Raw genomic sequence first — 56946 nt, forward strand, 5'->3', positions numbered from 1 at the left:
AACGAGGCGATTATGTTTTGGCCGGAAAAAAAATCGCGAGATCCGGTTCTACCGGTTATTCGTTCGGCCCGCATTTGCATTTCGAAGTCATCAAAAACGGACAGCCGGTCAATCCTTCCAAATATTTAAAGGGACTTACATTTCGGAGGGGCGGACCTACACACTGAGTTAAAGTAGAAATTGATTTCAATCTTGGAACGATCGCAGAATATCTTCTAAAATGAAAACCGTATCCGTATCTCTTACGCTCTTGCTCTTCGCATTCTATTGCAAAACATCCTCCATCGAAGAACTTCTCGATCAGAGATTGATCAAAACCTACGATCAAACCGAAACACTCAATTTATACTACGCGACGATCAGAGCCCAAAACCCAAACGCGGAAAACGGATGTAACGATTCCTATTTTTTAACGACAGCCGGTCGAGAACTGAAAACCGGATATTGTATCGTAAACGTTCCCGCAAATCGCGAGGTGGGGGCGCTTCCGTCGGGGCTGGGAAGCCGGGAAAATTTCTTTCAGTTTTTAGGACACAAACCTTTTGAAACCCGCGAGAACATGATCGAAGATCTCAAAAAGGATCCGTTCGACGAAGTACTCGTGTTCGTACACGGATTCAACGTAAAATTCGAAGAAGCGATTCTGAGAGCGGGTCAAATCCGGTACGACCTCAAATTTCCGGGCAAAGTGGTGGTTTTTACTTGGCCCGCGGGAAGCGAGGCCGGACTGATCGATCGGATATTACTCAGGGGAACGTATGAAAAAAATCTTTCCTCGGCCAGATCATCCCGAAAAGAATTTAAGAATTTTCTAATGTTTTTGCAAAATGCCGGAAAAAAGGTCCATCTGATCGTTCATTCGATGGGACATCAGGTGGCCGTACGCGCGTTAGACGAAATTGGAAAAGAAACGGACAAACCCTTGATTAGTGAGTTGATTCTCACCGCTCCGGACTTTGATTCCGGCGAATTCAGACTTTTCTCGGATTCTCTTTCCAAGGTCGCCAAAAGAACGACCCTCTATTGTTCTCCCGGAGACAGCGCTCTCCAGGCTTCCTCGTCCGTAAACCAAGGAGAACGACTCGGGACCTGTACTCGGATTCCGGGTTTCGACGTGATCAACGTGAACCCGGTCGATTCTTCCCTGATTTCCTTGGGACACGGATATTATTCTTCCAGACCTCTTTTAACGGATATCTATCAAATCCTCCTCGGGGTTAAAGCGGAAAAAAGACTTTTTATCCGGAAATCTTTCGGAAGCGAAAATTATGTTCTGAGAAATTAAAAGGGGTGATACGTTGAGTTACTCCGAAAATCTATATTCAACTTCCCTTAACTATCCGAAAATATTCATACGTATACTCCTTGATGTATAAAATCTTCCGCCGCGAAAAGAATGATAAAAATAAAATAAATTCTTAGAAATCCGGATTGGATTCTCCTCTAAAAAGTGTCTAATTTAAGAGTTATAACAAGATTTAAAAGTTTCCGCCGATTTTTTGTATTTCATTCAAAACTTGGAAACAATTCGGAAGGGCCGATGAAATCTCCGAAAAGATCGAACATAATATTGCCGTGACTTTTTATACATTTTGACAAATATCTTGTTGAATTCGAAGTTATTTTTAGTAACTAATGGATATGCTTCATAAACCTAAAATATTGGTGGTCGAGGATGAGATCATTGTCGCCGTCAATCTAGGCCAAAAGCTGAAAAAATTAGGTTATGAACTCGTAGGAATCACATCCTCCGGAGAAGAGGCGATCCAAAAAGCGGAAGAGAATCATCCCGACCTCGTCCTCATGGACATAAACATAGAAGGGAATCTGGATGGAATCGAAACCGCCGAAGTCCTTCGAAACCGTTTTCACACGCCGGTGATTTATCTCACGGCCTACGCGGATGAAAGTACTTTAGACAGAGCTAAAAAAACCGAGCCCCTCGGATATATCGTAAAACCGTTCGAGTCGGATCAACTCCGCTCTTCGATCGAAGTAGCTCTTTATAAAAACGAAATCGAACAAAGATCCAAACAAACGGAAGAAAAATTGAAAGGCGCCTTGGATCAACTCGGCGCGGGAATTGTAACCACGGATGAAAACGGGCTTCTACTTTTTATGAACTCGGCTGCTGAAAAACTAATCGGTTGCAAGTATGAGGATCAGATGGGAAAACCGATTCGGGAAATTCTATTTTTCAAACACGGAGCCGGGGATGAGGTCGGAAACATAGTCGAAGAAGTCCTCAAATCCGGAGTTCCCAAGGAAAATGGAAATTTACTCTTAGTTTCGAAAAACGGAAGCGGTCAAGAAATTCAACTCCAGAGTTCTCCGATTTTAGGAGCGGACGAAAAGCTGACCGGGACTTTCAATATTCTCAGAACCAAAGAACAACATTCTTCCGCGGCTGAAAAAGATACCTACCTCAAAGAAATTCATCATAAAATCAAAAACAATCTCACGATCATTTCCTCCATCTTCAGTCTTAGATCCGGTCAATCCAATGGAGAATCGAACGACCTCCTTCGGGAAAGCCAGAATCGTCTGCGCGCGGTCGCGCTCCTTCACGAAATTCTTTATGAAAGCAAGGATCTTTCCTCGATCAGCTTTGAACTCTATGTGAAAAAACTTACGGATGCCCTTTTCCAAATTTATCAAGTGGATCGGGAAAAGATTCGGTTGGAGTTGAATATCCAAGAGGCGAAAGTGAAAGCCGAAATCGGAATGAATCTGGCTCTGATCATCAACGAACTCATTACGAATTCTTTAAAACACGGGTTGGCCGATTCGGAATCCGGTTTGATTCGAGTTCATTTTACGAGAGAAAACGATATGCTAACCCTTGAGGTTTCGGATAGCGGAAGGGGGCTTCCCGAAGAATCGATTCGAAAGAGGAATCCCAGCTCCCTCGGTCTATCCCTCGTGGAATCTCTTGCCAGACAAATCGGTGGGAAAGTCCATTTACTCAATCAAGAAGGCGCCTGCGTTCAACTGCGTTTTCCGGTTTCCTCTCTCTAGGAACTCCTAGATTCCTGCGAATCGATTTTGCAAATCTTTACTTTTTAAAGTGGAGCTGGCGTGGAACTATCCACTCATTCCAGTCACTTGAAACGTGGGAACTCCCGCGTTTTTTCCCACTCAATCACAAACCCTTTCCCTTTCAAAACCCGAATTCCTGAACAACGATCTCCTAAAAACGGGAAAAAAGGAGTTCTATTGCGAACTTTTCTCAATTTGGTTTGTGCAAAACCAAAGATGTGATTCCAACTTCCCAGTGCATTCGGTATTTTTCCGGAAAAGTGTGGGAACTCCCTCGTTTTCCCGGTACTACAGAGGAATCCACCTCCCCTAAAAGCCTCTTCCATTCTTCCTTTGTATGCTGATGGCGAATTTTTTCCCAACTGATGATCATGACAAACTCCCCATAAAGATTATGAGAATCATTCTCATAATTAAAAACTTGTCTACCATTCCTTTGGATCAGGAATGACTTGTAAGAATTTTTTTCCTTCCCAGACTGACCGGGATGAAATCCCATTTTGAATTTTTTGAAATCGTCGCAAGACCCGAAGACAAAACCGCCATTTTGTATCTCAACCGACCTGAAAAAAGAAACGCAATGAACTGGCCTTTCTGGAGAGATCTCCCGGATGCAATCGAGGAAATCAATTCGAACCCGGAAATTCACGCATTTGTGATCGCTGCGAGAGGAAAATCCTTTTCCACGGGTCTGGATCTGGATTCTTTTATCCAACAATTCGGAACTTTGATCCAGGCTCCGTTAGGCGGCGACCGGAGAAAATTCTTCGATCTCATTTTGAAAATGCAAAAGGGAATCAACGCCGTATATAATTCTTCAAAACCTTCCATCGCCGCGGTTCAAAAACATTGTATCGGCGGCGGTTTGGATCTGATCTCGGCTTGCGACATCCGTTACGCTACGGTGGACGCATCGATTTCTCTCCGAGAAGCGAAGGTGGCGATCGTCGCCGACATGGGTTCCATCAACAGACTTCCTTCCATCATCGGACAAGGTCATACGAGAGAATTGGCTTTAACGGGAAAAGATATCGACGGAATCGAAGCCGAAAGAATCGGACTCGTAACAAAAGTGTTTCAGACCGAAGAAGAGATGATGAACACCGCGATCGCAACCGCAAAAGAAATCGCCGAAAATCCCAAGATCGTCGTGTCGGGCGTAAAAGATGTGATGAGATACTGCGAAGGCAAACCGTTGGAAGCAGGTCTGAATTACGTTGCTCTTTGGAATTCGAGTTTTCTCGATTCCTCGGATTTTAGAGGAGCGATCCAATCTTTTCGGGAACGCAAACGCCCCGTCTACAATCAAAACTGATCCGGCATTACGCGTAAAGGTCCAGGATTTTTCTTTGTCCTTCTTCCTTTAAATTCCGGACGCCCGCTTCCACGGCGAGGTTCAACATTTTTCGATTCAGATCGTTTTGCGCCTGAAAGATTTCTTTAGGTAGATTGGCTACCCTTTCCAAAAGTAAACTCTGGTTCGTATTTCCGTTGATATTCATAAATTCCCTCATCCGAGAATTTTGGGTTTTTCTTTCTTTTTCTCCCGATTCTATTCTCGGATGATAAATAGAAAACTTGATTATTTTTTGAAAATTTTTATCCTGTCTAAACCGTGAATTTCCCCGCACTGATCAGATCGGCGATTCAGAGGGAGAATCAAAGAGAATTCACCAAAGCTTTTAATCTCTACAAAGAAGCCCTCTCGTTTACCGGTAATCCTAAAACGATTCTTAAAATACTGAACCGCCAAGCCTGGTGTCAGTATCATATTGGAAACACTCGGGAAACCCTAAATCTTTTTCAAGAAATCATCACCAAGTACCCGAACGAACCTGAAAGTTATCTCTATTACTCCAACTATCTCATCAAGATCAGCAATTTCAAACAGGCTAAAAAATTTCTCACGAAGGGAATCGATCTCTATCCGGATCAATTGGAACTTTATCTCACTTTGGCCTCTCTTCTGAAAGATACGGATCGTTCCAACGAGGCGATCGCCGTTTTAAAACAGGCTTTGGCACAGGAAAAACTTTCGAGAGGTAGAGGAATTCTCCGCAAGGACATATGGGCGGAACTAGGACATCTTTATTATCAAAGAGGAAGTTACAACTCCGCATTGGTTTCCCTAAAAACGTCGATGCGTATGGACAGCGACGAGAATTTTCTGCACTACGATATGATCGCTCAGTGTTACCTGAAGGTTACCGATCATAAAAACGCGCTTAAGTTCATCGATTTATACATCCGATATTTCGGAGAATCCGATTCGGACATTCTCATCATCAAAGCGAGAGCGCACGCTCAACTCGGAGAAAGTCATCTGGCCTGCGCCTCCTTATTACAGGCGTATTCCATGGAAAACGGCCTTAAACTGAACGCGGAAGACATGATCGACTTCGCTCCCCTTCTCCAAACCGGCTTCTTTGATACATTAGAAAACGTTGAAATAGAAGAACCCTGATTTTCCCTTAAGGAACACGGAATTCGCGTTAAGAAACGTTATCCGAAATTGATAGACGTCAAGAGTCTATGTCTCCGATTAAATTACTTAAGCGCCATCGTGGATTGAATTTCAATGGATAGTTTTTTCAGAAAGTACTGTTACCTTTTTAAACTATGTAATAGTATAAACTCCGATATAAAGAATGGAGATAGTGTATGGGAACCCCGAAAAAAACAAAGGCGACACTTCTTGTAAGTAGTTGTTTCCTACCATTTTTTCTTTTAAATTGTATACCCGGTAAACGATCGTCGTACAATGATTTACTGACGTTACTGCTCCTAATTTCAAATGCCATACATATCGATTCCGCAAATCCCGATTCTACGAATGGGGCTTCTGCAAACGCAGATTCTAAAAATGTCGGTCCTACAATTATCGATTCTACAAACGTCGGTTCTACAAATCCTGATTCTGCAAACGCAGGCCCTGCGATTATCGATTCCACAAACGCAGATTCTAAAAATGTCGGTCCTGCAATTATCGATTCCACAAACGCAGATTCTAAAAATGTCGGTCCTGCAAATATCGATTCTACAAACATCGGTTCTGCAAATATCACTCCTGCAAGTGCAACAACTTCCGTAAATGTCGGTCCTGCAAATGTAGAAATTAAAATTCTAAGTCACAACGTCTTCCTGCTACCGAAAGGACTTCCGGGTTGGGGGGATTGGGCGCAAAACGAAAGAGCGGAGCAAATCGCAAGTTCGGATCATATAAAGAACCAAGACTTAATCGTGTTTGAAGAGGTTTTTGATACGAACGCCGGAAAAATTCTCTTGGACAAAATTCGTTCCCTGTATCCGTACCAAACCGACGTAATCGGAAGGACCCGAAGCGATTGGGACGCGACCCTCGGCGACTATAGATCCCTTTCGCTCATAAACGGAGGAGTTGCCATCGTTAGCAAATGGCCCATCGAAGAAAAAATACAATACATCTTCCAAGATCCCGGATGTGGCGCGGATTATTTTTCCAATAAAGGATTCGTTTATGTGAAAATCGACAAAAACGGAAACAAAATCCATCTTATAGGGACACACGTCCAAGCGGAGGACTCGGAATGTTCCGATTCTGGCGTATCCGTAAGAGCGAATCAATTCGACGAGATTAGGAATTTTATCGATTCAAAAAAAATCCCGAACGACGAAATCGTCCTGATCGCCGGAGATTTGAACGCGATCAAAGGTAGCATAGAATATTATAATATGCTTATTAGATTGAACGCAAACGAACCTACATACGCGGGAATTCCGTTTACGTGGGACACAGAAACGAACGAAATCGCCGCTTTTTATTTCGAGAAAGAAAAGCCCGTATATTTGGATTATATACTCGTCTCAAAATCGCATTTTCAACCCCCGGTTTGGCAAAATTTAGCGTACGATCCGATCTCGGCAAAAACCTGGACCGTAGCCGGATATACAAGCGACGAATTTTCCGATCACTATCCCGTTTACGGTTTTATCTATGCGGACTCTTCCACTCCGAAAAAATCCGGGCATAAAAGAAAATACGATCGAGTTTCCTTCGTATCCGCGGCCACCGGAAAAAAAATTCAAGCCGATTCTAAAAAACCGAACGCATGGTTAAAAGCGGATGCGGACGAGGACACGAATCTGACAAAATTCAATTTAGCGCAGAAAGACGATCCCGATTCAAATCCGTCCTGCATGAAAAGCGGACTCGTCCGAATCGAACCTTCTCATTCCTTAAATTACTTTTGGAATTGGTGGATCGGGGGCGGAGGCGGTAACTACGCCTACTACCCCAAGTTCAAGGACGGATCGAATCGGATCGAAATTATAAACCTGGACGAAAGATGTTTACGGAATGGGAACAGAATCGCATTCAAAGATTATGATACGTTTTCGGGACAATATCGTTACCTCGGCGTTTGGGAAAACGGAAACTGGAACGGATATCTTTATCTTTGGAAGAAATCGGTCGGTTTAAATGAAATCTTTTATCTTCAATTGGATTCGACTCCTGAAAGAGATTGGAGTGCGGATTTAATTTATCGTTGAATTTTTGAGCGACGTGTTTTGAGCGTATGCGACTATCGTTTTGCCTCTTAAAAGGCCCAATACGTCTTCAGAGAACGGTCCCAAAATCGATCTTGCCACTTGGATCACTCTACAAATTTTTAATCCTTGTCAAAAAACGATTTCAAAGAAAGTAAAGTGGTAAAACCCCATGCGCCTAAAAACGCGTAGAACTTCCAACTGAAAACATAATCGTCTTCTTTAAGAAAACTCACAAAAAAGGATTCTGGAAAAAAAATTCCCGCGAGCGCCCCCAAACCCAAAAGGAACTGCCCGCTCAAAAGAAGCGAACCCAGCCAATGAGAACGCCAGAAAGATCCGAAAAAGAAAACTCCCGCCGAAAGAAAAATAAAATAGAAGTTAGACGAAACCCGAAGACCTTCGGTCTCTTCTCCGCCTAAATGGATCGTGTATTCGATCCAAGTGGAAAGACTGAATAAAAGCTGGAAAGTAACGGAGATAAAAAGGATTTTTTCGGAAACCGATTTTTCCTTCCAGAACTCCGTAAACCTACCCGTAAAAGAAAGATAAAACGTAAGCCATTCTTTCAGAACGAGAGGAATCGAACGAAAACTCCATTGAACGTCTCTCCAAAGATTACGGAGCATCTGCAACCTGAAAAGTGACTTCCACTTCCACGGGCGCTCCCAAAGGAAGAGAAGGAGTACCTACGGCAAAGCGCGCATGACGTCCCTCGTCTCCGAACACGGAAAGAAAAAAGTTACTTCCGTGATTGGCGACCAAATGATGTTCCGTAAAGTTCGGACCACAGGCTACAAAAACTCCGATCTTAACGATCTTCAAGATTTTGTCCGGACCTCCACAAACTGCGGAAGCCGCCGCGATCGCATTCAAACTCGCTTGGATCGTGGCTTCCTTAACGTCGTCTACGGAAAGGCCCTCGCCCAATTTGCCGACGAGCATCAATTGACCGTCTTTGAGCGGGAGTTGTCCGGAAGTGAAAACGAGATTTCCGGATCGGTTTGCGGGAATGTAAGCCGCGATCGCTGCCGGTGCGGGAGGAAGTTTGTAACCTAGGGATTCGATTTTACTTTGGACGCTCATGTATTTTCTTAAGAAGAATGAAAGATCCTTCCAAAAAGATAGCCTTCCTCGATTTTTCAAGCAGTTTCGAAAAAAGGAATTTTCTTTCTTTTCCCCTCCGGTTTCTCTAGATCCATAGAATGTATCCGAAACTCGAACTCATTCCTCATCCGCAATATCCCGAACAGTATCGGATCTGTAAAAGAACCGGGGTTTGTTTTTACAAACCGGCCAAAACTCGAGAATACAAGGATTCTTATTTCTTAGAAGAATATAAAAATCAGTACCAAAAGACCTACTACGAGGACGAAACTTCTCTTCGCGCTCTGGCAAAAAAAAGACTCGGGATTTTAGGTAAACTTCACGCTCTCCCCAACTCGTCGCTTTTTGAACTGGGTTCGGCGGCCGGGTTCTTTTTGGACGAGGCCCGTAAAATCGGGTATCAAACGACCGGTTTGGAGATTTCTCCCGCAGAGGTGGAGTTTTCCAGAAAAACTTTGGGGCTCGACGTCCACTGTGATTCTTTTTTAGAGGAGAATGTTCTAAAGGATCGTTCCTTCGATGTGGTCGCGGCTTTTTTCGTGATCGAACATTTTCCCGACGCGGACTTCGTATTTGAAAAGTTAACCGATCTTGTCAAACCCGGAGGATTTCTATTCCTAGGTTTGCCTTCACTTTACGGCCCGACGTTTCAAACCGATCCGAGAGAATGGTTTCTTACACATCCGTCGGATCATTTTTGGGATTACAGCCCGGGCTCCCTGAAAAAAATGTTGAAAGGATACGGTTTTACGACTGTGTATAAGAAACCGATGTCCTACCACCCGTCCCGAGATCGGGGTTGGAGAGGAAAAATCCTGAGTCACCGCCTTTTTGCACGTCTCTCAGACCTCACCTGTTACGGTGATACATTCCACTTAATCGCACAGAAGCGGCACACATGAAATTCGAAGAACTTTCCATCCATCCAAAATTACTTTCCGCCATTCAAGAAATCGGTTATACCGAACTCACTCCCATTCAAGAGAAATCGATTCCGCACGGATTGGAAGGCAAGGATATCACCGGACTCGCACAAACAGGTACGGGAAAAACGGTCGCATTTTTAATCCCGGTCGTTCATACGATTCTTACCAAAGAAATCCGGGGAGTTTCCGCGCTGGTTCTCGCACCAACAAGAGAACTGACGATGCAGATCTCGGACGAGGCCAAAAAACTTCTGAAACATTCCGACGGAATCCGCGCGGTTCCGATCATCGGAGGAACGGATTACAAATCCCAAAACAAAGATTTGGAAGGACTCAACGGAATCATCGTCGCAACTCCGGGAAGGCTGATCGATATGATCAAGTCCGGTTCCATCGATATATCTAACGTGGAATTTTTCGTTTTGGACGAAGCGGATCGAATGCTCGACATGGGATTTATCCAGGATATTCGTTGGCTTCTTCATAAATGTAAGAATCGAAAACAGACTTTGTTGTTCTCGGCGACTTTATCGGTGGAAGTGATGAGGCTCGCCTATCGTTTTTTAAACGAGCCGGTAGAAATTCAGATCAATCCCGAAAAAATCATCACGGAAAGGATCGATCAAAAGATCGTTCATTTGGGAAGAGAGGAAAAAATTCCCTACATGACCAATCTCATCGTGAACTCCAAAGACGAGGGGCAGGGAATCATATTCACGAATTATAAAGCGAATATTCCAAAAATCGTACATACCTTGCGTAAGTATTCGATTCCCGTAACCGGAATTTCCTCCGAGTTGGATCAGAAAAAAAGACTGAGACTTCTCCGGGATTTTAAATCCGGAAAGTATCGTTATATGGTCGCGACCGACGTTGCCTCCCGAGGAATCGACGTGGAGAACATAGACATCGTCTACAACTACGACCTTCCTCAAGACACGGAAAATTACGTTCATAGAATCGGTCGTACCGCAAGAGCGGGCAGAAAAGGAAAGGCGGTCGGTTTTTGTTCCGAGTCCGATTACGTGGAACTCGAAAAGATCGAAAAGTATCTGAAACAAAAGATCGAAGTTTTGGAAGTCGAAGAAGAATACATTCAATTTCCTGCAGGTGAATTTCAGGCTTTTGTCGGCGGCGATTCCTACGATCGGGAAAAGGAAACGCATTTCAAACAGAACGGAAGACGTCCTCACGACAGAGGCGACCGCGCTCCTCACAAACACGATCGGGATCGCAGAGGAGACAAACGGCACACAAGCCACACTCCCGCGAGAGACTCACAACGTCGAGACGGCCACAAGAAAAAACCGGCCGCCGCCATTCAAGAAGCGGAATTCTTTTTACAGAAGGCCGATTCCGTTTTGTCTACGGAACCGAAAAAAAACAAATCCGAAAACAAAAACCAACACAAGTTTCCTGGAAACAAGGACAAACAACGCCGGTCGCACGCCGACGGTCAAGAGCAACAGCGTAATCCTCAAAACAACCGTAATCAACAAAACGACCGTAACGATCGAAATCAAAATAGAAATCAACAGAACCGCGACCGGAATAGACAACAACAGCAAAATTCGAATTACGATAAGAGCAAACGGAATCTGTTCGATATCAACGATACCGGAAAAGAAAATACCAAAAAGAAAAAGGGTTCGATTTGGCAAAAAATCAAATCTATCTTTGGGGGCTGATTCTATTTCTCCTAAACGTACGGGAGTTGGGAGCCAAAATTTCCATTCCCACTCTGTCCTCCAAACGTTATGTGCGCTTTGAGGACATCCAAAAAGAATTCCCTTTTCTTAAATCCTCCTTCAATTCCGCGACCTTTGTGGGATCGATCCAACATCCTTCCGGAGAAGTCCGTTTTAGAGTCGGTTCGTCCTTTTACACCTTCAATCAGACCATAGAAAAAATTTCCGTTCCGGTTTTATACAAGGAAAAGGACTTTCTAGTCCCTCCCGAAATCGTAGAGGCGCTTTTCGTACAACTCATGTCCGAAGACGTCCGTTACGAATATAAGGAAAACGTGTTGGAGTTGGAGATTTTACCGAGCGCCGAAACTCTCGAAATCAAAACGATTTTCATCGACGCGGGACACGGAGGTAAGGACCCCGGAACCGCGGCAAACGACGGCACCAACGAAAAATCGGTCGCCTTACAAGTCGCAAAAGTCCTTCAGAAATTTTTCGAAAAAGTATATCCGTCGATCAACGTCGTATTAACGAGATCGGACGACACGTTCGTCGAATTGGAACACAGATCAACAATCGCCAACCGGGAACTGAAAAAAAGCGGAAGCGCTTTGTTCATCAGTTTACACTGCAATTCCTCGATCAACGAGGACGTGAACGGTTTCGAGATCTATTATCTTTCTCAAACTCCATCCACCGAATCGGCTCGCGAAACCGCCCTTTTGGAAAATAGAATTCTCAAAGTAAAAGGCGCCTCGACCGTTAAAAAAATTCAGGCAGGAATGATGTCCTCACTCATTCAAAGAAGAAGCAGAATCTTGGCGAGGTCCTTGGAATCGGAGATGAAAAAAAAGCTCCAACCTCAAATCCTGTCCAGGGGAGTGAAAAAGGCGGATTTTTCAGTCCTCAGAGGAAGTCTCATGCCTGCGGTTCTCGTGGAAATGGGTTATCTTTCTCATGAAAAAGAATCCAAACTTTTACAAAGCAAAAGTTTACAAGTTAAGATAGCGAAAAGCATCGTAGAAGGAATCCGAGGATATGAATTGGCAAAAAATTAAAAAACCTGCAATCGCAATCAGAGACGAGACTTGGCAAACGCTCAAGGCCGCGGGAAAAAAAATCGATCAGGGTTATCTTTGGCTTTTCCACACCGCAACCGAGGACGGTGTTTCCAGGAAAACGTTGTTTCTCACTTACGCTTGGATCGGAGTCGTTTTATTTTTTACCTCTTTTATTCTCGCGGGGAATAGTCCTTTTATAACCCTCGTTCCGTTTTCTCTTTACGACGTCGGAAACCGAGATCCAAGAACGGAGATCACAATTTACGGATCGGACGGAGAACGTCGGGTGTTTCCGGTTCGCAGAAAGGTTCTTTTGGAAGACGAAGAGTTTCGGCACAAAACGATGACCTTGATCGGAGAGATCAGCGAATCCTCCTATTTCGATAAAACGTTCGAAAGTGGTAAGGGAGAACATTATAAAAATCTAAAACGTCTTCCCGAAATCCAGTACGCCGTAAAAACGATCTGGAAAAACGGAGGAGTTATGATCGTGGATTTTAGAAAATCCACTCTTCAGGAAATTCTTTCCGGAATGAAGTTTAGAATCGATTATACATACGTTCAACAGAATATGAAAGAGGAAGACAAACAAAAGGAAATCGCGCGCAAGAAGATGGCCCTTTTGGATTCCACCTTTCTCGCTTTGGAAAAGACGGTTTTCGAGAACTTTCAGGACATTCAAAGCGTGGAATATCGGCTGGACGGTTTACCGGAAGATATTCCGGGAATGGAATATTCTCTCAATTTGTCTCATAAAAGGAACTGATCCTCTTTTTCCGATCGTTTTTTGGCCGATACTAGAAACAAGATGAAATCCAATTTTATGGATCGTTTGTTTCCGATCGGCAAAAATAAAATCTTATCCCGAAGGAAATTGATTACCGATTCCGTTTCTAAACATACGGCGCGACCTTCGACTCGATCCGTAAAAAGCGACGAGACGTCTAACTACCGACCTGATCTTTTTAATAAAGTTATATCGAGTTTCGGCACGCGCAGTAAACGCCTATTGACTGTTCTATTTCTTTTTGCGGGAAGTCTTTGGCCGTCCTCCGATCTACAAATCTCCCCCGAGCTTCAAAACATCACCGATTTCCGAACGGATCGTCTCGCGTTTCATTTCGTTCAGCTTGTGGACAAGGAAGGTAAAACCTTATCGGAGACCAATCCGAACCGGGACTCTTCCGAAGCGACTTTGATGATCATCTACAAAGGACAACTAACGTTGCTTAAGGACGGTTACGACGACCCTAACCGAATCAGGGAGAAGGAAAAGGAATACCTCGTAAAAATTTCCAACTACGCAAGACTTAGAGAGTTGGAATCGGAATACTATAGACTTCCCGAATCGGAAAGATCCGTAACTCCGGGCAAATCTTCGGAGACGTCGGGAAGCGGCGCGACTTCAGTCGGAGCAGCTACCAATGTCGGTTCGAGTGCGGCCCCCGGTAAAACTTCGGGTTCGAACACAACATCCGCGTCGAACTCGTCTTCTCAAATCTCGGCACCTAACACGGGTGAGGCGAATCAAACGTCCGCCGAACCCTTAAAAAAAACGAAAGAGCTGGATCTTCTTTTGAAATACGACGAAGAACTGTTGAAAAGTTATTCATCCGAAAGAGCGGTAAGCGGGGAACTGGAAAGAGCCGAACGTTTTTACGGTAAGGATTCTCCCAAAACGAGTTCGATCCGTTTTAGGGCGGAAGAACTCAGAAAAAAAGTAAACGAAAGAAGAAACACTTTGATTCAGTTCCTAAAAAATCCGGGCGCTTCCACAAACCCGTATCCCGGAGACAGAAAAGATCAGGCGTTTTATACGAATGCGGTCAACGGGGTTCCCGATTTTTATCTTCACTCCACGACTCCCCGCGAACTGGACGGCCAGATGAAAGGTGAGGAAGAAGTCGGTAAAAAATACGGAGATTTGTATAAATCCGCGAGAGACAAACTCGTCGATTCGCAAATTAGAAAATTATACTATTATCTTTGGAACCGAGAGATGACCAACACTCGTGTCAAGGCGGATAAGGTAAAAAAAGGTAGAAAGGCTATCGTCGTTACGGGAGACGCCACTGTTTTTACCATGATCGATAAGGAAGGAGACGGTGTTACGGAATCTTTTTTCGTGGATAGTCCCGGGATTCGTTTTTCTTGGGGAAGGGATCTTCCGAATATCATTTCCATTTCGAACTGTACGGACGAGGCCATTCTTGCAAAGATCAAAAATTTGACCGAGGACGTTTTGTCCGGAAGGATTCCCGAAAAAGTGGATAAGATCGACCTCACCGTCCCGGAAGAACAATTGGTGATCGAGTTGGGACCTAAGATTCCTCAGTGAGCGAGGGCTTTGAGTTTAGCGTACATATCGAACTAAACTTTAAAATAAATCCCATGCGGTTTTTGAACGAATTCTATGCGTTTTTTTGAATGAACTTCCAAAGCCCGAAAATTCAGTTCCAATCATATTCGATATAATCCTATAAGCTCGCCCTCAGCATCAGTCGTTTGACAAGCATCGTCGCATAAACCCCGGAAGGGAGTTGAAAGGATATTCTCACTTTCTTTTTTCCAGGATGACGATCGTCCTCTTCGAAATCCATCATCTGAAAATTTTCCGGAAGTACTTTTATTTTTCGTTCAAAGGAATTCATTTTAATCCTTGCAAACGGGGAATGATCGAAAACGGATTCTCCCAAGCCGTTATAAGCCAAAACTTCAGTAAGGATGTTTATTTCTTTTTTAGAATATTCTAATTTATGAATTCCAGGATTCCCTGGAACCGTGAGATTTCGGGAAAACGAAAAAAACTCGACGGAAGATTCTCCCGGAAAAAACAAAGGTCCCGTTTTAGTTTTGATCCAAACGCCGGAACATCCCTCCGAAGTCAAAAGCTCGGATACGAATTGATTCCAAATCAAAGACTGCATCGACGAGATCAACATCAATAATTCTTCTTCGGGAAAACGGAGGATCAAATCGGAATACGTTTTTTGAGTCGGATTCTTTTCCCGTTTTAAATCGGAAAAGATTCTACTTTCCAATTTGGTTGCGGACCATTTTTCACACTGAGACCAATTTCCCCAAGCAGTCTGAAAATTTTTCTTTCGGTCCCGGGCCTGTTTTTTTTCTCCCGGATAAGGATCGGTCAAAAGCAATTTGAGACAAGTTTCAGCGTCGCCTTTGAGATACGGGAAAATGGGAAGTCGGAACTCCGGATGATACCGGCTGAACCTTTGCGAATCGTAGTAATTGATAAAACCGTTTTGGAGGATCTTTTCGAAATTGTTTCGAATCGATTCGATTTCCTTTTCGAGCAAATTTCGGAGGATGAGGATAAATCGGTTACCCGCGTTTGCTTCCGGGCTCAGGGATTTTTCGCTCAAGCCTACTTTTTCCAACTGCAAAACGTTTACGAGTTCGTTCGGAATCTTCAAAGGTTTTTGGCAACTTATGTACTGAAACGTAGTCGCGTGTCGGTCCTTCTTTCCGGCGTATCCGATCTCCGGGAGAGAAACCTTGGATTCTTTCGAAATTCTCAAAAGCGCGTCTAACGTATTCCAACCGGATTTTTGAAGTCGGAAGACCGTCCACTTTCCGGTACTTTGGATAAAATTAGGGTGAAGAATTTCCTCGACCTGAAAATCTTCCGGGTTCTGCTTCAAGTCATAAACCAAAAACCCGCTGTATGGATGCTCCGACACGGTTCCAAAATGTGGGAACTCCCCACACAAACAATCCATAACTTTATCCACAAATCGCGTTTTACGACCCATCGGATACTTGGAGTTTCCACGTTTCACGACCGATCGAATATTCGCGGGAGTTCCCACGTTTCGAGTGGATATCGAGGTTTCGTGAATAGGGGTTAGGACTTTGCACCTTGCCGAACGTGAATTCGTTAGAGAAAGTTTGGGCGAATCCAGCCCCATTTTTTTCTTACTGAAAAAAATGGGGCTGGACCGCGCTTTCTGCTCCAATCAACAAATTGATGGTTTACTCGAAAAACGTAATTCTTTCGTCATTCCAATTTGTTGATTCCGCTTCAATCGCTTTCGCATGGATTACGCCGAACTCACGTTAAACTTAAACTCATTCATAAAATCTAGGAACTCCTAGCTCATAATCCCTTGTCCACCGGACTCACATCAGTTCGGCGTTAGGAAATTAAAAACGAACCTATCAAAAAAAACGGCCAAGTTGGCATCTGAATCTATATTTTAAAAAGGCAGGAGTTCCCACAAACAATCTGGAATTCAAAAAAACATTGACCCAGGGAGCGGGATCAAAATCAATAGTTTAAGTTTAAAGTATTTTATGGGAACACACTATAAAGGAAATAATCGAGAAACCGCGGTTCTAAACGCTTTTATCAAGCTCAGCCGTTGTTCCGACTCGATTCGTCAGTTGGAAGAGAAGGTTTTCTCGAAATACGGACTGACCACGGGACAATTCGGCTGTTTGGAAACCCTTCTCCATTTAGGCCCAATTTGCCAAAAGGAAATCGGGCAAAAATTATTTTCTTGCGAGGGAAATATCACCCAAATCGTAGATAACCTCGAAAAAAGAAAACTCGTTCAAAGAGTTCGGAGCGAAGAGGACAGACGTTATATTATCATCCACCTGACTTCGGAAGGACGCACACTCATAAAGAAAGCGTTTCCGGATCTATTGGATACATTGGTTCATAAGTTCGGCTCTTTGTCGGAAAATCAACTCTTGGACTTAGGAGATTTTTGTAAGGAAGTCGGATTGAAGGCGGTATGAACCTTTTATTTCAGACCTATACTTTGAATGTAAACTATTTAATATTAAAATATAAGCCGAAACCCAAAAATGCGGGAACTCCCTCATTTTTCGAAGTTTGCGGGAGTTCCCGCGTTTCGGCGGCGATTCGATTTTAGGAATTCTGGAGCCACAGTAAATGAACTCCCGATCTATAAAAGCCGCTCTTGAAACTTTAAATTTAAATCATCGAACCGCCAAAAAGGTTCAATGATCAAACTGGAATCATTTAGGAGGAAACAAATGCTTCAAAAATTTTTTAAAACGGATTCGGATCTTGGATCCCTCATTCTCAGAGTAGTTGCAGGAATCGTAATGTTCCCGCACGGAGCGCAAAAACTTTTAGGCTGGTTCGGCGGTTTTGGTTTTACGGGAACTATGGGCTATTTCGTCGGGTTGGGAATTCCTTCACCGATCGCATTTCTCATAATCATCGGAGAATCTCTCGGAGCGCTCGGACTGATCTTCGGTTTTCTAACGAGATTATCCGCGTTCGGAATCGGAATTATCATGTTCGGAGCGGCAGTAATTCATTCGCAATACGGATTCTTTATGAATTGGTTCGCGAATCAACAAGGAGAAGGATATGAATTTCATCTTCTTTACGTTGCAATTTCCATAGTTCTTTTTATCAAAGGCGGCGGAAAAGCTTCCGTAGATTCTTTGATCGAAGAAAAACTCGGCTAAGAACGAACTTCTTTCGGAAATCCGCGGAAAACGAACCTGCGGCTTTCCGAAAACATTTGAATTTTAGAATATTTTAATTATCTTTTTCTTGGGCTGCCGGCTTATTTTTTACGAGTCTCGTCGTAGTTGTGACGCTTTTAACCTTGCCGAAAAGATCGATAACACCCCACTTCTTTTCGAAATTAAAACTGAATATTTCCCTCTCCTTCGGAGGCACAAAGGACATCGCCCTTTCCGAAAGAGCCGTGATCGTAAGACTCGGATTGACTCCTAAATTGGCGGGAATCATGGAACCGTCGCAAATCGTAAGATTCCGATAACCGTAAACCTTGTTTTGAAGATCGATCACACCTTCTTCCGAAGATTCAGCTATATTACATCCTCCTAATATATGTGCGGTCGCGGGAATGTCCAACAAAGCTTCGTTGATGCTGCTTCTGGCGATCCCGCCCGAGATTTTTGCCAGCCTTCTTGCAAACTCGTTTGCGATCGGTATATAAGTGGGAATTTTTTCCCCGCTTTCCTGAGTGGAAGAAAGAGTCCTTTTAAACGGCCAAATCCACCTTCTCTTACGAACGATTTCGATGCTATTGTCCACGGTTTGCATCACAAGAAGAATGATCGTCCTTCTTGCAAAGCCGATCGGATTCAACAAACTTACGCTGTGGATCGGATGTTTTAGAACCTCGATCAAAAATCGAAGTTGTCTCGGAATACTTCCTCCTCCGTCCACGAGAACCCCCGCAGCCAAGCCGTTCATCGCATCGGCCCCGTCCGAATAACGAACCGGCTCTATGTGAGTGTGTTCGTCCGGAAAAACGCTGGAAGTGATCGCAACCCCGTGCGATAAATCCGCTTTTTTATCTTTGAGCGTAACTCCGATCAACGATTCGCTGTTGGTTCGAACGACTCGCCCCAGTTGTTCGGAAAGTTTGGGAAGAATCCCTTGCTCCTTCATCTTTAAAAGAATGCCTAACGTTCCCAAAACTCCCGCCGAAAGAACGACGGACTTCACCCTATAAATTCTTTTTGGAAGCCCGAAAAAAGAAGTCGTTCTCTCCGTATGAATCTCATAACCTTCCGAACCGTCCTCGCCCAACGGAATCAGCTTGGAAACTTTCGTTTCCGGAATAATAACGGCTCCCGCCTTTTCCGCAAAGTAAAGATAATTCTTATCAAGCGTATTCTTTGCGTTGTATCTACAACCGACCATACAACCGCCGCAATCGTTGCAGGAATTTCTTTGCGGCCCCTCTCCGTCGAAAAAAGGATCGATGCCGCTTTTGCCGAAGTGAACTCCGACCGGAGTTTTGATAAACGAATCTTCGATCCCGAAAGTCTTTGCAGTTTCCTGCATATACCGATCCGATTCCCATGTCTTAGGATTTTCCACGACTCCCAACATTTTTTTTGCAAGTTCGTAAAAAGGAAGAATCCCTTCCTTTCCTCCCATACTTTGAACGATTTTCCTTTTCCAAAACGGCTCGGGAGGAACATACAAAGTATTCGCATAAACAAGACTTCCTCCGCCCACGCCCGCGCCGCTCAAAACCATGACGTCGTTTAAAAAGTTGATCCTCTGAATTCCAAAACAAAAAAGTTTCGGAAACCAAAGGAACTTACGTAAGTTCCAGTTGGTTTTCGGAAATTCGGAACTGTTCCATCGTTTGCCCGATTCCAAAACGGCGACCTTATATCCTTTTTGAGAAAGTCGAAGCGCGGAAACACTTCCACCAAAACCGGAACCGACTACGATATAATCGTAATCGTAAATAATTTCTTTCTTTTTCGAAGCCGAATCCAAGCTCATGCTGCACATCCTCTCGAAGTTTTTTAGTGGCTTAGGATTTTTTATTTCCCACAAATGGAAAGTCAAAATTCTTCGATTCGATTTTTTCGAAGACATAAAAGCGTATCGTAGAACCGCAACGAACGTTTGCTTTTGATTTTTATCCTTTGTTTTTCTTTCGGCTTGATGAATTTTCTTTCCCGTCTTAGAATTGATGAATGAACCCGGAAGTCATTCATTCATCGATGGAATTCAAATTCTACGCGACCTTGGACGGCCTTGAATCTTATCTCCTTTACAAAGAAGAAGGTGATATTTGGAATTTAGTTTCAACTTACGTTCCTTCCGAATTTCGGGGCAGAGGTCTCGCCGCGGATCTAGTTCGAACCGCTTTGGATAAGGCCCGTTCTCTGAATAAAAAAATCATTCCGAGTTGTTCGTATGTGGTGACGTTTTTGAACAGACATCCGAATTACGACGATTTGGTGGCCCTATGATCCATCATATCGCGATCGGTTCTCCAAACGTAAACGCTCTTGAAAAATTTTACGCATCCCTTCCCGGTTTAAAAAAAATAAGGGAAAATCAAAATCCGGACGGATCCATTCGTTCGGTCTGGTTTCAGACGGGAGATACGATTTTGATGCTCGAAATCGATACGAACGTAAAAGGCCCCAAGGCTTTGATTTTTTCGACTTCCCGTCTAAAATTCGAGGATCTGAAAGACCTTCCGAAGTGGATTCAAGAAACAGAATATACAAAATACTTTAAGGACCCGGACGGAAATCTTCTGGGTTATTCTTCCTATCCGGCTCCGTGGCCGTTTTAAACGGAGCCGAGAATTCCGCGGGCCGCAATGTAAGACGTGGTCCATGCGTTCTGAAAGTTGAATCCTCCCGTAACCCCGTCCACGTCCAAAACCTCTCCGGCAAAATAAATCCCCGGAACGATCTTACTTTCCATCGTTTTGAAATTCACTTCCTTACGATTAACCCCTCCGCAGGTCACGAACTCGTCCTTAAATTCTCCCTTTCCCGAAATTTTAAATCGTGCGTCCGTAAGTTCTTCGGTCATTCCGTGTAAATCCTTAGAGGACAAACCGGACCATTTTTTGGAAGAATCTATAAAATGAATTTCTAATATTCTTTCCCAATATCTTCTTGGAATTCCGAGGACGGGCGTGTTGGAGATGGATTTGGAAGGATGTAGTTCTTTTTCCATTTCGATTATTTTTCGAACCTCGTCCTTTTTCATTCCGGGAACAAAATTGACTCTTAGGATCGTATCGTATTCTTTCTCGAATAATTCTCTCGCGCCTTTTGCGGAAAGTTTTAAGACCGCAGGCCCGCTGACTCCCCAATGTGTTATGAGTAACGGACCGAGTTGGGAATAACCGAACTCAACGAGAGAACATTCCGTTTTTTCAAAGGTTAGCCCCGATAAATTTTCAAGACGAGGATCGACGATTTTAAAGGTAAACAAGGAAGGAACCGGATCCGATATCGTATGTCCCAGAGCCTGGAGCCAATTCCAGGCTTTTCTCCCGGAGCCGGTCGCAAACAGTATTTTATTATATTCTAATGTTTCTCCGGTTTTGAGTTTGATCCGAAACTTAAAATCCGTCGTCGGCGTCACCGAATGAATCTCCGTCTCCGTTTTCAGTTTTACCCCCGTTTTTTTCGCCTCTTGAAATAAGGTTTGGAGTATCGTTTCGGAAGAATCCGTAACCGGGAACATTCTTCCGTCGGCTTCTGTTTTTAAAAGTACACCTCGCTCCTCATACCATCGAATCGTGTCCTTAGGTCCGAAAGTTTCAAAAGCCCAGCGCAGTTCTTTTTCCCCTCTGGGATAATTTTTACTCAAGATTTCGGGGTCGAGGCAATGATGCGTAACGTTGCATCTCCCTCCGCCGGAAACTTTCACTTTGGAAAGAAATTGTTTTCCCTTTTCCAAAAGTGTGACCTCGCAATTTCCTTCGGAGGCGATTTGAATCGCTCCGAAAAATCCGGCGGCCCCTCCTCCGATGACCGCAATTTTCGGTCGTTCCGTCGATTTGAAACTCATAACGGAAAATTCTTCGCCTGATTTTTATCGAAACCCATTACGTTCCATACAAAAACGAGCTTAGGATTTTGCACCCGTAATTATCGAAGATTCTCCCGTGTAATAAAATCATTTTTCAAAAAATCGCTTTACGTTCCTAGGCGATACAAGTATCCAACCTATATTCAACGTAAGGAAGAATTCAAAATGAATCAAAACTTCAAAACAAAACTTTTTAAAATTGCCGCTCTGATTTTAATAACCGCGACAACCGCCGTCTACACGCAGGAAGACGACAAAGAAAGATACACTACAAAAACGGATGTTACCTTAAAAGACGAAAAAGGAAATAATCATTTTTTAGTTTTTGCAAAGATCATGACTGCGGATAAATCCTACGTTGCATACAACGTGGATTTCTGGGTAAACAATCAGGTTTATATAGAACCGACTAACGTTTCAAAAGTTCTATTTAGAACCGGAAAGAAAAACCTGAACGCCTCTTATTACAGAACCAACATGACCGGAACCTATTCCGCGGATGCGGAAGTGTTGTATTTTTATATCGAAGAAGCCGCTCTCAAAACATTACAAGGAGCCGCCAACGTGAAAGTTCGTATCGTGATGAAAGACGAAAGTTTTACGGACTTTACCGTCTCTTCCAAGGAGAACTTTCAAAAGGCAATCCAGGAAACTCTTGCGGCCCCGAATACAAATTAGCGATTAAAACGTTTTCAACTTGGATGAGAAAACGTTCCTAAAATCTAAACGCTTCTATGTGTTTCGATATAATAATCCGCGGACAGTCTTCCCGAACCGTATAAGGAAAAATGGAAAAGCAGAAGTAAGATCATCGCGGCGTAGGGAAGATTGGACCCGGGAGCCATAAATCCTTCCTTGCCGTGAATGAACAAAACCGCCCCGATCAGCACGGGAACCTGAAGGATCGCCGCAAAACGAGTCAATAATCCGGATAAAAGTAAAATCCCCCCGCAGATATGTGCGATAACGATATAATGAGCGAGTAACGTAGACGCCATAGGAGCGTTGTTCATCTCCATCAAACGAATCAATGCGTCCGTATCGTATAGGAACGCCAGACCTTTATAAATTAAAACTCCTCCGAGATAAATTCGCAGGAAGTCCACCAACCAATCCCGATGTTCTTGTAGCCAACGACTCAAACGATCCATAACTCACCTCCCGAATTTTCAGGTTTGCAGGTTTTATCATAATCCTTTCCAAAACTTTTGCAAGGGGAGAATCGGTTAAAATCCCTTAAAATCGATCGCTTAAGAATAACTTTCGGTTTAATGAATTGAGCCCATTTTTCCGGACTGAAAATCGTGAAAGGCCTGATAGATTTCTTCCTGAGTGTTCATCACAAAAGGCCCGTATCTTGCAACGGGTTCGTCCACCGGTGTTCCACCGATCAAAAGAAATTCCCAACCGTTCGGAGAATTTTCCGCCAGAGAAAATCGAACGTCGCCCTTATCTCTTTCGAACCAAACCATATCTCCTTCTTTTACGGGAGTTGTTCCCGCTTCCGTATGTAAAACTCCGTCTCCGGAAAAAGGAAAAGCGAACACGTTATACGACTCGGGAACGGGAATCGTGATATCGGCGCCCGGGACAAGATGCAAATGATAATATAAAATCGGAATTTTAGTTTCGATCACCGCTTTCGTTCCCAAGATTTCACCTGCGATCACTCTGATTTTCGTTTTCCCATCGGACGTTTCGATTTCCGGAATTCTTTCCGAAGGAGTGTCTTGATATCTCGGACGACTCATTTTTTGAGAAGAAGGAAGGTTGACCCACAATTGAAAACCGTGCATCCAACCTCCGTTTTTTTGAAACTCGTTCGAAGGTAATTCGGAATGAACCAAACCGGAACCGGCGGTCATCCACTGAACGTCTCCCGGTTTTAATTTTCCGTAGTTCCCCCACGAATCCCGGTGCTCCATTTCTCCGGTCAATAAATAAGTGACCGTTTCAAATCCCCTATGCGGATGATCCGGAGCGCCGATCGCTTTTCCGGGTTTGTATTCTACAGGTCCCATTTCGTCTAATAACAGAAAGGGATCCAGCTGAATTAAGTCTTGAACGGGGAACGGTCTACGAACCGGAAAACCTCCTCCTTCTATCGTCCTGAGCGACGGTCTGATTGTTTTCACTTTTCTCAGATTCATAAATCAACGCTCCTCTCTGGCAGTGTGCAGATGCTTTTTAAGATAGATAACGGCTCAACCATGATAACAACAACTGTAACTTTTTTAGTTTCATATTCTTTAGACGATACTTTTCGTTTTGTGGCGGATTTTAGAAACTTAGTTTATTGGGGAGATAGAATTTCCAACGTCTCTCCGACCAGCAACGGGAATCATCTTCCGGTATATGAAATCCTTTATTCTTTCTGGCCCTTCAAACTCAAGACGAATTATATCGCAAAGGAATGGATTCTCAATTCTCGAATCATAATGGAAACACAAAGTTCGTTCATCGATCAAAGGGACATTTATACGTTTCAAACTTCCGATCGAGGAACGAAAATCACTTTCACAAATCATTCTAAACTTAAATTCCCTTATGACTTCGGCGAGTGGGCGCTCGCTTCCGGAATTAAAGGAAGAATCTGTAAAGAAATGAGACAATTGCAGAATTGTTTATACAAGGACGGCTCCGGATCCCCGAAACATTTTCAAGTCATTCGAATTTAACGAAAATTCGCGGAGCTAAGATGAGCGATCCATAGAAGGGGTATCTGCCTAAGTTTCCTCGGTTGCGATATAATATTTCAATTCCTTCCGAATTTCCGCTTCAATCGCTTCCGCATTGATGTTCGCGTGAATTTAAGGTTTCGATCTAAATTCGTCTTGCCTAATTTGATTTTTTGGAAAGAATGTTCCCGGTTTTGATTCCGTGAAAACTTCAAATCATCATTCGGCGCCGATTCCATTTAACGAAACGGAAAGACTCGACGCTTTATACTCTTATCGGATCGTAGATACCGCTTCGGAAGAAAAATTCGATTCGCTTACACAAATAGCGGCTTATATCTGCGACTCTTCGATTGCAATGATTTCGTTAGTCGACAAAAATCGACTTTGGTTCAAATCAAAAATAGGAGAGAATGATTCCGAAATTCCCAGAAACAGATCATTCTGTCAGTATACGATTATGCAGGACGACGTCTTCGAAATCGAAGACACTTTGGAAGACGAAAGATTTAAAAACAATCCCCTTGTTATAGGTCCGCCTTACTCTCGTTTTTATGCGGGAACTCCGTTAAAAACCCCCGAAGGATTTAACATCGGAAGTCTTTGTGTATTCGATACCAAACCGAAACGTCTGGATTCCAAACAAAGGGTCATCTTAAAAGTTTTATCCAACCAGATCGTGGCAAACTTCGAGTTGATAAAAAAAAATCGCGAACTGGTCCTGGTTCGTGAAAAAGAGGAAGAACTTCAAAAATCTAAAAATCAGTTTTTTGCGAACATGAGCCACGAAATCCGCACTCCGGTTCACGGAATTTTAGGAGTCGCCGGCCTTTTATCCGAAACGGAACTTCAATCGGAACAAAAGGATTACGTCGATACGATTCAGCGAAGCGGGAATCTCTTACTCAATCTTTTGAATGATATATTGGATTTTTCTAAATTAGAATCGGCTAATATGAAAATAGAAATCATCGCTTTTAACCTGATGGATCTGTTAAAAGACGTGTGTTATATTTTTGAAGCGGACGCAAAACGCAAGAATATAGAATTCAAGATGATCGGAAAACAACCCTCTTCTTTGATCGTTTCTACCGATCCGAATCGGCTCAAACAAATCCTTGTCAATCTCATCTCAAACGCATTCAAGTTCACAGACAAAGGAAGTGTATTGATCGAATTCGATTTCGAATCCGATACGAAACAATACGACGTAAGGATCCGAGTCAAAGACACCGGAATCGGAATACCGGAACAAAAACTCAAAGAATTATTCCAGGCCTACAAGCAGATGGATACTTCCGTTTCGAGAAAATACGGAGGAACCGGGCTCGGACTTGCGATCAGTAAAAGTCTCGCGGAAATGATGAATTTAAAACTGACCGCACAGAGCGTAATCAATCGCGGAAGTGTTTTCGAAATTTCGGGAAGGATTCCTCTTGCCGAAAAATCGGAAGTAAACTTCGAACCTAAAAAACTGAAATCCGACGCGGACAAAATTCCGATTCAGAATCTAAGAATTCTGGTTGCGGAAGACAACGAGATCAATCAGATGCTGATCAAAAAAGTTTTGGAAAAACTGGGATACAAACCCGTAGTCGTTTCCAACGGAATCGAAGCCCTACATTATGTGGAAACGAGCGGAACCGACGTCTTATTTTTGGATATTCAGATGCCGGATCTGAGCGGAATCGATACCGCCAAAATTCTAACACAACATACCAATCAATCCCTGCGTCCTTATATTATCGCAATGACGGCTAACGCGAGTCAAACGGACAAGGAAGATTGTTTGGCTTCGGGTATCGACGAATACATCAGCAAACCGTTTCGTAAAGAGGATATCGCCGATTTGCTGAGTCATTTTATTTCCAAAAGAAATTCGAACAATACATAAAGAATTTAGAATATTCCTTACAACATCGCGAAAGATTCGGATATCCCGGAAGAAAATTCCGGTATTGATTCGAAATCCGATTCGACGTAGCGGACTCCCGTAACTTCCGGAATACTTCGGAATAAGTTCAGTATTTTTTCCGGTTCCCCGGTTTGAATGACGATGAAAATCTCCTGGGTTTTATTTTTTATATCGCGCCGGAGGCGCCAATCCTTCCAGTTGATCGACTTGCGGGATAAAATTCCGATCAGACGCAAAATGCCAGCCGCGCCTTCTTCGGATACGATATGATAGGTATGACTTTTTTCTTCTTTTGTATCGCGTATTAACATAGGTTAAACTCCAGTATTCTAATATTCTAATAAATCATTTCTCGATTCGCTTTTCCCGGCGGCACCATCGGAAGGACGTGTAACTCCGGCGCGACCTGCAAAACTACAAAAGACGGCCCTTTTCGATTTAGGGCTTCTTCCAAAACTTTTAGCGGAAAAAATTCTTCCCTTAGCTCGAAAGAAGGAATCCCGAAAGAAGATGCAATTTTTGTAAAGTCCGTAGAATGTACAAATCGGGACGCGGAGAATTTGGACGAGAAAAACAGTTCCTGTTGTTGTCTCACCAAACCGAGATGTCCGTTATTCATCAAAAGAATCGTTACGTCGAGATCCAGTTCCCGAAGAGTATCCAACTCTTGAATATTCATCAAAATGGATCCGTCGCCGGAAATACAAACGATCCTTTTTTCCGGAGAGACCAAAGCGGCTCCGATCGCAGTCGGCAAACCGAATCCCATCGTCCCGAGCCCGCCGGAAGTCAAAAGAGATCCTTGATTTCGAAACGGAAAATACTGAGCCGCCCACATCTGGTGTTGACCCACGTCCGTGGTAACGATCGCGCGATCTCCTAAGATTTCCGCTACGCTGCGTATGATCGAAAACGGATGTAAAACGTCCGCTCCCTCGGGCATAGGAAGTCCGTAAACAGTTTTGAGAGTTTGTACCCGCTCCAACCATTCTTCCGTAGCCGCGTGTTCGGAAGAAAATTCCTCGTCCAAGACCTGCGTTAAAAAAACTTCCACATCGTGTTTCAGATAAAGATTAGGATTTTTTAATTTACCGATTTCAGTGGCGTCGATGTCCACATGAACGATTTTCGCGTTCGGACAAAACTCGTTTAATTTTCCGGTGGCACGATCGTCAAAACGAACCCCGAGTGCGATTAATAAGTCGGCCTCTTCCAAAACGAGGTTGGTCGCTCTGGAACCGTGCATCCCGAGCATTCCTAAAAAACGAGGATATTCATCCTTGCAAATTCCCAATCCCATCAATGTGGAAACCGTCGGGAAGTTCAGTTTTTCCCTGAACATTCCGAACAACTCCGAAGATAAAGGACGATTCAACCCTCCTCCGATGTAAAATACGGGTTTTGCGGCTTGGGATAACAATTCTCGAAAACGTTCCATCCATCTCGTATCGATCTTCGATATAAATTCTTCTTTTTGAATATTCCAAAATTCTTTTTCTTTTTGTTCGTCCCATGAAATTTTAGCGGAGGCCACATCCTTGGGGACGTCGATCCAAACCGGTCCAGGACGTCCTTCGATCGCGGTCTTCCAAGCTTGCGGAAGAGTAACGATCAGATCCGCAACGTCTTTTACGAGATAACTTCTTTTTGTTACGGGAACGGATAAACTCAGGGTGTCGATTTCTTGGAAGGCGTCGGTGCCGATCATGGAAACCGGAACCTGACCGGTGATCGCAATCAACGGAATCGAATCCATCTTCGCGTCCGCGATCGCTGTGATTAAGTTCGTAACTCCCGGCCCGGAAGACGCGATACAAACGGCGGGTTTTCCGGTCGTTCTCGCCATTCCACCCGCGATAAAACCGGCGCCCTGTTCGTGTCTCGCGAGAATATGACGGATCTTACTTCCGTATAACGCGTCATAGATGGGAAGGCTCGCTCCTCCGGGAATTCCGGCCACGATTTCGATTCCGGCAAATTCTAAAAATCGAACGATGAGTTCGGCTCCGTTTAGATTCATATCTCACTTCCTTGCATAAACTTTTGATGGAACGATTCATTTCAAACAAACGCCTTAAAACAAAAAAGCCTCCCCCGGCTTTACACCGGAGGAGGCTTTTCTTAGGATTGCGCCTGAAGTAAATCTCTACAGCGTAAAGCGGGGTCCCGGTGGTCGGACGACCACCACAAGCACGAGCCACACCCGTAGGATGTTGAGAGAACCTTGTATTGTTACACGATTGAGATTCATAAAATGAGTTCTGCCACCAACTTGTATAGAACCTGTTTTGTTTTACAAGCGATTTTTCAGTGCAATCCGATAAACCTAACGGTTGAAAATCCGGGTGAATCTAGTCCTTGCATACAAGAGCTGGATCGCGCTTGAACTAAAGCGCAGAGTTTTTTTGAACTCAATACAACGCAGGATTGAACGGTCTCGAAAACATCGTTTTGTAAAAAATCGGATCGGATTCGGACATAAAATTTCGAAGCGTGTAAAATTAAGGAAAATCCTGCTTCCTAAGCCACACTCGTTTATTTAGAATGGCCCTTCTCGTATATTCTTAAAATCTAATCTATCAAGGAAAAACTCAAATGGCACAAGTCACATTGAAAGGTAACCCGGTACCGCTCGAAGGAAAAATTCCCGCTCCGGGAGAAAAAGCTCCCGACTTCAAAGCGATCAAACAAGATCTTTCCGAATTCAATCTCAAAGACTACGCGGGAAAGGTAAAAATTCTTCTTGCGGTTCCGAGTTTGGATACGTCCGTTTGTGCGCTTGAAACGAAAGTGTTCAACGAAAAAGCGGCCGGACTGTCGGACATCGCGACCTTGGTCATCTCCGGCGACCTTCCCTTTGCAATGGGTCGTTTTTGTTCTACGGAAGGAATCAATTCTCCCAACCTCGTAACCGGATCCCAATACAGGGATTTTTCATTTTCAAAAGCCTACGGAACCCATATCGCAGACGGTCCGCTCAAAGGACTTTCCGCAAGAGCGGTCTTTGTCGTGGATAAATCGGATACGGTGCGTTATGTGGAACTTGTTCCCGAAATCACATCGGAACCGAATTATACCGCGGCGCTCGCCGCCGCCAACGCAGCGATTTAAGAAAATCGAATCCTTCCGGTTTGTTCAAAACCAACTTCAAGCCGGAAGATAGATGAGAAAGTTTCCTCCACTCGTTTCTTATCGAAACAAATCCTCTTTTGTCGCAGTCCGAAGTTGTGTATTTTAACGTGAGTTCGACGGTTGAAAGTTTGCGCGAATCAGAAACTCGAGTGCTGCCTTCCTAAACTCACTCTCTGGTGCTGCGACCCTTAGGGAGCAGTGCCACTTTAGTTACCCGGGTCGTTCGATTGGTCGCAAGTAATAATCGCTTTCGCATTGGTTATACCGAACTCACGTTACTTTAAGATTTTAAAATCCAAACCTTATCGCTGTTAGGTGTTCTATTTCAGCGGACAGATTGGCCCTGTCTAACCGCAAAAACGTGGGAGTTCCCGCACACCGCTCCTCGGTAAGATTATGAAACTGAAATTATATGCTGAAGATTCGAATCGCTTCGGAAAGATCGGAAGCTGTACGGAAAAGGGCCTTGAGCCTCGTGAGTTCGAGCATTTTTTCAATCTGCGGAGTCAGTGAGTAGAGAGCGAGTCCGGCGCACGGAATTTTGCTCAATCGATTCTGAGCTCCGATAAAGGTGGCGATTCCGGAAGAGTCCATAGTGCGTACACCCGAAAGGTCTATGAGAAGAATATAAATTTTTTTTTCGATGGCTTCGTTGAACGCGTCTTTTAACGCTTTGGCGGAGAATAGATTGATGTCTCCCTCAATTTGAATGATAACCGCCGGACCGGGAAGAGTCCCTGCAGAGGAAATGTTTTCAATCGAAAGTTTCATCTCGTTGGTTTTTTTTTCCATAATCCTTCCCCTAAAAACCTTCTGTACTATATTATTTACAGCAACCCACAAATTCAATAATAAATGAGAAATAATTTTTTGATTTGCTATTACAAGAATTTGTAATGCGGATGTTTTTTTGAAAATGCTACCCAGAAAAAAAAGGGTTTTGGAACGTTGGAAATAAAACGAACGAGATTTAAAAACCGAACCTTAAGGAAGGACGCTCAGTATTCTAACCAATCCACAAGTTGAAAAGGACTTTTGGAATCAGAACGATCAAAAACTCAGACATTTTAGGCTTCCGTTACGTTTTTCTAATAGAGCGATTGGATTTTAACAAAGGTTGATTTCTGATATTACGAGCCTGTCCCAAAACTTTGATAGAACTTGAGATAAGCTGGAATTGAGAAACAATCTACTAGTTTTGGGACAAGTTCTAAAATCAATCGCCAAAAACATTTCTACGTATCAAAACGTAGTCACACAACGAGCTCGTATCCCGCTAGATTTATCGCTTCCCGTCATGGTACCGTCTACGAAAAAGATATTCACTGCAAAACTCTTATTGTTATCATATGTCGTAGATGTCCAATACTGAGCATTTGAAGTATTCGGAAAAAAGGTGGTATCGATCGCGGGAACCATAGGATTGGCATTAGTGAAATCGACTATACTCAAGAGTTCGTTCGCATTCGGCAACCTCCACACTCTTCCCGTTAAATTCATAGCGTTACACGCACCTCGCGCCTGATTCCAATCCAAAGCGTTCGGAGGAGTACCACCCGCACACCCTAAGCCGGTTTGTCCATCCGTACACTTAGCCCAGAGGAGGCCCGTATTTAGATCCCGAATCGTCCCGTCTAAATTATCCACAAAAGAAAACGCAGGAATCGGATTCCCGGAAACACATCGAAGATTGAGAAGAGCTCCTTGTAATTGAGTATTCAACCCTAAGGTCGCAGTCGCAAAACTCACCGCCCAATTCGAACCGGGCAACTTGGCTGCGGGTGTATTTGTCATGTAATTGATTCCCGAAAACGTATTCGGGAACGACGCGAGATCGACGTGTGGGTTGTTCGAATAATGTATCAACGAGGCCAGCTCTCTTACCGTAGGAATTCTCCAATTGGTTTTACCGGCATAACCCTGTCCACCGTTGAGTCCGTTTAAGGCGGAACAACTTCCAGGAAGTCCGGCGTTAGCGTTGGTCCAACTCATTGCAGTCGGACCCACCCCACCTGCAAAACAATTGGCGCCGGATTGACCCTGAGCGCAGTTCCATGTAAGTCCGTGTAACGTATCCAGGGTCGTATAATCCGCAGGAAACCGACAGTGTTGGGTCGGACCGGTAAAGGTACGAGCGTTCGGAATATTATTAAAATCTCCATCCGCGCCAGGTAACAACGTCGCACAATCCCGAACGATTCCAAGCCCATCCCAACAAAGAGTCTGACCCGTATCAAAAAGGGCTCCCGAATTGAAATTTCCGGCCGCATCACATTGAAGATCGTCGACAGAATTGTTTCCTTCTTGCTCTTGGGTAGAATTTATGTTCTGTAAATATTGCAACACAACATAGGGAGGATCCGGTTTGTCCGGGGGTTTTGCACAAAAGAAAAGAGGGAAAATAAAAAAAGGTATTAGATATTTATACATACATTTGCCCGTTCCTTCCTATTTTAACAACAAGGAGCTTGAAAAAAAATCTCCACTTTATCATATGAATTATTTATTTTTGGATTCAAACTCCGACTTTCAAAAATACTCACAGTAATTTCTATTTTACTTTAAATCGGTTTTTTATGAAGTTAAATTTAGAATCGAAAAGATTCAATTTATATCCTGAAGATGTAACTGAGCGCTGATTTCTATCCAATAGAATCTAATCCCTGACCCGCCCATAAAGTTTGTTTTTTAAGATATAATCCAAAACGTTTTTTGAAATTCGATCCGGAATCGTGGATCGAAAGAAAGATTTTCTCAAATCCGTGGAACTAACGGAAATTAAGGGATTTTTCAAAAATTGAAATTGAAATTGAGAGGAAAGATGGCGATTCAGGGGAACTACTTCCGAAAGCCTTCGAAAGACAAAAACATTTCGAACCTCATCCAGAATTTTTTCGTAATGATTCCATTTATGAAAATTGGAATAATTATCTTCTCCGATCAAAAGAACAAAATCCCGATTCGGATAAAGATTCTTAAGTTCTTGAAGTGTTTGGATCGTAAAACTCGGACCGCTGCGGTTCAATTCCAAATCCAGAATTCGAATCGATTCCGAAAATTCGGAAACAAATAAATTCAACATTTCTAATATATTTTCGGATGGAGAAAGTTTTTCCCCTTTGAGGGGATTTTGACGATTCGGAATCAAAAAAACCTCTTTACAATCGGGAACTTCTCGAAAAAAAGACTTTAAGATTCCTGAATGTCCTTCGTGGGGAGGATCAAAACTTCCCCCGAAAATTCCGGTGAGGTCCGCGGCCAAAGGATTATCCCCGAACTTGTCCGTTTCCGGTCACGTACGTAGTCGTAGTGGTAAGATGAACCAAACCCATAGGTCCGCGGACGTGCAACTTACCGGTGGAAATCCCGACTTCCGCGCCGAGTCCGAATTCTCCTCCGTCGTGAAAACGAGTGGAACAATTGATAAACAACGCGGCGGAATCCAAAGAGTTCGTAAAAATTTTAGCCGTGTTTAGATCCTCCGTGACGATCGCTTCCGTATGACCCGAAGAAGTTTTTTCGATAAAGGCCAGAGCCTCTTCCAAAGAAGAAACCGTTTTTACCGAAAGTCTCAAATCTAAGAACTCTTCCAAATAGTCTGTTTCTTTGACGGCTTTTCCTTTTGGGAAAAGGAAAAGCGCGGAAGGATCGAGTAAAAGTTCCACACCTTCTTTGGCAAGAGCTTCCAACAATTCTTTTCGAAAAGGATAACCGTTGTGAAGAATCAAATTCTCCGTAGCGTTGCAAACCCCCGGTCTTTGCACCTTGGAATTGATTACGATCGGAACAACCTTTGCCGGATCGGCATCCTGGTCGATGTAAAGATTACAAACGCCTTTGTCGTGTTTGACGACCGGAATTTTGGAATGTTCGCTTACGAACTTGATGAGCCCTTCTCCGCCTCTTGGAACTACGATATCGATCGAAGAAGTCTGTTGAAAGAAAGGAAGCATAAAAGAACGATCCGTTTTGTCCACGAAAGTGACTGCGCCCGCGTCTATTCCTTCCTTATTTAGAATTTCATGAAATAGTTTTACTAAAATGGCGTTGGAATGAAACGCTTCGCTTCCCCCTCTGAGAATACATGCGTTCCCCGATTTGAAAGAAAGAGCGCCCACGTCGATCGTTACGTTCGGACGAGATTCGTAGATGACCATAACAACTCCGAGAGGAACTCTTTTTGTGACAAGTTCGAGACCGTTCGGAAGAGTCAAACCTCTCGTAACCTCTCCGACAGGATCGGGAAAAGAGGCGATTTCTCGAACCGCGGAAGCCATTGCGCCGATTCGTTTTTCGTTTAAAAGAAGACGATCCATCAAAGCGGAAGAAAGATTCTTTTCCTTGCCGTCCTTCAAATCCGATTCGTTTGCGGAAAGAATTTCAGATTTACGTTTTTCTAATAGATCAGCCAGATCCGAAAGAATCTTATTTTTTTTGGAGGATGAAAGTTGTTTCAGGGTTCTGGAGGCTTTTTTGGCGCGAGAACATAGATCCTCTACATATTCAACTTCTTTCATATATTATCTCCTCCGTTTCCGTTTCGATTTTTACGAATGATTTCCTTTACGTCTTCCTCGGAAAAAACGCGGTTTCCGGAAGGAGCAACTAACGTTCCGACGGAATTCTTTTCCAAAAATTCCCGGATGACGTGCATCTTTGTACCGTTTAAGATCGCGGTCGGAACTCCGGCTTCCGACAACAAACCGGCCGATTTGAGTTTGGTGAACATTCCGCCCGTTCCGGGACCGCTCGGACCGCCTGCGAGGTTCAAATTTTCTTTGGAAATTTTTTCTAAAAAAGGAATCGTTTTCTCTTCTTTGAGAAAACCGTCCACTCCCGTGAGAATGATCAGCAGATCCGCGCCGACGATCAAACTTACAAGCGCGGAAAGCATATCGTTGTCTCCGAACTTGACTTCTTCGGTTGCCACCGAATCGTTTTCGTTGACGACGGGAAGAATTCCCCATTCCAAAAGTTGAGTGAACGTGTTCTTCAGATTTTTATAACCTTCTTTGGACTCTATATCCAAAACTCCGAAAAGTATCTGGGCGATACTCAAGTTCACCTTTGAAAAAAAACTATCGTAGAGATTGACGAGCCTGTTCTGGCCCATGGCAGCTAACGCCTGTTTTTCGGAAAGGGAATCTCCGGAAGAAATCGAAGACGGGAGTTCGCTTAACAAAAGCCTACCCCGAGCGATCGCACCGGAGGAAACTAAGATCACTTTTTTACCGAGATCCCGGAGATGACGGATGTCGCTTACCAATTGAAAGAGAAAATCGTTCACATCCGACGACGGGCCGGACAATCTCGCGGAACCGACCTTGATTACGATCATCTCCGCGGAACGGATTTTTTCAGAGAGTGAATTTCGTTCCATATTCGTTCCATTATTTCCTATCAGTCGGTTTTAGTTGGGAAAGTTTTTTTGAATCTATTTTTACAAAACCCGTTTCTGCGTTTCAATGTCTTGGAACAACCTCCAAAGAAAAAAAATTCTACAAAGTAGAATCTCATTCCTTAACTTCCTTCGAGTCTTCAAAAAAATCTAAAATATCGGACTCACTCGAAGAGACTGATTTTGATTCTTTTGTCGATTTAAGAACCATTTCGATTTCCTTCTTAAAAAAAGTTTGGTCCATACTTTCTAAAAGTTCTTCCAAGTTGGTCTCTTGATCCGCGGAAATGGCGACCACTTTTCCCAGATGAGAAACTTTAGAGATCACGTCCTTTGTAAATTCGGGATCGTCCCAAACGTCGATCTTATTCAACACAATCAAATAAGGTCGGTTTAATAATTCCGGATTGTAGGTGGAAAGTTCGTTCCGAAGCATCTTCAAATCCTCTTCGATATCCAGAGAAGAAGCGTCAAAGAGATACAAAATTCCTTTTACACGTTCGATGTGACGTAGAAAAGAAAGGCCGAGTCCGATTCCCATACTCGCGCCTTCGATGATTCCCGGAATGTCCGCGATCGTAAAACGAAATATATCCCCTCTTCGTTTAACAACTCCGAGGTTTGGAGAAAGTGTAGTAAAAGCGTAACCCGCAATTTTAGGATGTGCATCGGTGATTTTAGAAATCAAGGTCGACTTGCCCGCATTCGGAAGACCAACGATTCCGACGTCCGCTAAAAGTTTGAGAGAAAGACGTAAGAATTTATATTCTCCTTCCTCGCCGGGTTGTGCAAAACGCGGGGTTTGATTGGTGGAGGATTTAAAATGAGTGTTCCCTTTTCCGCCGCGCCCGCCTCGAACCACGACAAATTCCTGTGTGTCGGAAACAAAGTCGAAGAGAAGATCTCCGGTTTCTTCGTCATAAATTTGAGTTCCAAGAGGAACAAAAAGAATTAAGTCCTCTCCTTTTTTTCCGGAGCAATTGTCGCCGACTCCCGGAAATCCCGCTTCGGCTTTGAACTTTCGTTTCGAAAGATATTTATCCAAGGTATACATGGAAAGATTGGGACGAAGGATGATATTTCCTCCGATGCCGCCGTCGCCCCCGTCCGGACCGCCGAACTCCACATACTTTTCTCTGCGAAAATGTACGGAACCGGCTCCGCCGTGTCCGGCGTAAACTTCGATGGCGATTTCGTCTACAAAGGATTCCATACTTTTTGAATATTCTAAATTCTTAAATTGATTTAAAAACAAAAAACCGCAGAGTCCGGACCCAGGAAACGGGCAGGAGACTGCGGTTCATCCGGTTTGAGTTTGAATATGAGGGGTTATTCCGGGTAAACGGAAACCTGCATTTTCAACTTGGAAACCATCTCGAACTTTACTTTCCCGTGAACGAGAGCAAAAAGAGTATGATCTTTACCGAGTCCGACGTTATTGCCGGGGCGGAACTTCGTTCCTCTTTGGCGGACGAGAATGTTACCGGCGAGAACCGATTCTCCTCCGAAACGTTTTACTCCGAGTCTCTGGGAATTTGAATCCCGGCCGTTTTTAGAGGATCCGCCGCCTTTTTTATGTGCCATTTTCTAATCTCCTATCAGTTCAATTTCTTTCGGATATTGATCTTTCAGGTTTTTTAAACCCGAAAGTATCAAATCAAAGCTATTTTGTATCAATACGTCTTGGCCGAGAACTTCAAACCGCAGATAACCGTCGGCGATTTCCGCCGGTTTTACTTTGCCGGATTGTAAGAGGTGCAGATACAGAGTCTGGACCAGAACCGAAACGGCAGAGCAGAGAAGATTCTCGCCTTTTTTTCCAAGAGAAACCGGGGAATGGCCCTCGCTTTCCAAGGAAGAATAAAATTCTCCGAACCGAGTAATCCGAATTCGGATCAAACCGCAGAAAGAGAAACAACCTTCACTTTTTGGAGCTGTTGTCTGTGGCCCCAAGCCTTCTGATAGTTCTTTCTTCTTTTGTAGACGTAAGCGTGAATTTTATCACCTTTTACGTCTTCGAGAACTTTCAGGGAAACGCGAGCGGTCTTGAGCTCGGGTTGGCCGATATGAACTTTATTGCTGGATTCCGAGAAAAGAAGAACTTTTGCGTCAAAGGATTCGCCCGCGTTTTTGCCGGTTTTTTCGGTCAGAAATTCCTGATCCTGGGTTACCTTGTATTGTCTGTTTCCAACTGAAATAATAGCGTACATATCGATCCGGCCTTGTTTTAAAGTCGTTTTCAACCAATCTGGTCGAGTTCATTTGTCGGTCAAGGGTAAAAATTCGGGAGTCAATTCATCCGAAAAGTTGATCTTTTACGAGCAAGATAAGCGACAATCCATATGGAAAATTGTGGGAACTCCTGCAAATTTCAATCGAACGGTAAACTCCAATCTTTTCGTGACGTTATAGATAAAATCGAAAAAACTTCTACATCTGACATCGATTCACTGATTCCTAAAACGCGGGAACTCCTATCGTTTCCAAAGAAGTTCCTCGGACGACAAAGAAACCCTAAAAAGGGGATCGAATTTAGGTTGAATGTTACTACTTAGACGACTCGGAAAAACGAAGCCATTTGAGTACAAAAAACCTTTTTCGGATAAAGAGGTGGTATCAAACGAAGGTAGTTCAATTGACCAAAAATAAATCAGTTCCATTTCAGTAAACTCACGCAGGAATAACAAATATTTTGAATTATATACGATTCATCTTATTATAAATTCATTGAGCGCTTTGAGCGGGATCATAAAAAAATGATTCCAATTTCTTAAAGTTCAATCGGAAAGAGTATTTAAATTTCGGAAAAGCGCCGGATATGTAAAAATATCCTTCGAGCATTTTTTTATCAAATCAGAAGTAAAAACTAAAAAACGAGCAAAAAATTACTTTCCAAAGAGTTAACCGATCTGTAGATACATACAATCTTTTTAGAAAAACAAAACTAATCAGATATTGGATCTAATTTAATTTCAACAGGAGAAACAAATGTTTTACGGAATTGCGCTTATTGTGCTCAGTATCCTTGCTGTGCCATCCCTGCTTTTGGCAAAAAGACCAGACGCAAAAGAATTGCTCGCGAAGATCTCGCCTTATCAAGGTTGGATCGGTTTGGTGTTCTGCTTCTATGGAATTTACGGAGTCATCTTTTCCGGAATTCTCGGACTCGGAATGATTTCTACTTGGCCTATTTACTGGGTAACTCTTCTTGCAGGAAACATCATGCAAGCAATTCTCGGGTTTATCCTAGGATTCGGCACTATTTCTACTTATGTTCTTTCTAAGAACGAAGAAGCAAAGAAAAAAGGGGCGGAACTCCTAGCAAAATTGGCTCCCATCCAAGGTAGGTTGGGAATTATTGGAATCGCAGTTGGAATTTGGACGATTATCGCATCCTTCTTGAACATGTAATTCCATTTTTCCGGGTGAAAACAATTCACCCGGAAACATTCCTTCCTTGATTTAAAATTCTATTTTTTAAAAAAAACAATTTAGATCTCAATCCGAAAAAACCAGGAATCGGCTCGTTTTGCCGGAAGAAGCCACTTTCGTTTCATTTGTAAGAGTTCCCACATTTCAAGTGGAGAAAGTTTAGTCAGGGGGTTAGGAGTTTACATACATAACTTGGCAGAACATACAATAACCGCCAAACTCACGTTAATTTAATCAGAGCCTGTTCCAAAACTCAAAACAATCGCAGAGATTTGCGGCCATTCCGATAAAATCGGACGGTTGGCGGACAAACTCAAAACCAAAATCCCGAAGCGTCGGATTTGAGTCGCCGAACGCACTCGAGAATTTTTCACAACAAAATCTTTATGCGGAAACGGTCTCCAATTGTTTCTTTTTCGCAGTTACGGTTCGGGCTTCTCCATAAGTCATCCATTGGCCGGTTTTCGAATCGATCACCTTACAGCGAGAAGTGGATTGAATGTAGTCCCCGAAAATCGTATCTCTTTCGGAAATATTATCCCCGTAAACCGTCTTGATTTCATTCAGGGCGTGTTTCAGATTGTAAAACGGAATTTTCATATGAACATGATGCGGCATATGAATGAAAATGTTATGAAAGAAAAAATTCATGACAGGATTGATGTGATAGTTGACGGTTCCTTTCATCTGTCCGTAAAACGGAGTCCATTCCTCTTTTGTCTTCCATGGGATTTCGGAATGAATGTGGTGAACGTAGACCGTAATTCCCATAAAATAATTCCATGCGATAAAAGGTATCAAACAAACCTTGGTGAACATCCACAACCCAGCTCCGACATTGAAAACTCCGGCACCGGAATCAGCGCCGAAATAAAAAACGAGACCGGATGAAATCGACGCGAAAGAAAGCATGATCCATTTATCTCTTCCCGCTTCCTTAAGTGGAGCCGTAAACAAAACCATTCCTTTGAGCCAGACTTCGATCATATAGTAGAAACCGCCGCCCCAAGCCGACCAGAAAAATCGGTGCGTTAACTTTTTAAATATTCCAAATTTTGCATATTCTTCCGTTGTCACCGGATGCCATACAAAATCACCCTGTCTTTTAATCGTATGTCCGTGATGGATTCTATTATGGCCGTAGGCCCATTGATTGTATGCATGTAAGGAAGGGAGCATCGCAATTTGTCCGATCCAATATTGAAGAAATTTACTTTTGAACAGCGCTTCGTGAGCGCAATCGTGGCCTACGATAAAAAGTGCGGCGATCGTCATCCCCGCAAAAAACCACAAAAAAGGAAGAATGTACCAGTTATCTAAGTTCCAAAGAAGGGTTATGGCGAGACCGAAAAAAAACAAATCCCTCAAAAAGTAACCGACCCCTTTGATTGCGGGATTTGCAAACGTTTCCTCCGACAGAGTTTCCCGGACGGCCCCAAGGGTTTCTTTTGGGGAATGGCTGATTTTATTTTTCACTTTCATTTGATTCTCCTTAGCGAACACCGTTCGCCAATATATAGTGAACATTGTTCGTTATATATTGGATTTTAGCAACCAAAAAGAACTGAGTTATGGAAAATTCTTAGGAGTCCGATGGCTGGGGAGTAATGCCGTCAAATTAAGGAGAAATGATCCATGGATAGCAGTCTCAAACAGAGGGAGTTCCCACGTTTCCGTCGCGAGGTTTTAGATACCAGGGGTTAGGATTTTACATAAGCTGCTCCTAATTCCCCACTTGTCCCTAACATCTAAAACGTAAGAGTTCCCACGACGAGGGAGGGTTCGAGGTTCACTCACGCTATTTAAGAAAAAACTCGTACCAAAAAAAGACGATCCATTTCATTTAGAAGGGGATGTAAACCGATTCAACGGCGTCTAAGTTCGTTCCGATTCGTAATTTGGTAAAGAACGTGTTCGGATAGGTCGTGTTCGACGGGCAAATTCGGATGCCGGAAGAAACCGATTTCTTTGAGTCCGATTCAGGTATGAACACGCCGATTTTACTTTGAGGAAGCTTAAAACCGCCTTTTAAGGAGAATGTCGGTTTCTATTTTATCGCAACTATGAAATTCTTTTTGTGAATCAGCATTACAAAAAATTTAGTATTGCCAAAGAGAATTCCGCCGATATTATGGATAAAGAATTACAGTTATTCATTCGATTTTTTAACTTCTAAACGTAGTCCTATCTTAAAGTTTGCTCTTATTTCTAAGTTCTGCATCTCTAAAATTCTTCTACTTCCGGGTTCCGGAAAACGCTGTTTTTAAATCAAGATAACTTGATCTAATTTACAACCCCACGAGGCAAATATGTCGGTTAATATTTATGTAGGAAATCTTTCTTACGATCTGAACGAAGGAACGTTAGGTGATCTTTTTAGAGTTCACGGCGCCGTTAATTCCGTAAAAATCATCACGGACCAGTATTCCGGAAAATCCAAAGGTTTCGGTTTTGTCGAAATGCCCAATAAGGACGAGGCTGACAAAGCGATCAAGGATTTGGACGGAAAAAACGTTCTTACACGCAACTTGAAAGTAAACGTTGCAAAACCAAAAAACGACAGATTCTAATTTAGAATTGATCCTAAGACCTTTCGCTCTTTCTATAATGGATGTGAAAGTTTTTAGGTCACCCCGAAAGAAATTCAATGAATTTCTCCTTAAGGTTCGCGAAGTGAATTTTGCGGACTTTGTAGGTTTTTAGAAATTCATTGTTTTTAAAACGAATTCGGTTCGTTTCAAAAACCGTTTGAAAGGAAAATTCCTTTTAAGCGGTTTTGAAAGCCGCATTTCCCGATTCCATTACGCTCGACATACGCTTCAAAGTGAAAAAACTTTAGTTTAGGGTGACGCAAGAGTCCCAATGTCTCGTTCTCTATCATAACCAACCCCACAAGTTAAGAAAGGTTTTAGAATTAAGAAACGTCAAAAACGCGCATTTTTCAAGCCGACTTAGAGTAAATTAGTAAAACATAAATCTCTAAATTATGAATTCATTTGGTGTAAGATCTGCAACCCGCGCAAGGTCAACAGAGGATCGATCTTATCGAAAATTCCCGGATGAGAGGCGTCAATGACCGTCACCAAACCTCCGGTTCCGATCACGCGGTAATCCTCGCCTTTTTCTTTTTTAATTTCACGTATGATACCTTCTAAAAGACCGATCCAACCGAAAAAGAATCCGGCTTGAATCGACTCGATCGTGGAATCTCCCAAAATTTTTTCGGGTGATTGAAAAACGATCGGAGGAAGTTGAGAAGTGTTTTTTGTCAAAGCGTCCATCGAAAGTTTCAATCCGGGCGCGATCACTCCTCCGAGATATTCGGGTTTTTCGCTCAAAACACAAAACGTAGTCGCGGTTCCCAAATCGATGATGATGGATTTTCCGGGAAAATCGCTCACACAAGCCGCCGCGTTTACAAGTCGATCGGCTCCGATTTCATAGGGCCTCGGATACGAAATCGAGAAAGGGAGTTTCATTTGGTAATGAACTCGAATCGCCTCGATCTTAAACCAATCTTGGAACATTCTCTCTAAGATCGGATTTAACGTCGGCACAACGCTGGAATAAATCCCGCCTGTGATTTTTTCGTTTTCAATTTTGAATTCTCTTAAAAATCCCCTAAAGAACAATCCGAGTTCGTCGGAGGTCCTGTCCTTTCTGGTTACGGTTCGTCTGTGAAAAAGGGGAACGTTGTTTCCGTTTTCGAAAATTCCGAAAACAGTGTTCGTATTGCCGACGTCGACTACTAAAAGCATTTTAGTTTAGAGAATGGAAGTCCTCCGGACTGTCAATGAAATCCAGGCTCGTTCCGGAAGGTGTTTTTAGAATTAGAGAGCCGTTTTCACCCAGTCCTTCCAATATTCCCGTTTGTAATTTTCCGTTTTCGGTATAACTGACGGATTGTCCCTTCCAGAGCAGGAGTTCGTTTAACAAAATGAGTTCTTTTTTTCTTCCTTCCACGTCTTTCCAAAGTAAAATCGCTTCGTTCAAAAACGGTATCAGCTTTTCCAATATTTCGCTTTTTTTACCGGCTCGATTCGGATTCGTATTTAAAAAACCCGCATCCGGAAGATGAGCGGGAATCGATTCGTTTTTTCCATACAAGTTCAATCCGATCCCTACGATTAAAGTCGCGGACGGACCTTCCACTTCGGACTCTATTAGAATTCCTGCAACCTTTTTGGTTCCTCGATATAAATCGTTCGGCCATTTGATTTTGATTTCCCGAGTGAGTTCCGGATATACGGAAAGTATCGCCTTACAAACGGCGGTGCCTATAAAAAGGGAAAGCCCCGGTCCGCCGTCGAAATTCTCCAGACCGATTTTTCCCGAAAAAATCAAAAACTCATCCCCAAAAACTTCCCAAGTTCGATCCTTTCTTCCCCTTCCCTCGGTTTGTTCTTCCGCGACGATCCAAGTTCCGTGCGGGAACTCCTGACTTTTGATGATTGAATTTGTAGAGGTTACGGAACCCATAAAGATTCCTTTTTCCGGTTGAAGCAATACATTCTGCATGCCCAATTCTATTGTAGGATCTTTGGTTTACGCAAGTAGAAAAAAGATCAAATCGAAATCGTTTTATACGAAATGATAATCAAGTTTAAAACTTTTATCCTTCGCGAATCCTTTCTTTACGCGAATTGGGGACGAATCTTTTTCAGTACAACAAAACTCAAACGATAAAATCAAAGATATTCGCGGATTGGACGCATTCGGATTGAATTAACGGCGGTTTATAAATAGAGAATTTTTATTGAAGAATCAAAAAGTAAAATTGGTTCCGCTCTTTATTACTTAACGTGAGTTCGGCGTATCCAATGCGAAAGCGATTGAAGCGAGATCAACAAATTGAAATGACGAAAGAAAACCGTTTTTCGATCGATCCATCAATTTGTTGATCAGAGCGAAACTAAAAAAACTCAATCTCGCTTCGCGAGATAGGTCCAGCCCAAAAACTGGAGCGGCACCGCTCTCTATGGATCGCAGCGCCGGGGCTGGATTCGCCCAAATTTTCAACCATCGAACTCGCGTTACTAAGAGTACTGACGACTCTTAGTAAGGAACCGCTTTGTGATTGTCGCGGACTTCAAATCAAAAACCCCGATATCAAACCGGGGTTTTTGAATTTCCGTTTTTCTTTTAGAAAAAACGGGGTCGATTTTCACTTTAGAAAAATCTAAAGTTCTAATTAACCTTTGTATCTTTCAATCAACATGGAACCGGCGATCCCGCCGTGAGCACAAGCGGTAATCACCACTTTGTTGGCGGAAGGATCTTCCTTTAAGTCCATGATCGCGTTTGCAATCAAACGGATTCCGGTCGCGCCGAACGGGTGACCGATCGCAATGGATCCGCCGTTCGGATTGATTTTTTTGGCGTCGAAAGATTTTTCCCAATCCCAACCCGTATCCATTTTGATTTGTTCCAGGGCCCCGACCGCGGTCGCCGCAAACGCTTCGTGGATTTCCACGTAATCAATGTCTTGCATTTTAAGACCTACATCGACTAACAACGCTTCGGTGGCGACGGCTTGTCCGATTCCCATATTGTTCGGATGAACACCCTTCATGTGCCATCCGGAAATAACGGCTTCGATCGTCAGTCCCAGTTCTTTCGCTTTTTCTACGGTTGTAACGATCACACCCGCAGCTCCGTCGGAACGAGGACTTGCGTTGAAAATGGAAACCGTAGGTCCGTGGGATTTTTTAAGATCCTTTGCGTATTTCGTTTTAAACTCTTCGAATTTCATTCCGGGATTGTCGAACATAAGCATCGCGCGTCCCATACGAGTCGGGTTTTCCACCAAACCTTCGCGCAGACCCACCGCTTCGTCGATGGTAAGTTCGTTTCCTTCGTCGTCTTTCATCGGGATGATGTAAGGTGCATATCTTCCAGCTTTAGAAGCTTCTAATGCTCTTTTGAAAGATTCGAAAGCGACTTTGTCTTGGACTTCGCGGGAAAGAGCGTAATTCTGCGCTACGATTTCCGCAGTCACTTGCATGCCGTAAGAAGTTTCACCGTCTCCGAGTCCGTCTTCCAGAGTATCTCTCAGTTCAACTCCTTCCGGTAGATTGTCCGGAAGTAGTTTTTTGAGTTTGTCGAGAGATCCCGCTTTTTTGTTCAAACGGGCGCCTTTAACGATAAAAGGCATGGAGGTTTGAGATTCTTCGCCGATCGCGAGAAACACTTCGCCTTCTCCGAGAACGATCCTACGAGCCGCTTCCGCAACCGCTTCCATTCCGGAAACACAATTGTTTGCGACTGTGATACAAGCGATCTCGTCTCTCATTCCGACCAGGTTCGCGATCACTCTTGCGGAGTTAGGCGCGTTGCTGAATCCTTCTCCCACAACTACCCCGTCGATTTGAGACGGTTTCAGTTTGCTTTTAGCGAGAATATCTTCCGCGACTATTTTCCCCAGGTGATGTCCAGGGTAAGGTCCTAACGCTTTCGCGATCTGAGCAAAAGGAGTTCTTCTTGGTGTACAAATTGCCAATGGTTTTGCTAATTTCATTTTCTTTCTCCAAACTTCAAATTTTTAATCATAAATCCTATATTTACTTTCGAGAATATTCAAAATTCTCAACATAATCTCCCACGAGTTTCTGGAACTCTTCGGGCGCCTTTTTCGGTCGGGACTTGGCGAGCGAAACCACCAACTGTTCGTCCTGAACCGCAAAGTATCTTAGGCCGGTTTCCACGTCCGTAACCTCGTGCCTCATATAACTCCGGATCTTTTCAAAAGAATGGATCCAAGTGCTGACTTTGATTTTTTTCCCCGCCGGAACGGGATGAAAAAATCGAAACACTCCGCCCATAAAAAACATCGTGGTATCCATCTCCACAAATCGTTCGAAAGTCAAACCGGTCTCGGTGGAAAAAAACCATCTGGCATCTTCCACGATTCTCCAGAGGTAAGCGGGATTGTACTCTCCGAAAATATTTCTCTCGCTGTAGAGAGTGACCATCTCCGTGTCCACGGTCTTACAAGTTCCTCGAAAATCGGGAATTTGTTGGAACTGATCGAATCCGGTGATTTCCGTTTTTTCATAAGGAAGAAGATCGATCGGACTTCCGCCTTTTTCCGAATACGTTAGGGTTTTGATTTCCGCCGCGGGAGTTCCCACATCCGATAAAATCTTTTGATCCCAAAAAATTTTACCGTCTTGGAGAGGGAAAGCCGTCGTTTCCGTCTTCAGATTGGCTCCTTCCATCTGCTGGGCAAAAAATCGAATCTGAGACTCCAAAGGATGAATCGTTATCCCTTGAGACAAAATCTCCCTTAGAGAAAAGCCGTTCTTTTCCAAGGTCCGAAACCGGCCTTCCAGACAAAAATTCTCGTAAGTCCGGCTGGTCACGTGCCTCTGTGTATCCAGATCGGATATCCGAGTCACGAGTTGAATTTCATCCGCGATCATATCGGCCCTCCGTATTTTTGGAGATTCTGACCCTATTTCGCGACCCGTAGGGAGCGAAATAGCGAAATGAAGCGAAATTGTATTCCCTCACATTTGCCTTTGGGGAGATTCTGACCCTAGTTTAGACGGAGCTAATTTTAGATCAAACAAAAAAACAGAACGTTCGTTCTGTTTTTTTATTCCTCACTTTCAAAGTCATTGACAGAAGTTTTTTCCGATGGGAAAATGAACCTTACACTTTTCTTGGATATACGGCGTTCCGTCATGAAAACTCAACCGCGTAAAAAAAAGGAATCAGGGACCGGCGTTCGGGAAAGAATTTTAGACACGGCCACTTCTCTCTTTTACAAACAGGGTTTTTCCAATACGGGTATGAGACAGATCATCCAGGAATCCAACTCCGTTGCGGCGAGTTTATACGATCATTATCCTTCCAAAAAAGAATTGGGACTTGCCTACCTTGCGCGTCAGGAAGAAAAAACTCTCAGCGATCTTCAAGATTTGATGGATCGTTATCCGGACCTCGGAGAATTTTTGAGAGCCTGGGTGATTCTCAAAGAAAAACAAATCCGTCACGGAGAATTCGTCGGATGTCCTTTTGCAGGTTTTGCGAGTCAGGTTATGGATTCCGATCCCGAATATACGGAATTCTTAAAGGACATCGTCGGTAAATGGACCCGCATGATCGGAGACTATCTTCAAAAGGCGATCGGTTCCGGTCAGCTCAAAAGAAACATGGACATTCAATACGTCGCGAGGAGAATTTTGATGGCCTATCACGGTTCGGTTACGATGTGGAGAATGACTCAGGAACTTCGTTTTATCCGGGAAATGGACGATTCACTCCGAGAAATCGTGGAAGAGTACAGGTACTAGGAGTCAGATATCGGTCGTTGGGAGTCAGAAGACAGGGTTTTAGAAATGAGTTTTCCAAAACAATCTAACTCGCAAAAGTTATAGCTGTGTCATTGGCTTGAAATTTTTAATAACGCAAAAGGAAACTCGGGTCCGCCTGCGCCTTTATGAATCCGCTTGGCGCCAAGGTGAAACCTAAACGCCGACGAAGCCGAACATTCTTGTAAAGCGAAACGGTCGGTTTCCAGTAACTTATCCAAGATTCAAAACGAATCTTCCGTTATGAAAAATAAAATTTTACTCTCGGTTGTCGCCGTTTCCTTGTTCTTTTCGGGTTGTTGTGATACCAACGGAGACTCGGACAAGTTAAACAAAAAAGGAGGAAAGATGAAGTACGAAATCAATAAATCCGATGATGAGTGGAAAAAAGAACTCACTCCCGAACAATATAAAGTTCTAAGACAAAAGGGTACCGAGATGGCTTTTACGGGCGCCCTTTATAAAAATCACGATAAGGGAAACTACGTTTGCGCGGCTTGCGGCACGATTTTATTTTCCTCCGAAACCAAGTACGAATCCGGTTCCGGTTGGCCTTCCTTCTATCAACCCGCAAAAGAGGGTACGGTCGATGAAGAAAAGGACAGCAGTCACGGAATGGTAAGAACCGAAGTTCTCTGCTCGAAGTGCGGCGGACATCTTGGTCACGTGTTCAACGACGGACCTAGACCTACCGGTTTGCGTTATTGTATCAATTCAGCTTCTCTAAAGTTTCAGAAAGAATAGCATCTTCCCTTTTCGAGAACGTTGCAACACCCGGAAATATTCTTACTTTGATTTTTTGATTTTCAAGGAGCGGCAAAGAGGAAAAATCAACCCTACATCCGGACTCAACCGGGAGCAACTTTATGAATGATCACCTCGCCTACGTATCCGACAATCGTTCGGTCCGAAATCCGATTCTTCAATTTTTAGCAGAAAAATGGTATACGATCCTTTGTCTCTGGCACACGATCATCGGAATTTTTATGGAGCTGGAAGATTCTCCCGAAGGTGATAAACGTCCCGTCGTGTTGGTGCCTGGGTTTTTAGGTAGAACTCTTTCTTGGGAAGCGATGCGCAAACATCTTTCCGCAAACGGACATCCGGTTTACGCGGTTCCGCTCGGTTTTCAAGTCGGGAACATCCGAACCAAAAGCAAAATTTTAGAAACATTCCTCATCGAAAAAAATATCAAAGACTGCTACATCGTAGGTCACTCAATGGGCGGTTTGATCGCTTCTGGTCTTACTTACAAAGGAAGAGATCGAGTTAAAAAAATCTTTATCGCGGGAACTCCCGTTCGTGGAACGAATCTCGCATACTTTGCTCCTATGTTTATCTGCTGCTGGCAAATGATGCCGAATTCAAAATACATTCAGGAAGTCGGCGCCGTATTCGAAAAGTTGCCTAATGTTCAATCCGTGTTCACGCAAAAAGATCAGTTCATTCTTCCTTCCGAAAATTCCCGTTTAGGTCATTTTGACGACGTGGAACTTCCCGAAGCCGGTCATTTGAATTTATTTATGGGCCCACTCGGAATCGAATGCCTGTTCGATTTGATCACCGCGGAAGAAAACAAGGATCCAAAACCGATCATTAGAAAAGTAGAATCTTCTAAACTACCGAAAGATGTCGAGATCCCGAAAACTCCCGCCCAATCCCCTGTGCCTACTTCCAAAAAAAAGTCGGCCCCTAAAAAAGATTCGTCCTCTTCAAAATCCTCAAAATCGAAATCGGTTCCTAAGAAAAAGTCGGTTCCGGTAAAGAAAAAGAAAAAAAGATAAACCGAGGCATGAGATAGTCGTATCTCCTATCGCAAGATAAACCGGTATTTTGATCTTTTCAATTCCCGGTTTGCCATCAATGTCCCGAAATTTTTCTCCTTATAAGTGATCGAATATCACCGTATTGATTTCCATTCCTTCTCAGAATTCCATTAAATCGAATTTATAATCGTACCGACTTTTTGCGTCCGTAGATATATTAAAAAGTCGGAATGCGTTTTTGAATAAGGGATGGAAATGGAACGGTTCCTACAAACCGTTTCATAAAAAAAATTGCTTGAAATCGGGTCAAGTCCCCTCGGAATAAAATCAACGGAAAATGATCGACTTGCAAGATTCTTTCGTTCTTGCTTTTTTAGAGAATCGGTTTCGAAAATTTTAAATCACTTTGAGGAGAACGTTTTATGAGAATTCTTTTGATCCTACTACTGAGCGTTTGTATGAGCGGAACCCTAATCGCAAAAGAGAAAACGATGTTCAAAACGAAAAACAAAATCCCGAATCGACTGATCGATTATAAGGGCTTTCAGAAAACCGTAAATTCTTCCTCGGAAGAAAGAGAGGCAAAACGTCTTACGGAAGAAGAATTTCTAAAGATGATTGAAACCGAGAACGTCATTCTTTTGGATGCGCGCAGCGAATCCCGTTACAAACTCAGACATATCCAAGGCGCGATCAGTTTACCGTTTACCGAGTTTACAAAAGAATCCCTTGCAGAAGCGATTCCGAATCTAAATTCCAAAATCCTAATCTACTGTAACAACAACTTTACAGGCAGTCCTCAGGCTTTTGCAGCCAAGGCGCCTGCGGCTTCGTTGAATCTTTCTACCTTTGTTTCCTTGAAAGCGTACGGATATACGAACATCTATGAACTCGGGCCCTTGTTGGATATCAAAACCACAAAACTTCCTTTTGAAGGAACCGAAGTAGAATAAAAATACAAACTTCACGGGAGTTCCCGCGTTTCGAGTGACGCGAAGACTGAAGACTGCCGAGTGAAATTATATATTCGCAAAATGAAAATAATAGAGAGTCGCATAACGGAATATAATTTCAAAAAGAAGGACGGCCTCAAGAGCAAAAAAAAATAAAACGATTCAATCGTTTTCAAAATACGGAATATATTAAATTCAATATATACAAAATAACAAGAGCAAAAGCAGGATAAATAAAGTCATCCCCGGAAAGGCGGTTTGAAAAATAGAAACGTCTAAGAACAAATTCTCGATCCTTGTTGAGTATATAATAAATTTTGAATAAAATATATCCTTAATTTAAAAGAGTTTATTTCGACTCTTTCCGCTTTCTCCACAAACGTAGCCGAACCATTACTCTTAAAAATGGATTTGACGACTTTACTCGGTAGTAATCGACTATAAATCATGCCTGAAGTAAACAACCCACACGATCGATTGATCCGAGAAACCTTACAGGACAAGACGGAAGCAATTCCGTTTTTCAGAAAAACACTTCCTCCGAAAGTAGTCGAACTACTGGACTTGGAAAAGTTGGAACTATCGGAATCCAGTTTGATATCGGAAGAACTCAAGGAAGAGCAGACGGATTTGTTATTTCGGATTCCTCTACAATCCGGAAATCAAGCCAACGTCTACATTTTATTTGAACATAAAAGCTACTTAGACAACGGAATCTACATACAGCTCTTAGGTTATCTCTCCGAAATCTATCGTAACCAACAAAGAAATGGAGAAAGATTATCCGTCGTAATTCCTTTCGTATTCTATCACGGAGAAAAAGAATGGAAACTCGGAGAAAGATTTTTGGATCAGTTCGTCCTAACGGAAGAGGAAAGAAAACACCTGCGAGACTTTGTTCCCGATTTCATGATCGACTTGTTTGATTTGTCCGGATTGGAATTTAAAGAGAAACTGGAGAGTATCACACTTCAGGTAATTTTTGGACTGGTCTACAGGATTAGAGAAGGGGAGGAAGAGTTTCAAAAAGCGCTCCCGGAACTTTTCTCCCTCTTACTTGAGATTGTAGAGGAACCAAAAAAGGTTGCTATCTTAAACAAATTATTGTTGTATATCTATAGTGTGAGGGATTCAAAACCGTCCGTTTTGAAAAAAATGCTTCATTTGTCGAGACTGGAAAGGTATGAGGAGTTGGCTATGACTACGGCGGAAAAATTAATTCAAGAAGGAAAGATCGAAGGAAAGATCGAAGGAAAGATCGAAGACGCTCGCAAGATGTTTGCAAAAGGAATCGATCTAAATACTGTTTTGGAAATTACCGATCTCACCGAGAAGGATCTTCGCAATCACGGAATCGATTTTAGCTCCGTTAAAGGATAAATCCTTTCAAAACCGGTTTCAAGACACGCCGCCGAAGCGAAAAGTCTTGGCCGAAAGCAAAACCTGGAGCAAACGATCATAATGTTGCGATCCGTTCCGAACCGCATTGAGCCTTGAAAATCCCGCAACTCACGATGTCATAATTTAAGAAACGGGAATATACTAAAAGCCTAAAGTATATTCCATTTGAAATGGAATTCCTAATTTCGAATCCGCAACAAAGGACTGGAACTCATCGAAAGTCCGACGTAGGCCGCCGCAACCGCATCCCAGGAGTCGTCGTGTCCCGCAAGCAAGTCCACACCCAACAGAAGTTTCAAAGCCTGACGGATCTGTTTTTTGTCGGCGGTTCCGCTTCCCGTAGTTCCTTTTTTAATCTGAGAAACCGTAGGTTCTAAAATTTGAATATTCATTTCTGCTAATGTAATCAAAAGAACGCCCCTGGACTCGAATACTCGAGAAGCCGTTTTTTTATTCTTGGCAAAAAACATTTCCTCGACCGAAGCGACGGAAGGTTTGAATGTTTCCAAAATTTCAGTAAGCCCTTTTCGTAAAATCAAAAGATTTTCCGGACTCGGAGTTCCGGAAGGAACCTCGACGGTTCCATACGTTAAGATTTGAATCTTAGACGAGGCCTTTTCCAAAACCGCATATCCGGCACGATGCGAACCCGGATCGATTCCGATGATCCTCAAAGAGTGAACGTTTTTTTTTAACATAAGAGAACTTCTATAAAATGAATTTTAAATTTACGACGGTCATAAAACCGCGAACTTCACGCGGAAACCGGATCGTTATCCCCGAGTTATACGGCATAACCAACCCCACAAGTATTTGGATCCGAAGAAAATCTGTCGGAATTACGACAAATCTTCTGTGAAACTTACGCCCCACAACGCGCCCCATAGGAACCGTTGTGCTTTAGTTTCTCCAACGCGCCCGCGTTGTATCGAGTTTCCCCTGATTTTGGGTGGGAGGTGAGAAGGCTCGTGAGGCTTTTCTCTATCAGAAAATCATACTTTTTGCAAGTAAAAAGTCTCATTCTTGTCGGAGCTCTTGCAAAGTTGAAAATTCATTCCCGCAATGATTCGAGGTTGCGGGAAGACAAGTTTCCGAAAAATCACTCAAATTCTTTTTCGAGCGAAGCCGCCAATTCGAAGTTGGAAGTGACCGAAGTAACGTCGTCGTGCCCGTCAAGCTGGTCGATCAACTTCATTACCTTTTCTGCAACTTCTTTGTCCGCAATTTCGGAACTCACCAAAGCAATATAACGAATTTCCGATTCTTCCGATTTGAGTCCCTTTTCGTTTAACGCGTGTAAAACGGTTTCGTAATCGTCCGGAGAAGTGATAACTCGATAAACTTCGCCCTCGTTGATTACGTCCTCCGCGCCGGCGCCGGCTGCGATGTCCACGAGTTCGTCTTCTCCGATCTGAGAAGATTCCAAAACGATCACTCCCTTTTTTTCAAAGAGCCGACTTACGGAACCCGACGTCGCCAAAGATCCACCTAGTTTCGTAAGAATACTTTTGATCTCCGGAGTGGTTCTCGATTTTTTATCGGTCACCGCGGAAACCATAATCGCAATTCCGCCCGGCCCGAAACATTCATAGAGACATTCTTCGTAAGTGACCCCTTCTAATTCTCCGGTTCCTTTTTTGATCGCCCTTTCGATATTATCTTTGGGCATGTTCACCGATTTGGCTTTCAGAATCGCAAGTCTGAGCCTCGGATTTCCTTCCGGTTCTCCTCCGCCCATCTTTGCGGCTACCGTGATCTCTTTTCCCACTCTCGTAAAAATGGCTCCACGTTTGGAATCGATCGCGTCTTTCTTACGTTTGATCGTAGCCCATTTGGAATGTCCGGACATGATTGTTATCCCTTACTTTTGATGATTGAATCGAACAAAGTTGATTCTAAGATTGATCCTTTCCAGAAATCAAAAAAAAGACATTCTGTCCATCCTTTTCGGAAGGAATAGATCGCAAAGTTAAAGGTTAGAATTAGAACCGATTCAAAATCGCAACGGTTCTCAAAATCGAATTTCGGATTCGCAAAAAGAATCTCTAAAACTCAAGATCGGCAAAAGAATCCGAAAAAGTTCGGGCGCTCCTGCGCCTTTACCGATCGCAAAACAAAGATTCAATGAGAAAAGGCGCAGGCCGGGCTTGTTCCGCGCTCCGGCGTGCGCAGCAGTCGTCTCTAACGAGACGACTGCTGCGCACGCTCCACATCCCTAGCGCATAGTATATTAGAATAATATTTTATTTTAAACATATTTGCGAATTCCATGATGGATCTTTGAAAAATCGATTCTCCATCCGTTTCATTGAAATGGACGATCGGGGCGGTTTTGTTAAACCCCACTATCGAATTTTTCAACAACTCCAATATTTTTCTAAAACTTAATCTGCATCCCGATACTGATGAGAGGATAATATTTCACTTGTCCGCCGATCGCGGTCGACTCGATATAATTGGAGTTATAAACCGGAGCGGGATTGCTCGGAGTGGTCATTCCCGTCAAAGGATTGGTAACGGCGTCCCTGGAATAAGGACCGAAATTATTGAACGTCTGACTGATCTGATTTCTATTTCCGAAAAAATTGATCAACTCCACGTAAGTGTTCACATAACCCCATTGGTAGTTCATAAAACGATCGATCCGAATATCCAATTGATGAAAGTCCGGCCATCTTCCGGAATTATAATATTCGGAATACGTTGGATTGTAAAGATTGATTCCGGTGGACGCAACCGCCGAAGCCTTGGAAGAATCCACGATAGGCGTCATCGGAACGTTCGTGAGATATGTATATTTACTACCGAGCTGCCAACTCTGACCGAACTTCAACGCAAAAACCACGTTTAGGATATGAGTTCTATCGTAGTCGTATAACAGCAGTTTGTCGTTGTCCACAAGGAGTTCGTATTTCCCGTCGTCGTAGTAGTTGAGATAATTTCCGCCTTCGTGAATCTGATACTGAAGTTTATGACCCCTATTGTCTCGGGCCCTTTGGTTTTCTTCGTCGTCCGTAAGTTGAGGTTGGTGATTGTTTCTTTTTGAAATGGAATTGGTATAGGAAATCCAACCGAAAAATCTGCGAGCGGAACCTTGATTGGCCTTCAAAAAAAACTCAACCCCTCTGGAATATCCGTCCCTTGAGTTGGAATAATTCATGTTTCTTACGATCAGAGGATTTTCTTGAACGTCGTCCGGATGATTGACGATGTCTCGTTTTTCGTTGTTAGGTTGATACGGATCTTGAACATACGAGTCAGGAGTTACAAGATTGGAATATTGATTGTGAAAACCTTCCACCTTGATCAGATAATCCGAAGAAACTCTCTGTTCGATTCCACCGGAAGAATGAATCGAATGTTCCATCTTTAAATTTGGATTTCCGGATCGGGAAGAAAACTGTTCGATCTGAAGCGGAGCGTTGTAGTGTTCCCCCGTTCCCGCTAAGAACTTGGTTCCGGTTTTTAAAATCTCATATTCCGCTCTTCCTCGGAACGCGTCCTTTTTTTCGTGGACCTTATCGTAATAGTCGTGTCTGTATCCCGGAAGAACGCTAAAACCTCCGATCTTAAATTCCATTTCCGCAAAACCCGCAATCTCTCTGGTATGAATGGAATCCCCTTCGATCAAAGCGCGAAATTGACGATTGGAATCCAGCAAGTCGTTGAAAAAATCGAGAAAGGTTGCGTTGGAAGATTTGATGTCTTCGCCCTGAAGTTGAATCGCCTTATCCCTGAGTTGTCCTCCGAAACGGAACGTTAGATACCTTTCAATCAAATTGATTCTTGTATTGTTTTCAACGAAGTTGACGTTTTGAGTCGTAACGTTCTGAAGTTCGAAAATCCGTTCCGCGGTCAGAGGATTTTTGAAATCCACTTCGAAAAATTCCTTAAAGTAATTATTGGAAACGGATACGGAAGTTTCCAACCAGGATTTGTTATTGTAAGTATATCGAAACCCGCTCGTTCTAAACAATCGATCCAAGCCGACCGGAGGACGACCCGAAGCGGCTTCTTGCAAAGTCGAAAGTCCGAGGAATTCCTTTTTGCTGTTTTCAAAATCGTCCTGGGCCTTCGTATATTTCTGCTTATCTTTGGCTCCGAACAACAGAACGTTAAACGTATGATTGTTTCCGGGTTTCCAGTTGAACTTGGCCTGATAATCTTCGTAGTCCGCGTATTTGGCGTCCCGAGGAATTCCGTCCGGATATAATTTTAAAAGAGCGACGTTCGGATAAGACTTTCTCGCGGAAACGATCGCATATAAATTTTCGGCGATTTTGTTTTGATGATAAACGTCGGAAAGAAACGTATTCAGATTCGTAACGGAGAAAGTTTTGGCGACCGCATCCGGAGTTCGAATGTCGATGATTCCTCCCGTTGCGAATCCGAACTGTACGGGAAACGACCCGGAATAAACGTTAAAAGACTTTATAATATTATTATTTAATACGGAAGATTGATCGCCCAAGTGATAGGGATAGGACATCGGAAAACCGTCGAGGTAATAACCGTTTGCGAGAGCCCCTCCTCCGCGCATGACCAAAAATCCGCGTTCGCTGTTGGAATACGGATTGGAGTTTCCCACGCTGTTCACCAAATTGTTAAACGAAGAGGAGGAAAGACCGATCGGAGGAACGGCGGCGATTCCCGGAAGGGTTTGAATCGCCTTGAGTGCGTCGTTCTGAGCCCCGGGTAATCTTTGGATCTCCTCTTGATGAAGAGTATATCTGGAAAGAGATTCCAAATCCTTTTCACCGTAAACGTTGATTTCTCCGGGAACGGGTTTACGCACAAAAAGAAATTTTTTCTGGCCGTCGTGTTCCACGGTTACGGTCTTTTTAAAAACTTTTTCCGAAGTCATGATTCTCAAGTTGTAAGTACCGGGAGAAGGAAAGACAACTTTTACGGAACCTTCTCCGTTTGTAATGAGATACTTTCCGATTTCTTGAAATACGATCGGAGTGTTGGAGACGGCGTTGTTCCCCGTTTCGTCCGTGACGAGGATTTCGACTTGGATGGGTTTCTGCGCGAACAAAGGCGAATGGTAAAGTAGGATTCCGGCGACCAAAAGACCGTTCCGGAATCGAGTAATCGGAAAGGAAAACCGATAATAACGTATATTAAAAATACGTGTTTTCCTAATAAAAGCAATTTGAAACCGTAAGATTTTTTTTTCGAGATAAGTTATAGAAAAAATAAAACGGACGAAATAGAAGCGAACCGAATCTATTTCGTTCCTCCATTTTCTAAGAAGGAATTCGTTATATTTTTTCATATTCGTTCCGGAAATTTCAAAAAATTGAGAAGGGTTCCTTTTTCAATCCATAAATTTTTTCGATCCGCTTTGAATCGGTTTTTAAATACGAAAGATCCGAACGACTCTCAAATTTTATAACCCTTCCCATTTATCCCCAACAAATCCCCATCATTTTATAAAGTGCAAAAATATTAACGCAAAAAAATTTGATCCGATGACTGCCTATCTATTATTTATCCTATAATTTCTAGATCCTTTCAAACACGATAACTTACGAAAAGATCGGAACGGATGGCGTGAAACGGATGTCCGGAGATGACTTTGAAAAAACGAGACTTCCTTGTATTTGTTTTTATTTCTCTTTTAATCTTAGGAAATGAGAGGATTCGCTCGATGACAAAGTCGGAATTAGGAAAGGAAAAAGAGACACCTCGCGGAGGTATCATTCGTTGTGGAACCGACTTTTGTCTTGAGTTGACTTTTACCGCCTCGAAGTTAAATATTTATTTACTCGAAGTAGATGAAACGATTTTTATGCGCAGCCTTTTTCGGGCAGAATTAAATATTCCAGGGACAACGCGGGAATTTTTATTTACCATTGACGATCTTGGTTATCAGCGATGAAGAATCTAAAAAGTTCTTCTTCGAAAAAATTTCAGACATCGGAAAACAAATCGAAAATTTAAGTTCAACATACCTCACAAAGTAAAAATTAGAATAAGGAAACCAACCATGAAACACCACCTAACATATCAAGACAAAACCTCCAATAAATTCTGGCAAGCGGAGTGTTTTGGAAATACGTTAGTTATAACCGAAGGTCAAGTCGGGTTGAATCGAAAGATTGAAATAAAAACGTTCTCTCATGAAAAAGAAACTTCTGCGGAAGTTGAAACGTTATGGAATGAAAAGTTAAAGGAAGGATATAAAAAACCATCCGGACTCTCCGAATCCGAAGAAGATGAACTATTCCGAAGAATTAAAAAAGAATCGGATTTTCACAAT

At 43.1% G+C, this 56946-nt stretch carries 54 protein-coding genes and 3 pseudogenes (2 of these 57 running past the window's edge); 29 read left to right on the top strand and 28 right to left on the bottom strand.

The window, feature by feature from the left end; genetic code table 11:
* The 3 genes from LEP1GSC060_RS01490 to LEP1GSC060_RS01500 form a co-directional block, all read left to right on the top strand.
* Positions 1 to 167, top strand: the 3' end of a protein-coding gene (locus LEP1GSC060_RS01490) for a peptidoglycan DD-metalloendopeptidase family protein (protein ID WP_002994891.1). The gene continues 952 nt to the left of window position 1, outside the view; only the last 167 of its 1119 coding nucleotides appear in the window; its start codon lies off the left edge, out of view; the stop codon is at positions 165 to 167.
* A 53-nt stretch (positions 168 to 220) separates the two neighbouring features.
* On the top strand, positions 221 to 1285 hold the full coding sequence (locus LEP1GSC060_RS01495; RefSeq protein ID WP_002995072.1) for an alpha/beta hydrolase: 1065 nt from the start codon (positions 221 to 223) through the stop codon (positions 1283 to 1285).
* Between the two features lie 350 nt (positions 1286 to 1635).
* The gene (locus LEP1GSC060_RS01500; protein WP_002995143.1) at positions 1636 to 3018 is read left to right on the top strand and encodes a response regulator; all 1383 of its coding nucleotides are present in this window, start codon (positions 1636 to 1638) and stop codon (positions 3016 to 3018) included.
* Positions 3019 to 3286: 268 nt separating this feature from the next.
* Here the strand turns inward: LEP1GSC060_RS01500 and LEP1GSC060_RS20915 are convergent.
* A pseudogene (locus tag LEP1GSC060_RS20915) lies at positions 3287 to 3412 on the bottom strand (LIC12628 family protein); the annotation flags it as partial.
* Positions 3413 to 3526: 114 nt separating this feature from the next.
* Here LEP1GSC060_RS20915 and LEP1GSC060_RS01510 point away from each other — a divergent pair.
* On the top strand, positions 3527 to 4354 hold the full coding sequence (locus tag LEP1GSC060_RS01510) for a crotonase/enoyl-CoA hydratase family protein (RefSeq protein WP_002995222.1): 828 nt from the start codon (positions 3527 to 3529) through the stop codon (positions 4352 to 4354).
* A 7-nt stretch (positions 4355 to 4361) separates the two neighbouring features.
* Here the strand turns inward: LEP1GSC060_RS01510 and LEP1GSC060_RS01515 are convergent, their stop codons facing one another.
* Positions 4362 to 4541, bottom strand: a complete 180-nt coding sequence (locus tag LEP1GSC060_RS01515; RefSeq protein WP_036095183.1) for a hypothetical protein — start codon at positions 4539 to 4541, stop codon at positions 4362 to 4364.
* Between the two features lie 113 nt (positions 4542 to 4654).
* Here LEP1GSC060_RS01515 and LEP1GSC060_RS01520 point away from each other — a divergent pair, with 113 nt between their 5' ends.
* Together LEP1GSC060_RS01520 and sph are read left to right on the top strand one after the other, a co-directional pair.
* Positions 4655 to 5503 (top strand): tetratricopeptide repeat protein, encoded by an 849-nt coding sequence (locus tag LEP1GSC060_RS01520; protein ID WP_002995450.1) that lies wholly within the window; start codon positions 4655 to 4657, stop codon positions 5501 to 5503.
* Positions 5504 to 5700: 197 nt separating this feature from the next.
* Positions 5701 to 7569: a sphingomyelin phosphodiesterase gene (gene sph, locus LEP1GSC060_RS01525; protein ID WP_002995194.1), complete on the top strand. Its 1869-nt coding sequence runs from the start codon at positions 5701 to 5703 to the stop codon at positions 7567 to 7569.
* 119 nt (positions 7570 to 7688) lie between these two features.
* On the opposite strand, the gene LEP1GSC060_RS01530 is transcribed toward sph, so the two are convergent.
* Positions 7689 to 8195, bottom strand: a complete 507-nt coding sequence (locus LEP1GSC060_RS01530) for a hypothetical protein (protein WP_002995317.1) — start codon at positions 8193 to 8195, stop codon at positions 7689 to 7691.
* Positions 8185 to 8652: a RidA family protein gene (locus LEP1GSC060_RS01535; RefSeq protein WP_002994941.1), complete on the bottom strand. Its 468-nt coding sequence runs from the start codon at positions 8650 to 8652 to the stop codon at positions 8185 to 8187. Before LEP1GSC060_RS01535 ends, LEP1GSC060_RS01530 begins: the two co-directional genes overlap by 11 nt.
* Before the next feature lie 119 nt (positions 8653 to 8771).
* Here LEP1GSC060_RS01535 and LEP1GSC060_RS01540 point away from each other — a divergent pair, with 119 nt between their 5' ends.
* From LEP1GSC060_RS01540 to LEP1GSC060_RS01560, 5 genes are read left to right on the top strand one after another with little or no spacing between them, the layout of a single operon-like run.
* A complete protein-coding gene (locus LEP1GSC060_RS01540) occupies positions 8772 to 9575 on the top strand; it encodes a class I SAM-dependent methyltransferase (RefSeq protein WP_002995487.1) in 804 nt (267 codons plus the stop codon).
* Complete coding sequence (locus tag LEP1GSC060_RS01545; protein ID WP_002995323.1) at positions 9572 to 11287, top strand: DEAD/DEAH box helicase; 1716 nt, start codon at positions 9572 to 9574, stop codon at positions 11285 to 11287. Before LEP1GSC060_RS01540 ends, LEP1GSC060_RS01545 begins: the two co-directional genes overlap by 4 nt.
* Positions 11254 to 12345 carry an N-acetylmuramoyl-L-alanine amidase family protein gene (locus tag LEP1GSC060_RS01550; RefSeq protein ID WP_002994850.1) on the top strand — a complete coding sequence of 364 codons (1092 nt, stop codon included), beginning with the start codon at positions 11254 to 11256 and terminating at the stop codon, positions 12343 to 12345. The genes LEP1GSC060_RS01545 and LEP1GSC060_RS01550 overlap by 34 nt, the downstream gene beginning before the upstream one ends.
* Complete coding sequence (locus LEP1GSC060_RS01555) at positions 12326 to 13114, top strand: LIC_10740 family protein (protein WP_002994893.1); 789 nt, start codon at positions 12326 to 12328, stop codon at positions 13112 to 13114. The genes LEP1GSC060_RS01550 and LEP1GSC060_RS01555 overlap by 20 nt, the downstream gene beginning before the upstream one ends.
* 42 nt (positions 13115 to 13156) lie before the next feature.
* Entirely contained in the window at positions 13157 to 14686 is a 1530-nt protein-coding gene (locus tag LEP1GSC060_RS01560; RefSeq protein ID WP_002995520.1) for a hypothetical protein, read from the top strand.
* 139 nt (positions 14687 to 14825) lie between these two features.
* On the opposite strand, the gene truD is transcribed toward LEP1GSC060_RS01560, so the two are convergent.
* Positions 14826 to 16088: a tRNA pseudouridine(13) synthase TruD gene (gene truD / locus LEP1GSC060_RS01565; RefSeq protein ID WP_155119609.1), complete on the bottom strand. Its 1263-nt coding sequence runs from the start codon at positions 16086 to 16088 to the stop codon at positions 14826 to 14828.
* A 574-nt stretch (positions 16089 to 16662) separates the two neighbouring features.
* Between truD and LEP1GSC060_RS01570 the strand changes: the two genes are divergently transcribed.
* Entirely contained in the window at positions 16663 to 17112 is a 450-nt protein-coding gene (locus LEP1GSC060_RS01570; protein ID WP_002994864.1) for a MarR family winged helix-turn-helix transcriptional regulator, read from the top strand.
* Positions 17113 to 17373: 261 nt separating this feature from the next.
* On the top strand, positions 17374 to 17817 hold the full coding sequence (locus tag LEP1GSC060_RS01575) for a DoxX family protein (RefSeq protein ID WP_002995261.1): 444 nt from the start codon (positions 17374 to 17376) through the stop codon (positions 17815 to 17817).
* A gap of 73 nt (positions 17818 to 17890) precedes the next feature.
* Here LEP1GSC060_RS01575 and LEP1GSC060_RS01580 read toward each other — a convergent pair whose 3' ends face one another.
* On the bottom strand, positions 17891 to 19627 hold the full coding sequence (locus tag LEP1GSC060_RS01580; protein ID WP_002995442.1) for a GMC oxidoreductase: 1737 nt from the start codon (positions 19625 to 19627) through the stop codon (positions 17891 to 17893).
* Between the two features lie 197 nt (positions 19628 to 19824).
* On the opposite strand from LEP1GSC060_RS01580, the gene LEP1GSC060_RS01585 reads away from it, so the two are divergent.
* Together LEP1GSC060_RS01585 and LEP1GSC060_RS01590 are read left to right on the top strand one after the other, a co-directional pair.
* Positions 19825 to 20103 carry a GNAT family N-acetyltransferase gene (locus LEP1GSC060_RS01585; protein ID WP_002995328.1) on the top strand — a complete coding sequence of 93 codons (279 nt, stop codon included), beginning with the start codon at positions 19825 to 19827 and terminating at the stop codon, positions 20101 to 20103.
* Positions 20100 to 20435, top strand: a complete 336-nt coding sequence (locus LEP1GSC060_RS01590) for a VOC family protein (RefSeq protein WP_002995501.1) — start codon at positions 20100 to 20102, stop codon at positions 20433 to 20435. The genes LEP1GSC060_RS01585 and LEP1GSC060_RS01590 overlap by 4 nt, the downstream gene beginning before the upstream one ends.
* Here the strand turns inward: LEP1GSC060_RS01590 and LEP1GSC060_RS01595 are convergent.
* Positions 20432 to 21670: a BaiN/RdsA family NAD(P)/FAD-dependent oxidoreductase gene (locus tag LEP1GSC060_RS01595; RefSeq protein WP_002995309.1), complete on the bottom strand. Its 1239-nt coding sequence runs from the start codon at positions 21668 to 21670 to the stop codon at positions 20432 to 20434. The two genes, LEP1GSC060_RS01590 and LEP1GSC060_RS01595, sit on opposite strands and share 4 nt — an antisense overlap.
* Before the next feature lie 186 nt (positions 21671 to 21856).
* Here LEP1GSC060_RS01595 and LEP1GSC060_RS01600 point away from each other — a divergent pair, with 186 nt between their 5' ends.
* On the top strand, positions 21857 to 22369 hold the full coding sequence (locus LEP1GSC060_RS01600; RefSeq protein WP_002994912.1) for a hypothetical protein: 513 nt from the start codon (positions 21857 to 21859) through the stop codon (positions 22367 to 22369).
* 44 nt (positions 22370 to 22413) lie between these two features.
* Here the strand turns inward: LEP1GSC060_RS01600 and LEP1GSC060_RS01605 are convergent, their stop codons facing one another.
* Together LEP1GSC060_RS01605 and LEP1GSC060_RS01610 are read right to left on the bottom strand one after the other, a co-directional pair.
* Positions 22414 to 22833, bottom strand: coding sequence for a DoxX family protein (locus LEP1GSC060_RS01605; RefSeq protein ID WP_155119610.1), 420 nt, complete (start codon positions 22831 to 22833; stop codon positions 22414 to 22416).
* Positions 22834 to 22959: 126 nt separating this feature from the next.
* A complete protein-coding gene (locus LEP1GSC060_RS01610) occupies positions 22960 to 23841 on the bottom strand; it encodes a pirin family protein (protein ID WP_002994861.1) in 882 nt (293 codons plus the stop codon).
* Between the two features lie 60 nt (positions 23842 to 23901).
* On the opposite strand from LEP1GSC060_RS01610, the gene LEP1GSC060_RS01615 reads away from it, so the two are divergent.
* Both LEP1GSC060_RS01615 and LEP1GSC060_RS01620 read left to right on the top strand, forming a co-directional pair.
* Entirely contained in the window at positions 23902 to 24369 is a 468-nt protein-coding gene (locus LEP1GSC060_RS01615; protein WP_036095112.1) for an LIC13081 family protein, read from the top strand.
* Between the two features lie 202 nt (positions 24370 to 24571).
* Positions 24572 to 26263, top strand: a complete 1692-nt coding sequence (locus tag LEP1GSC060_RS01620; protein ID WP_002995085.1) for a GAF domain-containing hybrid sensor histidine kinase/response regulator — start codon at positions 24572 to 24574, stop codon at positions 26261 to 26263.
* Positions 26264 to 26280: 17 nt separating this feature from the next.
* Here the strand turns inward: LEP1GSC060_RS01620 and LEP1GSC060_RS01625 are convergent, their stop codons facing one another.
* Positions 26281 to 26595, bottom strand: coding sequence for a hypothetical protein (locus LEP1GSC060_RS01625; protein WP_002995014.1), 315 nt, complete (start codon positions 26593 to 26595; stop codon positions 26281 to 26283).
* A 26-nt stretch (positions 26596 to 26621) separates the two neighbouring features.
* Complete coding sequence (gene ilvB, locus LEP1GSC060_RS01630) at positions 26622 to 28304, bottom strand: biosynthetic-type acetolactate synthase large subunit (protein WP_002994846.1); 1683 nt, start codon at positions 28302 to 28304, stop codon at positions 26622 to 26624.
* 575 nt (positions 28305 to 28879) lie between these two features.
* Here ilvB and tpx point away from each other — a divergent pair.
* The gene (gene tpx / locus LEP1GSC060_RS01635; RefSeq protein WP_002995403.1) at positions 28880 to 29395 is read left to right on the top strand and encodes a thiol peroxidase; all 516 of its coding nucleotides are present in this window, start codon (positions 28880 to 28882) and stop codon (positions 29393 to 29395) included.
* Between the two features lie 429 nt (positions 29396 to 29824).
* Here the strand turns inward: tpx and LEP1GSC060_RS01640 are convergent, their stop codons facing one another.
* The 9 genes and pseudogenes from LEP1GSC060_RS01640 to rplU all read right to left on the bottom strand — a co-directional run bounded on the left by LEP1GSC060_RS01640 (position 29825) and on the right by rplU (position 37024).
* Positions 29825 to 30208: an STAS domain-containing protein gene (locus LEP1GSC060_RS01640; protein ID WP_002995217.1), complete on the bottom strand. Its 384-nt coding sequence runs from the start codon at positions 30206 to 30208 to the stop codon at positions 29825 to 29827.
* 450 nt (positions 30209 to 30658) lie between these two features.
* On the bottom strand, positions 30659 to 31846 hold the full coding sequence (locus tag LEP1GSC060_RS01645; RefSeq protein ID WP_002995145.1) for an Lcl C-terminal domain-containing protein: 1188 nt from the start codon (positions 31844 to 31846) through the stop codon (positions 30659 to 30661).
* A gap of 226 nt (positions 31847 to 32072) precedes the next feature.
* Positions 32073 to 32678, bottom strand: coding sequence for a nicotinate (nicotinamide) nucleotide adenylyltransferase (gene nadD, locus LEP1GSC060_RS01650; RefSeq protein WP_002995121.1), 606 nt, complete (start codon positions 32676 to 32678; stop codon positions 32073 to 32075).
* A gap of 4 nt (positions 32679 to 32682) precedes the next feature.
* A complete protein-coding gene (locus LEP1GSC060_RS01655) occupies positions 32683 to 33933 on the bottom strand; it encodes a glutamate-5-semialdehyde dehydrogenase (RefSeq protein WP_002995129.1) in 1251 nt (416 codons plus the stop codon).
* Positions 33930 to 34796: a glutamate 5-kinase gene (gene proB / locus LEP1GSC060_RS01660; RefSeq protein ID WP_002995335.1), complete on the bottom strand. Its 867-nt coding sequence runs from the start codon at positions 34794 to 34796 to the stop codon at positions 33930 to 33932. The genes LEP1GSC060_RS01655 and proB overlap by 4 nt, the downstream gene beginning before the upstream one ends.
* Before the next feature lie 133 nt (positions 34797 to 34929).
* The gene (gene obgE, locus LEP1GSC060_RS01665; protein ID WP_036095186.1) at positions 34930 to 36027 is read right to left on the bottom strand and encodes a GTPase ObgE; all 1098 of its coding nucleotides are present in this window, start codon (positions 36025 to 36027) and stop codon (positions 34930 to 34932) included.
* Positions 36028 to 36143: 116 nt separating this feature from the next.
* Positions 36144 to 36398 (bottom strand): 50S ribosomal protein L27, encoded by a 255-nt coding sequence (rpmA, locus tag LEP1GSC060_RS01670; protein WP_002629808.1) that lies wholly within the window; start codon positions 36396 to 36398, stop codon positions 36144 to 36146.
* Positions 36388 to 36713 (bottom strand): annotated as a pseudogene (locus LEP1GSC060_RS01675) (ribosomal-processing cysteine protease Prp). Before LEP1GSC060_RS01675 ends, rpmA begins: the two are co-directional and overlap by 11 nt.
* On the bottom strand, positions 36710 to 37024 hold the full coding sequence (rplU, locus tag LEP1GSC060_RS01680; protein WP_020774487.1) for a 50S ribosomal protein L21: 315 nt from the start codon (positions 37022 to 37024) through the stop codon (positions 36710 to 36712). Before rplU ends, LEP1GSC060_RS01675 begins: the two are co-directional and overlap by 4 nt.
* A gap of 778 nt (positions 37025 to 37802) precedes the next feature.
* On the opposite strand from rplU, the gene LEP1GSC060_RS01690 reads away from it, so the two are divergent.
* Positions 37803 to 38225 carry a hypothetical protein gene (locus LEP1GSC060_RS01690; protein ID WP_002995400.1) on the top strand — a complete coding sequence of 141 codons (423 nt, stop codon included), beginning with the start codon at positions 37803 to 37805 and terminating at the stop codon, positions 38223 to 38225.
* Positions 38226 to 38630: 405 nt separating this feature from the next.
* Here the strand turns inward: LEP1GSC060_RS01690 and LEP1GSC060_RS01695 are convergent, their stop codons facing one another.
* Positions 38631 to 39728 (bottom strand): fatty acid desaturase, encoded by a 1098-nt coding sequence (locus LEP1GSC060_RS01695; protein ID WP_002995079.1) that lies wholly within the window; start codon positions 39726 to 39728, stop codon positions 38631 to 38633.
* A gap of 614 nt (positions 39729 to 40342) precedes the next feature.
* Here LEP1GSC060_RS01695 and LEP1GSC060_RS19155 point away from each other — a divergent pair.
* Positions 40343 to 40523 (top strand): annotated as a pseudogene (locus LEP1GSC060_RS19155) (hypothetical protein); the annotation flags it as partial.
* Positions 40524 to 40555: 32 nt separating this feature from the next.
* Complete coding sequence (locus LEP1GSC060_RS01700; RefSeq protein ID WP_002995161.1) at positions 40556 to 40816, top strand: RNA recognition motif domain-containing protein; 261 nt, start codon at positions 40556 to 40558, stop codon at positions 40814 to 40816.
* A gap of 414 nt (positions 40817 to 41230) precedes the next feature.
* On the opposite strand, the gene LEP1GSC060_RS01705 is transcribed toward LEP1GSC060_RS01700, so the two are convergent.
* The 4 genes from LEP1GSC060_RS01705 to LEP1GSC060_RS01720 all read right to left on the bottom strand — a co-directional run bounded on the left by LEP1GSC060_RS01705 (position 41231) and on the right by LEP1GSC060_RS01720 (position 45667).
* Positions 41231 to 42004 carry a type III pantothenate kinase gene (locus LEP1GSC060_RS01705; RefSeq protein ID WP_002995152.1) on the bottom strand — a complete coding sequence of 258 codons (774 nt, stop codon included), beginning with the start codon at positions 42002 to 42004 and terminating at the stop codon, positions 41231 to 41233.
* Position 42005: 1 nt separating this feature from the next.
* Positions 42006 to 42764 carry a biotin--[acetyl-CoA-carboxylase] ligase gene (locus LEP1GSC060_RS01710; protein ID WP_002995174.1) on the bottom strand — a complete coding sequence of 253 codons (759 nt, stop codon included), beginning with the start codon at positions 42762 to 42764 and terminating at the stop codon, positions 42006 to 42008.
* A gap of 673 nt (positions 42765 to 43437) precedes the next feature.
* Positions 43438 to 44763 carry a thiolase family protein gene (locus tag LEP1GSC060_RS01715; RefSeq protein ID WP_002994879.1) on the bottom strand — a complete coding sequence of 442 codons (1326 nt, stop codon included), beginning with the start codon at positions 44761 to 44763 and terminating at the stop codon, positions 43438 to 43440.
* 43 nt (positions 44764 to 44806) lie between these two features.
* Entirely contained in the window at positions 44807 to 45667 is an 861-nt protein-coding gene (locus LEP1GSC060_RS01720) for an acyl-CoA thioesterase (RefSeq protein ID WP_002995459.1), read from the bottom strand.
* A 264-nt stretch (positions 45668 to 45931) separates the two neighbouring features.
* Between LEP1GSC060_RS01720 and LEP1GSC060_RS01725 the strand changes: the two genes are divergently transcribed.
* From LEP1GSC060_RS01725 to LEP1GSC060_RS01745, 5 genes are all read left to right on the top strand, one after another.
* On the top strand, positions 45932 to 46543 hold the full coding sequence (locus LEP1GSC060_RS01725; protein ID WP_002995249.1) for a TetR/AcrR family transcriptional regulator: 612 nt from the start codon (positions 45932 to 45934) through the stop codon (positions 46541 to 46543).
* A 366-nt stretch (positions 46544 to 46909) separates the two neighbouring features.
* Complete coding sequence (msrB, locus tag LEP1GSC060_RS01730; RefSeq protein ID WP_196221622.1) at positions 46910 to 47305, top strand: peptide-methionine (R)-S-oxide reductase MsrB; 396 nt, start codon at positions 46910 to 46912, stop codon at positions 47303 to 47305.
* Between the two features lie 122 nt (positions 47306 to 47427).
* Positions 47428 to 48345, top strand: a complete 918-nt coding sequence (locus LEP1GSC060_RS01735) for an esterase/lipase family protein (RefSeq protein ID WP_002995210.1) — start codon at positions 47428 to 47430, stop codon at positions 48343 to 48345.
* A gap of 404 nt (positions 48346 to 48749) precedes the next feature.
* Positions 48750 to 49280: a rhodanese-like domain-containing protein gene (locus tag LEP1GSC060_RS01740; RefSeq protein ID WP_002995474.1), complete on the top strand. Its 531-nt coding sequence runs from the start codon at positions 48750 to 48752 to the stop codon at positions 49278 to 49280.
* A 447-nt stretch (positions 49281 to 49727) separates the two neighbouring features.
* Entirely contained in the window at positions 49728 to 50660 is a 933-nt protein-coding gene (locus tag LEP1GSC060_RS01745) for an Rpn family recombination-promoting nuclease/putative transposase (RefSeq protein ID WP_002995201.1), read from the top strand.
* A 200-nt stretch (positions 50661 to 50860) separates the two neighbouring features.
* On the opposite strand, the gene LEP1GSC060_RS01750 is transcribed toward LEP1GSC060_RS01745, so the two are convergent.
* The 3 genes from LEP1GSC060_RS01750 to LEP1GSC060_RS01760 all read right to left on the bottom strand — a co-directional run bounded on the left by LEP1GSC060_RS01750 (position 50861) and on the right by LEP1GSC060_RS01760 (position 55959).
* Positions 50861 to 51355 (bottom strand): crossover junction endodeoxyribonuclease RuvC, encoded by a 495-nt coding sequence (locus LEP1GSC060_RS01750; RefSeq protein WP_036095187.1) that lies wholly within the window; start codon positions 51353 to 51355, stop codon positions 50861 to 50863.
* A 425-nt stretch (positions 51356 to 51780) separates the two neighbouring features.
* On the bottom strand, positions 51781 to 52530 hold the full coding sequence (locus LEP1GSC060_RS01755) for a YebC/PmpR family DNA-binding transcriptional regulator (RefSeq protein ID WP_002995481.1): 750 nt from the start codon (positions 52528 to 52530) through the stop codon (positions 51781 to 51783).
* A gap of 528 nt (positions 52531 to 53058) precedes the next feature.
* Positions 53059 to 55959 (bottom strand): TonB-dependent receptor plug domain-containing protein, encoded by a 2901-nt coding sequence (locus tag LEP1GSC060_RS01760; protein WP_002995116.1) that lies wholly within the window; start codon positions 55957 to 55959, stop codon positions 53059 to 53061.
* Between the two features lie 303 nt (positions 55960 to 56262).
* On the opposite strand from LEP1GSC060_RS01760, the gene LEP1GSC060_RS19865 reads away from it, so the two are divergent.
* Positions 56263 to 56565, top strand: a complete 303-nt coding sequence (locus tag LEP1GSC060_RS19865) for a hypothetical protein (RefSeq protein ID WP_155119603.1) — start codon at positions 56263 to 56265, stop codon at positions 56563 to 56565.
* Positions 56566 to 56673: 108 nt separating this feature from the next.
* Positions 56674 to 56946, top strand: partial view of a WGR domain-containing protein gene (locus tag LEP1GSC060_RS01770; protein ID WP_002995440.1) — the 5' portion only. It continues 252 nt past the right edge of the window; only the first 273 of its 525 coding nucleotides appear in the window; its start codon is at positions 56674 to 56676; its stop codon lies off the right edge, out of view.

The sequence above is a fragment of the Leptospira weilii serovar Ranarum str. ICFT genome, from assembly GCF_000332415.1.
In the GTDB taxonomy this organism is placed as follows: domain Bacteria; phylum Spirochaetota; class Leptospiria; order Leptospirales; family Leptospiraceae; genus Leptospira; species Leptospira weilii_A.

Coding starts and splice junctions, on each gene's coding strand:
- LEP1GSC060_RS01580 (WP_002995442.1), bottom strand. CDS start 19,627: ATGAGCTTGGATTCGGCTTCGAAAAAGAAAGAAATTATTTACGATTAC.
- LEP1GSC060_RS01640 (WP_002995217.1), bottom strand. CDS start 30,208: ATGGAAAAAAAAACCAACGAGATGAAACTTTCGATTGAAAACATTTCC.
- LEP1GSC060_RS01655 (WP_002995129.1), bottom strand. CDS start 33,933: ATGAAAGAAGTTGAATATGTAGAGGATCTATGTTCTCGCGCCAAAAAA.
- LEP1GSC060_RS01590 (WP_002995501.1), top strand. CDS start 20,100: ATGATCCATCATATCGCGATCGGTTCTCCAAACGTAAACGCTCTTGAA.
- LEP1GSC060_RS01535 (WP_002994941.1), bottom strand. CDS start 8,652: ATGAGCGTCCAAAGTAAAATCGAATCCCTAGGTTACAAACTTCCTCCC.
- LEP1GSC060_RS01545 (WP_002995323.1), top strand. CDS start 9,572: ATGAAATTCGAAGAACTTTCCATCCATCCAAAATTACTTTCCGCCATT.
- LEP1GSC060_RS01755 (WP_002995481.1), bottom strand. CDS start 52,530: ATGTCCGGACATTCCAAATGGGCTACGATCAAACGTAAGAAAGACGCG.
- tpx (WP_002995403.1), top strand. CDS start 28,880: ATGGCACAAGTCACATTGAAAGGTAACCCGGTACCGCTCGAAGGAAAA.
- LEP1GSC060_RS01585 (WP_002995328.1), top strand. CDS start 19,825: ATGAACCCGGAAGTCATTCATTCATCGATGGAATTCAAATTCTACGCG.
- LEP1GSC060_RS01615 (WP_036095112.1), top strand. CDS start 23,902: ATGATAACAACAACTGTAACTTTTTTAGTTTCATATTCTTTAGACGAT.
- LEP1GSC060_RS01595 (WP_002995309.1), bottom strand. CDS start 21,670: ATGAGTTTCAAATCGACGGAACGACCGAAAATTGCGGTCATCGGAGGA.
- sph (WP_002995194.1), top strand. CDS start 5,701: ATGGGAACCCCGAAAAAAACAAAGGCGACACTTCTTGTAAGTAGTTGT.
- rpmA (WP_002629808.1), bottom strand. CDS start 36,398: ATGGCACATAAAAAAGGCGGCGGATCCTCTAAAAACGGCCGGGATTCA.
- LEP1GSC060_RS01715 (WP_002994879.1), bottom strand. CDS start 44,763: ATGAAATTAGCAAAACCATTGGCAATTTGTACACCAAGAAGAACTCCT.
- LEP1GSC060_RS01645 (WP_002995145.1), bottom strand. CDS start 31,846: ATGTATAAATATCTAATACCTTTTTTTATTTTCCCTCTTTTCTTTTGT.
- LEP1GSC060_RS01510 (WP_002995222.1), top strand. CDS start 3,527: ATGAAATCCCATTTTGAATTTTTTGAAATCGTCGCAAGACCCGAAGAC.
- LEP1GSC060_RS01575 (WP_002995261.1), top strand. CDS start 17,374: ATGCTTCAAAAATTTTTTAAAACGGATTCGGATCTTGGATCCCTCATT.
- obgE (WP_036095186.1), bottom strand. CDS start 36,027: ATGGAATCCTTTGTAGACGAAATCGCCATCGAAGTTTACGCCGGACAC.
- LEP1GSC060_RS01600 (WP_002994912.1), top strand. CDS start 21,857: ATGAATCAAAACTTCAAAACAAAACTTTTTAAAATTGCCGCTCTGATT.
- LEP1GSC060_RS01540 (WP_002995487.1), top strand. CDS start 8,772: ATGTATCCGAAACTCGAACTCATTCCTCATCCGCAATATCCCGAACAG.
- LEP1GSC060_RS01725 (WP_002995249.1), top strand. CDS start 45,932: ATGAAAACTCAACCGCGTAAAAAAAAGGAATCAGGGACCGGCGTTCGG.
- proB (WP_002995335.1), bottom strand. CDS start 34,796: ATGGAACGAAATTCACTCTCTGAAAAAATCCGTTCCGCGGAGATGATC.
- ilvB (WP_002994846.1), bottom strand. CDS start 28,304: ATGAATCTAAACGGAGCCGAACTCATCGTTCGATTTTTAGAATTTGCC.
- LEP1GSC060_RS01735 (WP_002995210.1), top strand. CDS start 47,428: ATGAATGATCACCTCGCCTACGTATCCGACAATCGTTCGGTCCGAAAT.
- LEP1GSC060_RS01720 (WP_002995459.1), bottom strand. CDS start 45,667: ATGATCGCGGATGAAATTCAACTCGTGACTCGGATATCCGATCTGGAT.
- LEP1GSC060_RS01705 (WP_002995152.1), bottom strand. CDS start 42,004: ATGCTTTTAGTAGTCGACGTCGGCAATACGAACACTGTTTTCGGAATT.
- LEP1GSC060_RS01560 (WP_002995520.1), top strand. CDS start 13,157: ATGAAATCCAATTTTATGGATCGTTTGTTTCCGATCGGCAAAAATAAA.
- truD (WP_155119609.1), bottom strand. CDS start 16,088: ATGGATTGTTTGTGTGGGGAGTTCCCACATTTTGGAACCGTGTCGGAG.
- LEP1GSC060_RS01700 (WP_002995161.1), top strand. CDS start 40,556: ATGTCGGTTAATATTTATGTAGGAAATCTTTCTTACGATCTGAACGAA.
- LEP1GSC060_RS01760 (WP_002995116.1), bottom strand. CDS start 55,959: ATGAAAAAATATAACGAATTCCTTCTTAGAAAATGGAGGAACGAAATA.
- LEP1GSC060_RS01710 (WP_002995174.1), bottom strand. CDS start 42,764: ATGCAGAATGTATTGCTTCAACCGGAAAAAGGAATCTTTATGGGTTCC.
- LEP1GSC060_RS01530 (WP_002995317.1), bottom strand. CDS start 8,195: ATGCTCCGTAATCTTTGGAGAGACGTTCAATGGAGTTTTCGTTCGATT.
- LEP1GSC060_RS01515 (WP_036095183.1), bottom strand. CDS start 4,541: ATGAATATCAACGGAAATACGAACCAGAGTTTACTTTTGGAAAGGGTA.
- LEP1GSC060_RS01695 (WP_002995079.1), bottom strand. CDS start 39,728: ATGAAAGTGAAAAATAAAATCAGCCATTCCCCAAAAGAAACCCTTGGG.
- rplU (WP_020774487.1), bottom strand. CDS start 37,024: ATGTACGCTATTATTTCAGTTGGAAACAGACAATACAAGGTAACCCAG.
- LEP1GSC060_RS01745 (WP_002995201.1), top strand. CDS start 49,728: ATGCCTGAAGTAAACAACCCACACGATCGATTGATCCGAGAAACCTTA.
- LEP1GSC060_RS01500 (WP_002995143.1), top strand. CDS start 1,636: ATGGATATGCTTCATAAACCTAAAATATTGGTGGTCGAGGATGAGATC.
- LEP1GSC060_RS01495 (WP_002995072.1), top strand. CDS start 221: ATGAAAACCGTATCCGTATCTCTTACGCTCTTGCTCTTCGCATTCTAT.
- LEP1GSC060_RS01690 (WP_002995400.1), top strand. CDS start 37,803: ATGTTTTACGGAATTGCGCTTATTGTGCTCAGTATCCTTGCTGTGCCA.
- msrB (WP_196221622.1), top strand. CDS start 46,910: ATGAAGTACGAAATCAATAAATCCGATGATGAGTGGAAAAAAGAACTC.
- LEP1GSC060_RS01625 (WP_002995014.1), bottom strand. CDS start 26,595: ATGTTAATACGCGATACAAAAGAAGAAAAAAGTCATACCTATCATATC.
- LEP1GSC060_RS01555 (WP_002994893.1), top strand. CDS start 12,326: ATGAATTGGCAAAAAATTAAAAAACCTGCAATCGCAATCAGAGACGAG.
- LEP1GSC060_RS01570 (WP_002994864.1), top strand. CDS start 16,663: ATGGGAACACACTATAAAGGAAATAATCGAGAAACCGCGGTTCTAAAC.
- LEP1GSC060_RS01740 (WP_002995474.1), top strand. CDS start 48,750: ATGAGAATTCTTTTGATCCTACTACTGAGCGTTTGTATGAGCGGAACC.
- LEP1GSC060_RS01610 (WP_002994861.1), bottom strand. CDS start 23,841: ATGAATCTGAGAAAAGTGAAAACAATCAGACCGTCGCTCAGGACGATA.